Here is a 54,309-nt window from a genome sequence, read left to right on the forward strand (position 1 = left end):
GCGCACCGTTCGTGCCGAAGTGCTTGAGCTCAAGGAGCGGATGTTCGTCACGGCTGCTCTGGCGATGGGCGCGAAGACGGAGCGCATTCTGCTGCGTCATATCGCACCGATGGTCATGCCGACGGTGATCAATCTGGCGGCGCTCGAAATGGCTTTCGTCATGCTGGTAGAATCGGGGCTGAGCTTCCTCGGCATTGGCATCCAGCCGCCCGAAGTCACCTGGGGGCTGATGGTCGCAGATGGCCGCAACTATCTCGGTTCGGCGTGGTGGCTGTCCTTCTGGCCGGGTTTGGCGATCATGGCGGTGACAATGGCACTGAACCTCCTTTCCAACTGGCTGCGCATCGTTACCGATCCGGTCGAGCGCTGGCGTTTCCAAACATCCGCAGGTGCAAAATGAGCCAGCAGGCCCTCCTCGAAATCAGGAACCTCAGCATCGACTTTCCAAATCGCGCCGGGGTCGTACATGCCGTCAACGATGTCAGCTGGTCGATCAATCCCGGCGAGACGCTTGCCATTCTCGGCGAAAGCGGTTCCGGCAAGAGCGTCAGTACTTCCGCGGTGCTGGATCTCGTGGACAGTCCTCCGGCAGTGATTGCCAGCGGGCAAATCCTTTACCGTGGCCAGGATCTCCTGAAGGCCTCGAAGGAAGAGCGCCGGGCTATTAATGGCAAGAAGATTTCGATGATCTTTCAGGATCCGCTGGCGGCCCTCAATCCCGTCTATCCCATCGGCTGGCAGATCGCCGAAACCCTGCGCGTTCATGGCGTCGACAAGGCCACCGCCCATGTCCGCGTCATCGATCTTCTCACCCGCGTCGGAATCGAGGAGCCGGAGCGCCGCGCCAGGCAATATCCGCACCAATTTTCCGGTGGCCAGCGCCAGCGCATCATGATCGCCTCCGCGATCGCGCTGGAGCCGGACCTGCTGATCGCCGACGAGCCGACGAGCGCCCTCGACGTGACGGTGCAGGCGCAGGTACTGGCTCTGTTGAAGAAGCTGCAGTCCGAAAGCGGGATGGGCATCGTGCTGATCACCCACGACCTGAGCGTCGTGGAAAAGGTCGCCGACCGCGTCGTGGTCATGCAGGATGGACGGGTCGTTGAATCCGGAACATCGCAACAGATCATGACATCGCCACAGCACCCCTATACGCGAAAACTGCTCGACGCGATGCCGGGCCGTCACGGCTTCGACGCGACGCAGGAGGCGGCAATCCATGGCCGCACGCTCCTCGAAGTCGACAATGTATCGCGCATCTACGGCATCCGGCCCGGCAAGGCGGCAGAGGCCGGCCCGAACGCGATCCGCGCGGTGAACGAAGCAAGCTTCGTCCTTAAAAGCGGCGAGACGCTTGGGATCGTCGGCGAATCCGGTTCCGGAAAATCGACCCTCGCCCGGATGCTGCTCGGCCTGGACAAGCCGACCATCGGCGAGATCCGCTTCGACGGCAAGGATCTCAACGCCATGAGTGCCACAGAAACGTTCAAGGTTCGCCGGCGCATGCAGTTCGTGTTCCAGGATCCGACCGCGTCCCTCAATCCCCGTATGACAATCGGCCAGATCATCGCCGAGCCCTGGGCCATCCATGCGGATGTCCTGCCGCGCAAGGATTGGCGCGGCAAGGTCATTGAATTGCTGGAGCGCGTCGGCTTGAAAGCCGACTACATCGACCGCTATCCGCACCAGTTCTCCGGCGGGCAGAGGCAGCGCATCGCCATCGCCCGTTCGCTCGCGCTCAATCCGGAAGTCATCGTCTGCGACGAGGCCGTGTCGGCCCTCGACGTGTCGATCCAAGCCCAGGTCATCGACCTTCTCAAGCAACTGCGCAGCGAACTTGGCCTATCCTACATCTTCATCGCCCACGACCTGGCGCTGGTGCGCGATTTCGCAACCGATGTCGTGGTGATGTATCGCGGCAAGATCGTGGAAAAGGGCAAGACGGCGGACGTCTATAGCAATCCGCAGAACGACTACACGAAGCGGCTCTTGTCTGCGAGCATGTCGCATCTTCCGACTGCGGCATGACAACTCAGGACGGCCTTCTTCATCGCCGCTGTTACGTCGGCAGGAGCCACCTGCACGATAGCTATCACTCATACGCCTAAGTCTGAAATGTCCGAACGCCCCGCGCCATGAGATGGGCGATGGCGGTGCGGCCTGCTCTTTTTTCTCGCTGAGCAATTGGGCATCCGTTTCTTCGACGGTGCGCCGGAGGACCGCAAGGAACTCCTGTATCGACGACAGTTGGCAAAGCCCGCTTGATTTGCACGCCGGAACACGCCGCAGGTGGCGTGCTCGCAACGATCGGACAGCAGCTTCATCCGGTCGCGACTGCGATTGCGGAAAGCGAAAAAGACGCCCGCCTTTCAGCCGCTAATAGTGTCCGATCTGTGCTCTAGAGGTTGGCAGGGTGTCAAAACCTCAAGGTCGCCATTCCTGGGCCTTTTTCCCGTCGAGCTCACGATCGAGATAATAAGCAGCACTTATCAACGCTAAGTGAGTGAAGGCCTGCGGGAAGTTACCTGACAGATTTGAGCGAGCATCGAACTCCTCGGCGTAAAGGCCGAGATGGTTGGCATAGTCGAGAACCGCTTCGAAAACGCGTCGGGCTTTCACAATGTCGCCAGCTCGCGCCAGACACTCCGCGTACCAGAAAGAACAGGCGGAAAATGCACCTTCCTGTCCATGGAGCCCATCGTCGCTTCGGTAGCGATAAACAAGGCCGTCATCGACGAGTGTCGTGCCGATTGCGTCGAGAGTGGAAAGCCAGCGGGGGTCGGTGGCGCTGACGAACCTTACCAGCGGCATCAACAGTAAGGAAGCGTCAAGGCTTTCGCCGCCCCGCGTCTGCACAAAATGTCCTTTCTGCTCATTCCAGAAATTTTTCCAGATATCCTCGTAGATCAGGTTTCGGGCGTCGATCCATCGGCTGAACGGTGCCGCAAGGGATCGTTTGCTCGCGAGCCTGATTGCCCTGTCGACGGCGACCCAGCACATCAAGCGTGAGTGCAGGAAATGCTGAGGCTCGCGGCGCATCTCCCATATTCCCGCATCCGGTTCTTCCCAATGATCACAAACGTAATTGATGACGTCACGCACACCGTCCCAGGCGTCGTGAGAAATCGCGTGGCCATATTTGTTGCTGAGATAGACCGCGTCCATGAGCTCGCCGTAGATATCAAGCTGGACCTGTTCCGCCGCATCGTTACCGATACGGACCGGACGGGCACCGCCGTAGCCTTGGAGATGTTCAAGGGCGACTTCGTCGGGGACCCTTCCTCCATCGACCGCGTACATGATGTCCAGCTTTCCACTCGCGTGGCACTTCGTCGCCCGCTTGCCGATCCAGGTTGTAAACGACTGGGCCTCCTGCTGATAGCCAAGGCGCATCAGGGCATAGACGGTAAAGGACGCGTCCCGAATCCAGGTCGCGCGATAGTCCCAGTTGCGGGTGCCGCCGGGCGCCTCCGGCAAGCCAAAGGTTCCGGCCGCAACAATCGATCCGTGCCGACGGGATGTCATGAGCTTCAGCGTCAACGCCGAGCGCGTGACCATTTCTCTCCAGCGGCCCCGGTACGATGATTGCCCCGCCCAATCCTGCCAATATTCACTTGTCGCTTTCTCAAGGTGCTGAATTTCGGGGAGCTTAATTGGGTCATCATCGATACCTGCGAGCAGAAAATCAGCAGTTTCGCCAGCTGTCAGGCGAGCGCCGGCACCAACCCCGTCGCTGTTGCTTATAAGAGGCATGTTTGATGTCAGCCGGATGCCATCTACCTTGACTGGCTGCCACACTGCCTCGTTGCCTGTAACATGAGCGATCACGGTTTCCCGCGCGTAGTCAAAGCGCGGGGCGCAGCGCATGGTGAAGTCCACCTCACCACGGGTCACCCTCAGCCTTCTGACGACCATTGTTGGCGTGTCCGAACCGTCATCTTTGACGACCATGAAGTCAGTCAGCTCAGCGCTAGCGTACTTGCCCATCCAGCGTGTCAGCAGCACATTCGTGTCGGGCAGATATTGCTGTACAACCCGTGCATCGGGAATGTCTGGAGCCAGTTCAAAAACACCGCCGCGCTCTGGATCGAGAAGTGCTGCGAAGATTGTTGGGCTGTCGAAATTCGGCCAACACATGAAGTCAATCGTGCCGTCCTTGGCGACGAGCGCCAGAGTTGCGAGGTCGCCAATTATTCCATGATCTGCGACGGGGCGAGGAATTGAATGATCTGTAGTCGCGATACTGCCTGCAGCATGGGCTTCCGATCGAACGGTCATATCACACTCCATTTAATCGCACGTTATGGGAATATCAGGGATCGTGTTTAACTAATTGCCTCATCGTCGCCGCCGGCGAAGCGGTTCACGCTGGACGCAATTCGGATATCAGTCGCTCGAAATAGCAACGCCCTCGAGACGCGGAGCGTAGGCGGCGAGCCTGCGTGATACGAACTCGGTGAACAGTCTCACGCGCTTCGTCTTGCGTGCCTCCCCCTGGGTAAGAAGCCAAACCGTCCCATATAGGTGCAGGTCGGTATCCGGCACCCTTACCAGGAGGGGATCGGTGTCTCCTACGAAACACGGTAGAGTGGTAATGCCAATCCCCTGCCGTACCGCGGCGATTTGGGCCTCGAAGTCGTTGGTTCTGAACGGGGTACCCGTTGCATGAACCTCTCCTCTACTTGTCCAGGCTGGCACGCCATGGCCGCTTATGGCGATCCATCTGGGGCCAGTCCCGCCCGCGCGCCATGCGGCCAGTCGATCGGCGGAGATGTAGAAGCCTCCGAACAATTCCGCTCCCTTCAGTGCATGGAGATTGAGCGGCAGGGTGTTGCGATCGTAGACGACGCGGATCGCCACGTCAGCCTCTCGGTTGGTGAGGTTCGCCAGCTGTCCAGACGATAGGATTTCCATCTCGATGTCTGGATGCAGACGCGCGAACTCGGCGAAGTCGGGCATGAGCAGGTATCCTGCGAGAGGCGACGGCAGTGTGACGCGCAGAAGCCCGCGCACGCTTTGGTCGCGACCCAGGACGCGGGTTTCGAGCTGGTGAGAAGACGCCTCCATCTGCTCAGCGAGCTCCTGAACTTCCTCTCCCGCAGCCGTCAAGCGGTAACCGGAAGGCAGTTTCTCGAACATCTGCGCTCCGAGACGTTTCTCCAATTGAGCGATGCGTCTTAGAACGGTCGAGTGGTTCACCCCAAGACCCGCGGCAGCCGACCGTACCGAGCCTGCACGCACGACGGCAAGGAAATAACGAACATCATCCCAGTCGATCATGGTGCAATCCGGCACCGCTCAAGTGTGCTCCTCAAAATCAGTCTATACAATGTCGTACCTCACAATGCGTGGAACAGACCACATTCCCAGCTCACGATGGCGTTGGACAATACTCCCCGATTGTCGCTTTGCCATCAATGATAGCAGTGGATCGTTTTCGCACCACCGTTGTGCGTACTTTCGAACTGAACTCCCGAATATCGCAAACTTATCTTGAAGTCCTCGGCACGTCCTGAATGACCAAGGGCACGGCCTGGAAAGAGAAGTCGCCGGGAGCTGGAGAGCAATCGTTGCTTCAGCGTCCGCCCAATTGAACGAAGGATGCATGACATGACTAGACTGAATGGGAAGACCGCCGTGATCACCGGCGGCGCTACCGGCATTGGCCTCGCCGCGGCGAAGCGGTTTGTGGAGGAGGGTGCCTTCGTCTTCATCTATGGCCGCCGGCAGGAAGCGCTCGACGCTGCTGTGAGCGAACTCGGACCGAATGCCCGCGCGGTGAAGGGCTCGGTCTCGGATGAGGCCGACCTCGACCAACTCTACGCGGCGGTGAAGGCAGAGCGTGGAACCCTCGATATCGTCTTCGCCAACGCCGGGGCGGGAGGGCCACTTAAGCTCGGCAAGATCACTGCCAAGCACATCGACGAGACTTTCGACACCAATGTGAAGGGTACGATCTTCACGGTCCAAAAGGCGTTACCGCTAATGGCCTCAGGCGGTTCGATCATCCTGACCGGCTCGAGCGCCGGCACCACTGGGGCCTCGGGATTCACCGCCTACAGCGCGAGCAAGGCAGCCGTGCGCAATCTCGTGCGGACCTGGGCAGAGGACCTGAAGGGCACCGGCATCCGGGTCAACGTGCTGTCGCCCGGGGCGACGGCGACCGAACTCGCAAAGGAGGCATTGGGTGAAGAGGGCCAGAAGGCCTACGGCGCGATGACTCCGCTCCAGCGCATGGCCGATCCCGCAGAGATCGGGGCCGTCGCCGCATTTCTCGCGTCGGATGACAGCAGCTTCATGACCGCCAGCGAAGTCGCTGTCGACGGCGGCCTGGCACAGCTCTAACACGTCACACCCTAAGGCCGGGATAAACACCAGGAGAACAGATATGAGCTACGCAATTATCGGCTTCGGCAATATCGGCAAGGCCTTGGCCAAGGCGTTTGCCCGCAACGGCATCGAAGTGTCCGTGGCAACCACGCGCGACCCGGAAAGCTTTGCAGCGGCCGCAGCCGCGATCGGAAAAACGATCATTCCCAAAACGCTGGCGGAAGCGGTCAAGGCGGACACAGTCTTTTTGGCTGTGCGTTTCGAGTCGCTTCCTGATGTCGCCAAGGCGCTTCCCACTTGGCAGGGGAAAACCATCGTCGATGTGAGTAACGCCTACGGCCTGCCCCCCGAGGACCTGGGAGGACAGCCGTCTTCGAGGTTTGTCGCGCAGGCCTTTGGTGGCGCAAAACTGGTCAAGGGCTTCAACCATTTGGTCGCTGCCACCCTTGACCAGGATCCGGCCGTACACGGGGGCAGGAGAGTCGTGTTCTTGGCGAGCGACGATGACGTTGCCGTAGCGGAAATTGGTACGCTGGCGGAAAAGCTCGGTTTCGCACCGATCAAACTTGGCGGGCTATCGGAAGGTGGGCTGCTGGTGCAGGCGCGCGGAAAGAGCTGGGGTCAACTGATCTTCAAGGACCTGGTCAAGTTCGACTGATCGATCGGGATGGCAAGTTTCGATGCGATCCCGCCTTAAGCCCGCAACGTCTCCGTCCAGCTCGGGCACAATCCGACTGACGGAAACCGGAGAGATACGATGAATATCGAAAAGAATGTCCAGATTGTGAAGGATTTCTTCGCAGCGATAGGCAGCTACAATGAGCAAGATCTACTGGCCCTGGTTGCAGACGATGTTGAGTGGATCATTCCGGGCGAGGGTTGGCCGCTGGCCGGCACGCACCGCGGGCACGCAGAACTGGCAGCTGTGCTTCAAAAAGCGTCCGAAGAGGTGGAAATGACATACCCCGAGCCCCCCGAATTCGTGGCGCAGGGGGATCGAGTGATGGTGGTAGACGTCGCGACCGGGAAAATCAAAGCAACGAACAAGCCGTTCAAGGACGATTGGGTTTTCGACATTACCGTTCGAAATGGCAAAGTGACGAAGACCCGGGAGTATATCGACACGCAAGCACTGGCGCGGTCCGCAAAGTCTTAGCCTGAAAATGACGTGAGTCCGCCTGATGACCGGAGCGATCTGTGCGCCGCTTAATGCCGCGCGCGGTGCGGTCGACGCATGGCGCGAAACTACGAAGCCATCAATGTAGGATCGATCCAAGCAATGCAAGTTGATCCACTTCCCAGGATACAGGCGGGCCCCACCTGTCATCGACGTTACCTGGGCGACGGCGGATGGACTCACCTATTCTCCGGCGTCTTGGACCCGAGCGACGGATCTCCAGCTTCGTGCGGGCCGAAGTTGCCTATTTCAAGAACTTCCCAGTCAGCGGCATGCGGGCGCTTGAGGGGAGCCGGCCCGAGAAAAACATCGAAGCCGTGTCGGCGGACCTCGTGTCGCTGCCGAAGGACATGCGACCAGCTGCTCAAGCGGCAAGCCTGGTGGAGAGCCGTAGTGGCAGACACACTCAGGCAGATGCCGCCTGACGCGGAGATCTCTCCGACGACGAGCTGACGGTGCCGGGTTACTTTGGGTCAATGTCGGCTGCGGTCACGGGCGACTTCCCCGCATTCAACACCATCACGCGCCAAATCCTCGGCTGGGAGCCTGTTCAGCCGGCCTGCTCGGCAATCTGGACGACGGCCATTACTCCCTGGCAGCTAAGCTGAGCTCACGACGAGGCCTCGCATCGCGAAGAGCCTCCCGGGCACCGATATCAGGCCGAACAGGTCGTCCCCAGTCATGTCAATACGCGCCGTCCCCTCGGGTCTGCGCACGGAGAAACAGTCGAGTGCAGCTGCGTATGAAGCGTAGAGCGCGGAGCTCAGGTCCGTATGGGCGGCCGCCATCATGGCGATGGCGCCACAGTTTCTTTGGGCGAATGCATCCGTTCGTGAAGGCAGGACAACACCACTTCGTCTGACGAGCCGACGATTCGAGATCCCCAGTCCAATGCGTGAGCGTGTCCAAATTCGATCGCAGCAACGCCTCTAACAGGGCTTCTCGCCTCACAAATTGACGGAACAGCGTGGCCAGCCTGACTTCGGCACGAGTGATGTCTGGCATCGACGCATCGGAGCCATCCCCGGCGGTCCCTTCTCGCGCGACCGAGAGTGTGTGGCTAAATTTTTATTTGTCTTAGCGAGAACAAGGTGCCTTGAAAGCGGACCAGTGGTCCATATATACAGATCGGTGATCCGTTTATGAGCGGATCGACCGCTGGATCGGGCGCAGACGTGCAACAGAGGCACCGCCCGACAACATTTAAGCAAAAGCGAAGGATGCACGATATGACAAGACTGAACGGAAAGATCGCCGTGATTACGGGCGGAAGCAGCGGAATTGGCTTGGGCACAGCCAAGCGTTTCGTGGAAGAAGGTGCGCAGGTCGTGATCTTCGGGCGACGCGAGAAAGTCTTGCAAGAAGCCGCGGACATTATTGGAAGAAACGTAACAACGGTCATGGGCGACGTCGCGCGCCTGGAGGATCTCGACCGGCTCTACGCCACCGTGAAAGAGAAGCATGGCCACATCGACGTTCTCTTCGCCAACGCGGGCGCAGGGACAGTCGCGCCGCTCGCTGCAGCCACGGAGGCCCATTTTGACCAGACCTTCGATGTAAACGTCAAGGGTCTGTTCTTTGCGGTGCAGAAGGCTCTTCCTCTTTTCAAGGACGGCGGTTCGATCATTCTGAACTCGTCGGTTTCGAACGTGAAGGGGTTGCCGGCGTTTAGTGCCTATGCAGCAAGCAAGGCGGCTGTTCGCAGCTTCGCGCGGTCCTGGACCATGGAGTTGCTGGACCGAAAGATCCGCGTCAATACGATGAGCCCTGGCGCGATCGAAACTCCCGCCTTGGCGACAACAACCGGCCTTACCGCCGAGCAGGCCGAAGCGGCCGTTGCCCAGTTTACTTCACAGATCCCGATGGGTCGCAGGGGCAAGCCAGAGGAAATCGCGGCTGCTCTCGTGTTCCTCGCCTCCGATGAAAGCTCCTACATCACCGGTATCGATCTCGCCGTCGATGGCGGTTGGGCGCAGGTCTGATCCCGATTGGTCCCAGGACCGGCTGGCCGCGCCCGCCGGGCCTGGGCCCAATCTTCGCAAGTTTTGATGCGATGCGGCCTGACTTGAGGCAGGAGCCGGTCGCAACGAGCCCAACTCATAAGGAGACTGAATATGAGCACTATCAGCATCATTGGCTCTGGAACCATGGCTACGGCGGTTGCGGGCCGTGTCGCCAATGCCGGGCACACCGTTGAGGTCGTCAACCGCGACGCCGCAAAAGCACGGAAACTGGCGGACAACCTCGCGGGCAAAGCGACCACGGGGACGTATGGCGCTGCACCGGTGGGCGACATCGTCATCCTCGCGGTGCCTTACGGCAGCATGGCCGCGGTGGTGGCCGACTTCGGCGACGCCCTCGGCGGTAAGGTGATCATCGACCTCGCCAACCCGGTAAACGCCGACATGACAGGCCTCGTTACCCCTCCCGGCAGCTCCGGCGCGCAGGAGACCGCAAAAAGCCTTCCCGCAGGCGCTCACGTCGTGAAGGCGTTCAACACGATGTTCGGCCACGTGCTCGCCAAGGGCGGACGCCTCGACGCGTTCATCGCAGCCGATGATGCGCAGGCCAAGGCGCGCGTCTCGACGCTGCTCGAGAAGTCTCGGGCTGCGTCCGTTGGATGTCGGCGGGCTGAACATGGCCCAAACGCTCGAGGCACTTGGCCTGATGATGATCGGCCTCGCCAAAAATGGCGCCGGCTCCTGGGACATCGCCATGAACGTCGAAATCGGCTGAGCTACCGACCCTACGCTTTCGGGTAGATCCACAACGCAACCGACATAAGGAAAATGGAGAAACTTCGATGACGATAGAAGACAACGTCCGGAGTGTTAAGGCATTCTTCGCGGCGATGGGTGAAGGCGATAAGCAAGCCCTGCTCGCGTTGTCTGCCGAAGACATCGAATGGATCGTGCCGGGCGAGGACTGGCCGCTGGCCGGTACCCACCGCGGACATGCCGGATTGGCGAACTTGCTTCAGACGGCTTCGAAAGAGCTGGAAACGTCATTCCCGGTGCCTCCCGAATACTTAGCGCAGGGCGACCGGGTTCTGGTTGTGGGCTTCGCGGAGGGGAAAACAAAGGCCACCGGCAAGGCGTGGAAGGATAACTGGGTCTTCGCCATCACCGTTCGAGATGGCAAGCTGACGAACATTCGTGAGTATATCGATACGCAAGCACTTGCGCGGGCCTCCGAGACGGCCGCGAGCACCAGACCCTGAGCCTCACGATGACGAGGCAGCGGAACCGCTTTGTCGACTGCCTCGCTATCTGCGGCGGTCATGCGGAACTGACGGAGGCGGCCATGCGCAGCGCGCTGTTGCCTGTCTCCACAATCTCCAGCCGCAGTTCGAGACCGGGCGGAGAACGCCGGATGCACCATGCATCGAATCTTGCAGGGATGTAATGCGCTCCCCGATCCGGCTACGCGCTCTTGCTTGCGGCTCCCTTTTGACGATATCGGAAGCTGGCGCCACTAGCGAGACACCGAACAAAATTCGTGCCTCTATACGCCGCCGCTCGCAGTGGCGGGCGCGCGCTCTCGACAACAGTAGTATGTTTATCGTCATTCTGGCGAGATTTGTGCAGCGCGCCTGTCAGCCGCGTTGAAATCCAGGCCTGCACCCGAGGTCAGTCGTTCGACGAGCCATCGAGCGCCAGGGCCCAACCGATCGCTGGTGAGATAGGCACATCCCATTACAAGCCGAGCGACGCGCGGATCGAAGTCTGTCGGCCGGATGATCTTCAACCGTCCGCGCTCGATGTCATCTTCAACCATATGGAAGGGCATGTTGCCCCAGCCGAGGCCGGCCAGCAGCATCGACTGCTTGGCACTAAGGTCTGCCAAGCGCCAGGTTCGCGCGGAAAGGACGCCATAGTCCTGCCCCGCCGTCAGGGCGGAGCGATCGGTCAGCACGAGTTGCACGTGCTGCTGCAGGACACGCGTCTCGATCATTCCTTCGATCGCCGCGAGTGGGTGATCGGGAGCGACGACCGGAACGAGGTCGATGGTCAGCAGCGGAAAGCTCTTGAAGGCGGCCATGTCGCTGGAGAGGAGCGGGAGGAGACCCACTACACAAGTTCCGTCGAGCACCAGTTCCGCTGCCGCGCCGAGCGGCTGTACGTAGACTCGCGGCTGGATGGTTGGAAACGTCATCGTAAAGGCCCGGAGCGCTTCGACGATCGGGGGCACCGGGAACATCGAGTCCATCACGATCGTCAACTCGGCTTCCAGTCCGCTCGCCAGACTTCGCGCGGATTGCTGAAAAGCGTCCGACTCGTCAGCAATACGTCGCGCACGCCAAAGGAGCGTGTGGCCCGCCTCAGTCAGGGTCGGACGGTATGCGATGCGGTCGAACAGCGGCAATCCGATTTGCGCTTCGAGCTTCTGTATCCCGTAGGTCACGGCGGACCGTGCGCGGTTCAACCTCGTCGCCGCTTTCGTGAAGCTTCCTTCGTCAACGACGGCAAGGAAAAGTTGGATTTGATCGAGCGTCAGCGGACCCATGTTCGAAAATATAGTCCGAGTTGATCGAAACTTCGACAGTTTTTTTCACCGCCGCGATGCTCGATCTTACAGGCAACCACAAACTTTCGCTGAATGGAGCTCTAAAATGACCTCACTTCTCGCCATCGACTGCAGCCCTCGATACGAGCACTCGACTTCCCGCAAGCTCACGTCGCTTTTCGTCGAAAAATGGCGAGCAGCGCACCCAGACGGCGAGGTGGTCGAACGCGACCTGATCAAGACCAACCTGCCATTTGTCGATCTTCCATGGATTGGCGGCGCGTTCACGCCCCCGGAGCACCATTCGCCGGAGAGCGCTGCCGCCATCAAGATTTCCAATGATCTGGTTGCCGAACTGCAGGCTGCCGATCGCATCATCATCGGCACGCCGATGTACAATTTCACCATCCCGGCGGTGCTGAAGGCCTACATCGACCATATTGTCCGGGTTGGCGTCACTGTCGTCGATAATGTCGGGCAGCTGACAGGCAAGAAGGCCACCATCATTCTCGCGAGCGGGGGGGATTTCAGTCCGGGCTCACCGTTCGAGGGCTATAATCAAGCCAGCGGCTACCTGCGCCAGGTGCTGGGGTTCATCGGAATTACCGATCTGGACATTATTCTCGCCGGACGGGAACGCGCCGGATTGGTAGGGGAGACGGCGATCGAGGAATTCGGCGACGTGGTTGCCCTGGCCGCCGCCGCTTGAGACATCGTCTTTTCGGGGAGAAACGGTTATGAAAGTTGGTTTCATCGGCGCTGGTCGCATGGCGACGACCATCGGTCGTCATTTGATCGGTGCGGGCCACGAGGTGGTCCTGTCCAGTTCGCGGGGGCCGGAGGCGTTGGCGGGGCTGGTCACCGATCTCGGGTCGGCCGCCAGCGCAGGATCCAAGCAGGAAGCTGCGGAATGCGATGTGGTGATCCTCGCCACGAATTGGGCGGATGCGCCCGAGGCGCTCAAGGGAATCGACTGGAGCGGCCGCATACTCGTCGACGGGACGAACCCTCACATGGGCGAAAAACCGGACATTAGCGCCGCCGGCGTAGCAAGATCGGTCGCCGCATTGGAAGGCCGCACGTCGAGCGAGACAATTGCCGCAATGGCGCCCGGGGCCAGGCTGGTGAAGTCGATCAGCAACATGCCGATGGCTTGGATACAGGATTTCTCGCCACAGAAGCCGAAGACCGTACTGTTCGTGTCAGGAGACGATCGCGATGCCAAGGCACTCGTGGTCGAACTTATCGATTCGACCGGCTTGGTCGCGCTCGACCTCGGCTCTCTCGCGCACGGCGGTGCGATGCAACAGCTCGGCGGCCCTCTATCCGCTGTGGAACTGCACTTCGTTCGACGGATCGTTCGCTAAGCTAAATTTCAGCCGCGTGCACCGTGAGTGCCCGCATTGGCTCCCTTTTGGAAGGATTCAGGATGAACACCCCCGAACCGATGTCTGTTCGAGAACTAGCGCGCATCGACGACCCCCAGTTCGTGTCGGGACAGGTCGCCGGCCATCGCGCGCGCCGCTTGATCGACGCACCGGACGCCTTGTTCGCCGATCCGTTCGTCCTGATGGCCGAGGATTGGTCGCCGCCTGGGCTATTCGGTTTTCATCCACATCGCGGCATCGAGACGGTTACATTTGTCATCGAGGGGGCGATCGAGCATCGCGACAGCGCCGGACATGAAGGGGTGATCCAGGCCGGCGATGCTCAATGGATGACTGCCGGACGAGGCATACGGCATGAGGAAAACCCTCCGGCCGGGACAATTGCTCATACTCTGCAACTCTGGGTCAATTTGCCTGCAGCCGAGAAGATGGCTGATCCACGCTATCAGGATTTGGTGGCGTCCGCCTTGCCGGTCCGCAGCGAGGATGGAGTTGAGGTCAGGGTCTTTTCTGGAGCCTACGGCGGCATGGTCTCGCCCACACTCAACCACCTTCCTGTCACGATGTTCGAGGTGCGGGCCGAAAACAGTATTGCGTTTCGGCACTCGTTTGCAGCGACCGACAATGCCTTTGTGTACGTCCTCGAAGGCGCGGTCGAGATCGGGGCTGCCGGCAACCTTTTGAAGGCCAGCCAGCTTGGCTGGTTGACCCGATCGGAGGAGCCGGGGTCGTCGGAACTTATCATAGCGGCGCGGGGCACTGTCGGCCGCTTCCTGCTTTTCGCCGGCCAGCCCCTTCGCGAGCCGATCGCGTTTGGAGGTCCGTTCGTCATGAACACGCAGGCGGAAATCCAGCAAGCGTTTGCTGACTATCGGGCAGGCCACTTCTAAAGAGCTTAATCGGATCCGCGGATTTGTTCAGTTTGCGCGACACGGAATGGCCCTCGAAAGGATCGGCGACGGTGTTTATCAGCCGAACGAGACCAAGTACCTGATGATCAGCTGGCCCGAAACGTTTCCCCGTGCCTCCTCAACCGGTTCCCGGGCTTCAACGGACTGCTAGACAGATCGAGGCGACCCTCTGGTGACCTATGGAGCGGCGGCCATGACGGAGTTCTTCGACATGCTGAGATATGATGATGGGATATGAATATCACACCGCTAATCGAGGGCGATGCCTCTGCGGCGCTTGTGTATTCGAGCGAGTCGGGTCTGCAAACTGGGTCGGCCACTGCCATTGTGAGAGCTGCCGCCGGGCGACAGCCTGGCCATTTACGACGTGGATCGGGCAGGAGAACAGCTTCTGGAGGTTTCTGGCGGACATGCCCGTCAGCTATCAAAGCAGTGCAGGTAGGACGCGCGGCTTTTGCGGCAAATGTGGCACGCCGATGTTCTATCAAACTGAACAGTCGCCTGACGAGCGACACTTCTATGCCGCGTTACTCGATCATCCGGAAAACGTAGAGCCCAGTACACATTCTCACGTCGACGAGATGCAGCCTTGGGTTCACCTTTCAGATAATCTGCCCAATCTGGGGCGGAAAACGGCGCCGTAATTTGAAACGCCAAAAGGGCTTTGCGATAGCGTCATATCACGCGAGCCGTAGGTCGCAGTCGACTGCGGAAGTCAGTCTCCAAGCCAGCCCGACGCCGGCGCGGCGGGCAATATCGCGCATCGCCGCGTCAACTACCGTGCTCTGCGACGACGTCACGCGTCCGCGAGAAAGTGGTCGTAATTTCTCCTAGCGCCAATTCGATTGTTTCGCCTTGATAAAAGGATCACTGATCCATATATACGGATCAACGGTCCAATAGACTAAGGGCAGGCTTGTAAATCGCAGAAGAAGCGCCGTTCGAGAGCGCAGAAGTCGAAACCAAGGGAAGCACGACCATGAGCGACATCAGCGTCAACGGCTCAAGCGGCATGGCTGCAACAGTCGGCTAGCTGCCGCCGCAGCCGGTCACCTCATCAAGGAGAAATAGCATGCATGTTTTTGTTACAGGCGCGTCCGGTCACGTTGGTTCCTACGTCATCCCAGATTTGATCGCAGCTGGCCACGAGGTGACCGGCCTGGCCCGGTCGGACAAGTCCGCAGGCGCGGTCTCCGCGCTCGGCGCCGAGGTTCGTCGCGGCGATCTTGCCGACCTCGAAGCACTCAAAGCGGCGGCCGCGGAATCGGACGGCGTCATCCATCTCGGTTACAGGGCTGAACTGCTCGGGTCCGGCGGGATCGTCGCGCTGCGCGATTCGGAACTGTCGATTGTGCTCGCGCTCGGTGAAGCGCTGGCGGGCACTGGAAAGCCGCTGGTCGTGGCGGGTAGCATCGCCACGCCGACAAACGTCGGCCGCGCGGGCCGCATAGGCGCACCGGTCAGCCTGGGCCGACCGGCGACCGAGGATGATCCCGCCCTTCCCAGCGGCCCCATGGACGAAGGCACTCTGGTGTCTCGCAACGTCGTGGAGACAGCCGTGGTTGGCCTCGCCGAGCGGGGCGTGCGCTCCTCGGTCGTGCGCACCCCCCTGATCGTGCATAGTTCGACCGGTCGCTTGCAGATGATTAGGCTTGCGAAGGAGAAGGGCTCCGTCGGCTATCCCGGGGAGGGAAAAAATCGTTGGCCCGCCGTGCACGTCCGCGACCTCGCCTTATTGTACCGCTTGGCGCTGGAGAAGGGGCCCGCCGGTAGGACTTGGCACGCGATCGGTGACGAAGGAATCCCATTCCGCGATCTTGCCGAAGCCGTTGCCTCTCGCATGGGCCTGCCCGCGGTAAGCATTCCCGCTGACGAATTGATGGTGCCGGGTTACTTCGCGTCCATGTCGGCTGTAGTCACGGGCGACTTTCCCGCGTCCAACGCCGTTACACGCCAAGTCCTCGGCTGGGAGCCTGTTCAGCCAGGCCTGCTCAGGAATCTGGACAACGGCAATTACTTCCCTGCCAGCTAAGTTAAGCTCACGGCGGACCCTCCCATAGGGACGAGCCGATCACGGACTCTGTTGGCCTCGCGGCTCTGTGCCCCTTTAATGTTCAGGGGCCATTTTGTTCGATGCTCATCACATCTCTCCATGCCTCGCATTGGTTAGTCGGCGACGGCGATTCAGCCGAGACCGATGCCAAGTTGTTGCTGCATTACGGAGTCCACTTTGTAGCAATGAAAGGATGTGACCTTTCCATTTTCGAGGTGAAAAACGTCGCAACTCGAGACATCAATTGTCTTGCCCGTTGGAGCTAGATTTCCAGTGGGAAGGGCAAGCTCACCTTTATGCGTTCCCTGGATGGCAATTTCGACAACGACGGTGTTTTCCGCGACACAGATGCTCAATATCTCACGGTGGACATCAGGAAATGCTTTGACGAAGCCGGCAATAGACTGCCCAAGTGCCTGCCCGCGAAACTCCACGCCGGTCGGCATATCGCGCATATATCCTTCATCGGAAAACATGGAGATAAACTTCTCGGGGTCGGTCCCATATCCCTCCGCCGCTTCGTAGAGTTCTCTGATGACTTTTTCATTGCTAAGCATTGTTGCTCCCTTTCTTCATTGCCGGGCAGCGAGCTTGCCGGGGACGTCGTTTTGCGCTCAGCCGATATCGACGTGCATGGCGAGGTCCCAGGTGCCGGCGCCGTGTTTGGCGAGGCCGATCATCATCAGCCCAAGCGCTTCGAGGGTCTGGGCCATGTCCAGGCCGCCGACATCGAATGGACGAAGCCCCAGGCTCTCGAGGAAGGTCGAAACGCGCTTCTTCGCCTCCGCGTCGTCTGCAGCGATGAACGCGTCGAGGCGTCCACCCTTCGCAAGGACGTGGCCGAAGATGGTGTTGAAGGCCTTCACGACATGCGCGTTGGCGGGGAGGCCCTTGGCGGTCTCCTGCGCACCAGAACTGGCGTGGGGGGTGACGAGGCCCGAGAAGTCGGGGGCAACCGGGTTGGCGATGTCGATGATCACCTTGCCGTCGAGCGCGTCCCCGTACTCGGCCACCACCGCCGCCGCACCGGCGTAGGGCACGGCGAGAATGACGATGTCGCCCCCAGGTGCGGCGCCGTAAGTCCCTGTGGTCGCTCCGGATGCGAGTTGGTCGGCAAGCGTCTGCGCCTTGGCTCGGTCACGGCTGATGAGCTCGACGATGTGTCCAGCCTTTGCGGTACGGCCGGCGATTGCCGCAGCCATTTTTCCTGAACCGATGATGCTGATAGTACTCATATCAAGTCTCCTAAAGCGTTGGTTACGCTGGTCGTATCTAAGCGCGTTAGCCCGCCGGAAAGTAATGCCCGTTGTCCAGGTCTTTAAGGAGGCCAGGCTGTCTGGGTTCCCAGCCGAGGGCCTGGCGCGTGAAGGCATTGGACGCTGGGAGATCGAGCGTGACCAAATTCGCAAGAAACCCGAAGTAGCCCGGGAGCATGAGTACGTCTGAGGGAATGCTCACCGCGGGTAGGCCCAGACGCTTGCCGATGCCCTCGGCGATCTCGCGGAACTGCACACCACCGTCTTCGATCCCGTGCCAACTTTTGCCGGCCGGACCCTTCTCCAGCGCCAGGCGGAACAGAGAGGCAAGATCTTGCGCGTGCACAGCCGGCCAAAGGTTTGCGCCGTCTCCAGGGTAGCCGATGACACCCTTCTCCTTCGCCAGCCCGATCAATAGTGGAACGAAGCCGGCGTTATCGGTCGTGCTGTGCATGACGGGAGGAATCCGTACGACCGAAGACCGCACGCCCCGCTCGGCGAGGCCGACCACGGTGGTCTCCACGACGTTGCGAATTCGCAGGGTACCCTTGTGCTTGTCGTTGGCGGCAAGCGCCGGGTCTTCCTCAGTGGCCGGCCGACCCAGGCCTTCCCATCCTGGTGAGCCAATGCTCGCCGACGCAACCAGTGGCTTTCCGGTGCCAGCGAGCGCCTCGCCGTACGCGAGCATGATCTGGACTTCCGCCGCGGCCACGGCGTCGAGCCCACCGGATGGGAGCAGATCTTGTCTGTGGGCAACGTGGATAACGCCATCCGCCTCCGCTGCCGCAGCCTTGAGGCCTTCTAGGTCGGAAATGTCTCCGCGACGCACCTTGGCGCCGAGCCTGGAAACCGCCTCCTCGGCTTTGTCCGACCGGGCAAGGGCCGTGACTTCATGTCCAGCGCCGATAAGTTCGGAGATGATGTAGGGGCCGGAATGGCCGGTCCCACCAGTGACGAAAACGTGCATGTTGCTGCTCTTTTTTGAATGAGGTGATGCTAGAAGTGGCTCTGCCGGTGGACTCAGCCAGGAAGGTTGACACCGATTGAAAAGTTGCCGTGTTTGACGGAGTGGGTCATGAGACCGAGCCACAGCATGCAGGCGTGCTCCAGCGTCCAGGCCATGAACAGCTTTCCGGCATCCATCGGGCGCAGTCCGAGGCTCTTGATGAATGCCGAGACGCGTGCCTTCGCCTGCGCGTCGTCCCCGGCGATGAACACGTCCAGCTGCCGGCCCTCGACTGGACCGGCGGCCAGGACGCGGGCATTCTGGGTGTTGAACGCCTTGACGATGACCGCATTGGCGGGGGCGACCTTGGCAATCTCCTGCGCCCCGAAACTGTTCTCAGGGGTCAGGAAACCGGTGAAATCGGACTTGATGGGATTGGTGATGTCGATGAGTAGCTTTCCGGCCAGTGCTTCGCCGTATTGCTTCACGACGTCGAGAACCGCGGAGTAGGGAACCGCCAGGATGACCATATCCCCGGCCGGAACGGCGCCGAATCCCGCTGCCGTCGCGCCGGCGCCGAGCCCATCAACTAGCGTCCGCGTCTTTGCGGTGTCACGAGCCGCCACTTCGATCGCGTGTCCGGCTTTGACGGCAAGGCCCGCGATCGCTGCGGCCATGTCGCCTGAGCCGATGATGCTGATAATACTCATGTTCATGTTCCTTGCCGGTTTTCCTGATGACGTCTTGCTTCGTGTCGCGGGCGGTATGTCTGTTGCATTTTACACGCAGGCACTATATCTATCGGATCATCGATCCGTTTATTATCGGACCGCCGATCCGAATATACGGACCGCTGATCCACTTATCAAGGTGCTACATGCGAGCCGACGCAAAAAAAAATTACAGCCACCTCCTCACAGTTGCGCATGATGCCGTCATCGAGCACGGAACCGAGGTGTCCATGCGCGATATTGCCCGCAGGGCCGAGGTCGGATTGGCCACGCTACTCCGCCATTTTCCGACGCGAGAAGCGCTCTTCGAAGCGTTGCTGCGGACGAACCTCGACGCACTGACACGAAGGGCAAGTGAACTCGAAGCGTCGACTCCACCCGCCGAAGCGCTATTGACCTGGTTTCGCGAATGGATCGCATTCGCCCAAAGCCACAGGGGGGTTGTCGCAATGATGGCAAGTGCCCACACGAACCCGGACTCCGCTCTTTATGTTGCATGCGCGGCCCTGCACGCAGCAAGCGCGCGGCTGTTGCTCCGTGCGCAGGCTGAGGGGACGGCGCGCATTGATATGACTGGGGACGACCTATTCGGCCTGATGTCGGCGCTTGGATGGCTCGTCGATCTGCCTTCGTTCGCGCCCAGGGCCGGGCATCTCGTTCACATCGTTGCAAGCGCGATCCTGAAAGATGAGCTTGGCGACGAAGTCGAGAATCAACGCGCCAGATCGGGCCCCGATAATGCGCGTTGAGAGCCTGTCCTTGGCGGCCACTCATCTATGCGATGGAAGATCCTCTGCCAGCGTCCGCAGCAAGCGCCGCACCAATGTTGGGCGAGCAGTAGGCGGCTGGCGATGCTTTCGAGATCGAAGCGTCGGTGAAGAAGATATAGACAGCCACTAGGCTAGTTCTCTGCGCAGGTGATCTTGGCTTCCGAATAGTTGTCTTGCTTGATAAGCCTTGGAATGCAGATTCAAGCATGAATAGCGCGAGACCGATCAAAAGCGGGCTATCGAATTTAAGTAGGACCTCTGCAATGGACACTGTCTGGCTGGAAGACTTTCTCGCTGTTGTTCGGGCAGGTGGGTTTTCGCGCGCCGCAGAGCAACGTGCTATCAGTCAACCGGCTTTCAGCAGGCGGATAAAGTGTCTTGAAGATTGGGTAAATGCCCCGCTATTTGACCGCGGAAAACATTCAGTCGGGCTTACGGCTGCCGGCGAGAGGTTGAAGCCGTTTGCCGAGGAGGTGCTCCGCCAACTTGAGACGGGTCGCCGGGACGCGGCCAGCGCCGCCCAGGCGTCGACGGAAACCCTTCTTTTCGCATCGACTCATGCTCTTTCCATGACGTTCTTCCCACCATGGCTGCGGATGGTCGAAAAAGTAGAGCCATTGATGACATCCGTGCAGTTGACGGCCGACAGCATGGTCGGTTGCGAGCGATTGATGATCGACGGACGCGCGCAGTTTCTCCTCTGTCATCACCATCCCGCTGCGTCCACTCGGCTCACCGCGGATCGTTTTCGTTCGGTCCCGCTGGGGGAAGACGTGATGGTACCGGTTGCAGCCCCCGCCCTTGCAGCGCAAGGTCTCATGAACGATGGACCTTATCTCGCCTACTCGTCAGAATCTGGAATGGGCCGGATTCTGGCGGCATCTTGGGAGGAGAGCGGCAGACGTCCGCCACCGACCCCTGCCTTTTCCTCACATCTGGCGACCGTGCTGGCGATGATGGCGCGCGATGGTCGAGGACTCGTCTGGTCTCCTCTCAGCCTTATTGCTGAAGACATCGCAGCTGGCAGACTTGTCAGGGTCGGCCAACCCGAGGACGAAGTTCGTATTGCGATCCATCTCTTTCGTCCGAGGGCACGCCAGACGCAGGTCGCTGAGCGCTTCTGGCGACGAATTTGGGATGAAGCCGGTCAACGAAAGAACGAGCGAAGCTCGGATAGAACGACCTCGGGGCACTCCTCCTGAAGGGTGTGTCCGCAATCTAGGGCATGCCCGGTCACGTCGACAGCCTTTTCTCGCCACGTGTCCAGAACATCGTAGAGAGCTCCGACTGTGCCTCGAGCTCCCCAAAGCGCAAGAAGAGGAGCGACTACGCGCGTGTCCTTGTCGGCCTCGTCATGAACAAGATCGATGCCGGCGGCGGCGCGGTAGTCTTCGCAGATTGCATGCCTTGTGGCCGGATCGAGGTAGCAGCGGAGATATTCTGCGAAAGCCGCCGCCTCCGTCGCATCGGCAATCTTGTTCTGTCCATCGATATGCTTGCGCAGAAAAAATTCGGGATCGGCTTCGATAAGCCTTTCCGGCAACGGATATGGCTGGATCAGGAAGAACCACCAGAAGTACCGCGTTGCAAATGCCTTGTCGGTTCGCGCGTACATCGTCGCGGTCGGTGCTATATCGAAGAGGGCGATCTTGGCGACCGCATTGGGAAAATCGAGTGCCATGCGATGGGCAACGCGGCCACCGCGGTCATGACCGACCACGAAAAATCGCTCGTGCCCGAGGGCTCGCATAAGAGCAACGGGGTCCTTCGCCATCTCTCGCTTGGAATAGTTGACGTGGTCCGCTTCGCCAGCCGGCTTGCTGCTGTCGCCGTAGCCGCGCAAATCCGGGGCGATGACGGTGAACGTCTCGGCCAAGGCCGGCGCGATCTTGCGCCAGGTGACATGCGTCTGCGGATGGCCGTGGAGAAGGAGAAGGGGTGGCCCACTGCCTGCGGATGCATACCGGATTCGGATGTTCCCGGCATATTCGAAGTCGCTGAGTTCGAAACCGCGAAGAAAATTCGACGATCCTCTTGCCGTGAAGCTCGATGCGGACCCTGTCATCAGACCAACCATGGATTTTCCTGTAGACGCTTGTTTTGGAACGCAAGGATTTCATCGCGAAAAGTAAGTGTTTGGCCGATTGCGTCTAGCCCCTTCGTCAAAGCGTTCTTCAGCATTGGATCGATATCGAACGGCAGATTCAGTCCGGCGCCGATGATGCTTTGATCCTCAAGATCGATGGTCAGCATGCTGGCCTCCGATGAAGAGACCGCTTGCATCACTCTATCCATCCTGTCTTCCGGCATCGAGATCGCCAGCAATCCGTTGCGGGCACAGTTGTCAAAGAAAATACCGGCGAACGTCGTCCCGATAAGAGCGCGAACGCCATATTGCATCAAGCCCCAAACAGCGTGCTCGCGGCTCGAGCCGCAGCCAAAATTCGGGCCGACGGCGAGGAACGCAGAGTCTCTCCATTCGGGTTTGTTGAGGATGAAGTCTGGGCGTTCGGCGCCATCGTGGTCAAATCGCAAATCGTGAAACAGTCCCTCCTTCAAGCCACTGCGATCCACGCCTTTGAGGAATTGCTTAGGCATGATGACATCGGTGTCGACATTTGCTGCAGGAAGTGGCGCGACCGTCCCGCTGACACTCACAAACGCTTGCATCAGTTCGCCTCCACAAATTGACGTGTATCGGCCAAATGACCTGCGATCGCGGACGCCGCAACCATGGCCGGGCTCATCAGATGCGTGCGCCCCCCGGCGCCCTGGCGCCCTTCGAAATTGCGATTTGTGCTTGAAGCGCAACGCTCGCCGCTCGCAAGGATATCATCGTTCATTGCAAGGCACATTGAGCAACCCGACTGTCGCCACTCGAAACCAGCCGACGTGAAGATGCGGTCGAGCCCCTCTGCCTCGGCCTGGCGTCTGACGGAACTGGAGCCGGGAACCACCATTGCCTTCACGCCAGCAGCAATCTTGCGGCCGTCGAGGATGTGTGCGGCATCGCGAAGATCCTCGATCCGAGCGTTCGTACAGGAGCCGATGAAGGCACGTTCGATAGTGATGGTGTCGATGCGCTGGCCGGCTCGAAGGCCCATGTAAGCGAGCGCACGCTCCATGTCCCGACGGCGGTCGGGATCAGACTCCATGCCAGGATCGGGCACGTTCTGAGTAATTCTCACGGCTTGGTCCGGGCTGGTTCCCCAGGTCACCATCGGTGCGATGTCTGCTGCAGAAAGTGTGACCTCCTTATTAAAGATCGCTTCCTCATCGCTTCTCAACGCCTGCCACGCCTCGATCGCCGCATCCCAAAGAGCGCCCTTCGGAGCGCGGGCCTTCCCGGCGAGATAGGCGACGACCTTTTCGTCAGGCGCGACAAGCGCTCCACGAGCGCCGCATTCGACAGCCATGTTGCACATGGTCATGCGCGCTTCGACACTCAGGCTGCGAACGACCGACCCCTGAAACTCGATTGCGTAACCTGTGGCGCCGGAAGCTCCGATCGCCTCGATCAGAGCCATGACGATATCCTTCGAGCGAACGCCTGGTGCGAGTTCTCCCTCCACTGTGACGCGCATGGTCTTCAAACGCTTGTAGACCAGAGTCTGGGTAGCGAGGTAGTGTTCGATGTCGGATGTGCCTATTCCGAAGCCAAGCGCACCGAGTGCGCCGTAGGTGGTCGTATGACTGTCGCCGGCGGCGATGATCATGCCCGGCATGACTAGCCCGATTTCCGGCATCACGACGTGCTCGATCCCTTGAAGCGGGTGGAGAACGTCGAAAAGCTCGATACCGAAATCTCTGCAATTTTCCGCGAAGTACCCTGCTTGCCTCGCCGCGCCGGCATCCGCCATCTTATCCGTGCGGAGCGCGGCGGTTGGATTGACATGATCCACCGTGCCCAACGCCGCCTCCGGACGCCAGACTGGCCGACCCGCCTCCCGCAACCCGGTAAACGCCTGGGGCGAGGTATATTCGTTGAGGACAGTGCGATCGATATAGAGCAGAAGCTGATCGCTCTGTTCGTCAAGTGAGCGGACATGATGACTATCGACAAGTTTGTCGTAGAGCGTACGTGGCTTGGTCACCTTCTTGGCCTCCGGCATTGGTTTTGCGAGGAATTATAGAGGCCGCCTCCCGAAAGCGTTCATGCAATAATCGGATGAAATCATCGGCTAATCCTGTTGGCCGCGAAGAACCCTTGGGCGCTAAGCTTCGCGAATACCTATTCCGCACCGGTGGGTAGGCTAAGGGAGGAAAGCGACATGATACTAAGGAAACTCTACGTTCAAGTTTTGCTGGCGGTGCTGATGGGTGCTGTGCTCGGCTACGTCTCGCCCGGCTTTGCAACGGAATTCAAAGTCCTCAGCGACATCTTCATTCGAATGATCAAGATGGTTCTTGCGCCCGTGATCTTCTCTACGGTGGTGCTCGGGATCGCCAAAATGGACAGCATGAAGCAGCTTGGCAGGATCGGCATCAAGTCCCTGGTCTACTTCGAAGTTGCTTCCACGTTGGCCCTGCTGATCGGACTACTGGTTGTCAATGTCATTCGGCCCGGCTCAGGGATGAACGTCGATATCTCAAGCTTAGACGCTGCAAGCGTTAGCCAATACACCCAAGCCGCTGCAAAGCAGGATGGCGTACTCGATTTCATCGTGCACACGGTGCCCCGAAGCGTGGTGGATGCTTTTGCGCGAGGTGACATTCTGCAAATCTTGTTCTTTGGTGTGCTCTTTGGCGTTGGGCTTTCGCAGATTGGGCCAGCGGCGGGTCCTGCCGTGGTTTTCATGGAGAGCTTTTTGGCGGCGGTCTTTCGCATAGTGTCGATGATCATGCGTCTCGCTCCGCTGGGGGCCTTCGGTGCCATGGCTTTCACGATCGGCGCCTATGGCATCGGAAGCCTTCTGTCGCTCGGCAAGGTCCTTCTTTCCGTCTATCTGACTTGTGGCTTGTTTGTTGGACTTGGCTTCGGCGTCGTTGCCTATTTTTCCGATTTCAGCCTCTGGAAGTTCTTGAAATTCATCCGCGACGAAATATTCACGGTGGCGGGGACCTGTTCATCGGAATCGGTCCTGCCGCAAATTATGCGGAAACTCGAAGCCGCCGGTGTACCGAAACCGGTTGTCGGTTTGGTGGTTCCCGGTGGGCTAAGCTTCAATGCCGATGGAAGCGCAATTTACTTCACCATTGCCGCGATGTTCATCGCCCAGGCGACGAACACCCCTTTGAACTTCGCTCAGCAGTTGACCATCCTCGGTGTCCTGATGCTCACCTCAAAGGGTTCAGCGGGTGTCGCGGGTGCCGGGTTTGTAACCTTGGCTGCTACGCTAGCGTCGATGCATACCATTCCCATTGAGGGCCTGGTTCTTTTGCTTGGCGTCGACCGATTCATGGCAGAAGCAAGGTCGGTCACAAATACCATCGGCAACGCAGTCGGAGCTGTTGCGGTTGCTGCCTGGGACGGCTGTCTTGATCGGAACAAGCTTGCCCTAGCACTCGACGGCAAGGTCAGTGTTTCAGAAACCAGCGTGCCCGATCACGAACTCGAAGTTCCTTTCGAGCGACCCCCCTCATTCAAGACCGTCTAATTTTGCGTCTAAGAGCGCCGGCGTGCGGCGTTTTTAGACGCAAATTTTCCTATTCAAGGGACCTTGATGAGGCAGAAGGACTATCATGGAATTCAGAATATCGGCGCGGGCCGTCCTGGCCCTCAATACACAAGCGGATGGGTTTTGTAACCGGCCGTATTGCACCCTTTCCAGCGAAAAGGTTCAACATTACTCGGGCCTTCATTATCGAAATGCGCGAAGTTACTGTGTGATTTCCACTACCACGCGGCCACGAATTTTCCCCGCGACTATGTCTTCCGCAATCTGTGGCAGAGCCGACATAGGCTCGACACGCGTCAACGACTCGATATGCTGCGGACTTAGGTGCCGGTTGAGGGTTTCCCAGGCGCGCGCTCGTTTCGCCATGGGCGCCATGACGGAATCGATGCCGAGCAGCGCCACGTTGCGCAGGATATGCGGCAAGACCGTCGCCGGCAGATCGGCGCCGCCGGCAAGACCGCAAGCGGCGACCGCCCCGCCATAGACCGTCTGAGACAACACGTTGGCAAGCGTCGTCGAGCCGACGGAATCGATTGCGCCCGCCCAGCGCTCTTTCTGCAGCGGGCCGCCCTTCTCGCTGAGCGTCGCGCGGTCGATAAAATCCGTGGCGCCGAGTGAGGCAAGATAATCATGGGTTTCCGGCCGACCCGTCGAGGCCGTCACCCTGTAGCCCTTGTTGGCAAGCAGGCTCACGGCGACTGAGCCGACGCCGCCGGCAGCACCTGTGACCAACACCTCCCGATCGTCGACGCCGATCGTTCCCCAATCCTCCAGGGCATTGACACAAAGGGCGGCGGTATAGCCGGCCGTTCCGATCGCCATGGCCTGTTCCAGGGAGAATTCGGGCGGCAGCGCGATCAGCCATTCCGCCTTGACCCGCTGGTATCGGGAATAACCACCCCATTCGGTCTCGGAGAGGCCCCAGCCATTCAGAATGACCTTGTCACCCGCAACCCATTTGTCCGAGCGCGACTCGACGACAACACCGGCAAGATCGATACCGCCAACCATCGGCGTGCGGCGCGCAATCTTCCCCTTGCCGGAAATGGCCAGACCGTCCTTGTAGTTGACCGTGGAAAACGCAACTTCGACCAGAACGTCATGGTCGGGCAGATCGGCCAGGGTCAGCTGTCGGAAGCCGGCCTGCTGTTTGCCATCAACCGTATCGATCACCATTGCCGTAAAAGAATCTGACATGGAATTCCCTTGACCTTCAGTGCTTCCGAGGATGTGAACCGACCGGGTTCAGGACTACGCCTGCTCGCTCGCCCGGCGGCTGCGCGCATCGAGCGCGGCGCTATAGCTGTCGCGCACATAGGCGAGGAGATTTGTGAGCGCCGCCGTTGCTTCGCCGACATCGCGATTGCTCAGCGCCTCATGGATCTGCTGGTGGAAAGCAACGACCTGGCGGCGCTCGCGCACCCTGAAGACGATCATGTTCGTGATCGGAATGAAGGATTCGATCACGATATACATCATCAGTTTCAAGGGGCCGTTGCCGGTCGAGTCGACCAGAGCGCGATGGAAGCGCACATCGGAAGCACAGAAATCTTCATCGCTGATGTCTTGATCCCGTTGCAAGGCGATCTCGGCAGCCATGGCCTGCAATCCCTCCTCGCTGCGGTTTTCGCAGGCAAGCCGGCAGCAGATGGTTTCCGTCTCCAGCCTGGCGGCAATGATCTCGTCGATATCGAAAGCGCCGATGCCGACGAGAAGTGTCGCGGCACCAGTAATCGCCTTCGACAGCCCCTCCGGATCGGGTCGCATCACGAAATTGCCGCCGAGGGGGCCGCGACGCGAATGAATGAGGTTCTGCGCCGCCAGACGCTTCAACGCCTCGCGCACCGTCGGGCGCGAAATTCCAAAACTCCGGGCAAGATCCTCTTCCGTCGGCAAGCGCTCGTCGATCTTCAGGCGCCCGTCCAGGATCGCGGACTTGATATTCTCGGCGACCTGCTTGGCAATGCCGGATCTTACCACTTCGTCATATCTAAGATTCATAGAGCTCCATCCTTCGCTCGAAAATATTGATGCCATGCCTTCATCGAAAAGGCTATAGGTATTTAAATATAGGTTTGACAAATATCGGATAGGCGATAACCTGCCCTCGATCCAGATAACCAGGGGAACAGAATGGGCGGATCGATCGACCGGGCGCTCGCCGCTCATCCCTTATCTGCGCCGTCTTTGCGGCTCTCGGAATTGCTGGCCCGCCTCAACGACAGGCTGGACAAGAACGCCGTTGTCGTCGGCCCGGATGTCGGTGAGGCCTATTGCGCGGACGCGACAGACGAGCGCGGCGTACGGCCGGCCGTCCTGTTTCGCCCCAGGGATACCGCGTCGGTGTCGGCCATTCTTTCCGCATGCGACGCCCTTCGCCAGCCTGTCGTCGTGCAAGGCGGACGCACTGGTCTTGCAGGGGCCGCGCGACCTATGGCCGGCGAAGTTGCGCTGTCCCTCGAGCGCATGAGTGCGATCGAGCCCGTTAACGAGGATGCCGGCACTGTGATCGCCCATGCCGGCGCGACCCTGCAGGCCGTTCAGGAGGCCGCAGCCAGCCACGGCTTCCTATTCGGCGTGGATATCGGCGCGCGCGGCACCTCCACCATCGGTGGCAACATCGCCACCAATGCCGGCGGCATTCGCGTCCTGCGCTACGGCATGTATCGCGCCCAGGTTCTTGGCCTGGAGGCCGTTATGGCGGACGGCTCGGTGCTGACCAGCCTCAAAGGCCTTTCGAAGGACAATTCGGGTTTCGATCTCAACCAGATCTTCATCGGCAGCGAAGGTACGCTCGGCGTCGTAACCCGTGCCTGTCTGCGTCTTCATCCGAAGCCACAGTCACTGGCAAACGCATTTTGCGCACTTCCTTCGCTCAGCGCGGCCATCGCTCTCCTGCGGCGTCTGCGCCAAAGGTTGGGACCTTCCCTCTCCGCTTTCGAAGTCATCTTCCCCGCCGTCTACGCCGGCGTTCTCAACCGCACCGGCGCGCCGCCGCCTGTGCCGGCGGGCGCTGGAATGTATGCGCTCATCGAGATGCAGGGACAGGACGAAGCGGGCGACGAGGAACGTTTCGCCGCCGTGCTGATGGAATGCTACGAGGAAGGCATCGTCAGCGATGTCGCGGTTTCCCGCTCGCCGCGCGACTACCATGCCATCTGGGCTTTGCGCGAGGCGGCGAGCGAGTTTATTTTCAGCATGGACCATGTCGCGGGCTTCGACGTCAGCCTGCCCATTTCCGCGATGCAGCGGTTCCTGGACAGAGCCACGGCCGAAATCGCGAATGTGGATCCCACGGCTTCCATCTATGTTTTCGGTCACCTCGGTGACGGCAATCTGCATTTCCTCGTTCGCACACATCACTATGACCGCGTCGCGGACACGACATACTCCTGTGTCGCCAGCGAAGGCGGATCGATATCGGCCGAGCATGGCATTGGCCTCGAAAAGAAGAAGTGGCTGGCGCTCGTTCGCAGCCCGACGGAGATGGCCGCCATGCGCCGTCTCAAATCGGCGTTCGATCCCAATAACATCCTCAATCCCGGCCGCGTTTTCGACATGGAACCCGCAATGCCGGCGGAGCGCTCATAAATGTCCACTCTGCCCGTTGCCGCACACTCTGAAGATCGGTCCAAGGCCTCCGCAGCGACGACACCCAGCCTCGATGACCGCTACACGCTCGATCGGGGAAGCATCCTCGTTTCCGGCACGCAGGCGCTCGTTCGCCTGCCGATGATCCAGCGTCAGCGCGACGTTGCGCGCGGATTGAACACCGCCGGCTATGTCTCCGGATATCGCGGTTCGCCACTTGCCAGCTTCGACCGCGAAATGGCGCGCGCGAAGAAATATCTCGACGACCATCACGTCCGCTTCCAGCCCGGCCTCAATGAAGACATGGCCGCCACAGCCGTTTGGGGCACGCAGCAGACGGCGATGTTTCCGGGCGCACGCTATAATGGTGTCTTCGCCATGTGGTACGGCAAGGGACCTGGTGTCGACCGCAGCATGGACGTGATCCGTCACGCCAACGCCGTCGGCACCAATCCGAATGGCGGCGTTTTGCTACTTGTCGGAGACGATCACGGTGCCGTTTCGTCGACCCTGCCGCACCAGAGCGAGCATAATCTGATCTCCGCGATGGTACCGCTGCTGTCGCCGGCCGGTGTCGGAGAATACATCGACTATGGATTGCTCGGCTGGGCGCTCAGCCGCTATTCCGGCGCCTGGGTCGGCTTCAAATGTCAGACGGAGATCGTCGAATGCACCGCGACGGTCGAACTCGATCCCGTTCGACCTGCCATCATCTATCCCGACGGCAGTGGCGACCTCTCATTGCGATGGCCGGATGGCCCGCACGCGATGGAACGGCGGCTGGAAAACAAGATGGAGGCGATAAACGCCTTCGCCCGTCAAAACGGCATCGACAGAACGGTCTGGGGCAACACTGCCGGCAAAGCGAGGCTCGGCATCGTTTCGACCGGGAAATCATGGCTCGATCTTATGGGCGCGCTGGCAAGCCTTGGCATTGACGAGCGCCGGGCCGGCGAACTCGGCATCCGGCTTTACAAGATCGGCATGGTCTGGCCGATCGAACCGGAAGGCCTGCAACGGTTCGCCTCCGGCGCCGAAACCCTGTTGGTGATCGAGGAAAAGCGCGCGGTCATCGAAGACCAGGTCAAGGCTCAGCTTTTCAATATGGATTCCGACCGGCGCCCAAAGGTCTGCGGTAAATTCGCCGTAGATGGCAAACCGCTCTTGTCCGCAGCCGGCGAAATCAATGCGGTCGCGGTCGCCAGGGCGATTATCTCGGTCATCGGAGAGGATCACGCCGACCTGCTGGCGAGATCGCGCGATATACAGGCCATCCTCGCGGCAAATGCCGCGGAAACGCCCGCGCTGAAACGCGACCCCTATTTCTGCTCGGGCTGTCCGCACAGCGTTTCCACGCGACTGCCCGAGGGAAGTCGCGCATCAACCGGCATCGGCTGTCATATGATGGTGATCGGGCTGGAAGAGCGCAACACCTCGACGTTTACCCAGATGGGCGGCGAAGGCGGCGCGTGGATCGGCCTTTCCCAGTTCACGGACGAGAAGCACATCTTCGTCAACATGGGTGACGGCACCTATTTCCATTCCGGGCTGCTTGCGATCCGCGCCGCGATTGCCGCCAAGGTCAACGCCACCTACAAGATCCTCTATAATGATGCCGTTGCCATGACCGGCGGCCAGAAGCATGACGGCGAAGTCTCCGTTCCCGGCATTGTCGGGCAGATGCTCGCTGAAGGAGCGGCCCGGGTCGCCGTCGTCGCCGAGCGCCCCGAAGTCTGGCAAGGCAATCTGCCGCGCGGCGTTACGGTCAACCATCGCGACGAACTCGATGCAGTGCAGCGCGAACTACGCGAAGTGCGGGGTGTTACCGTCCTCGTCTACGATCAGGTCTGCGCCGCCGAAAAACGGCGCCGGCGCAAGCGGGGCGCGTTGGCCGCCTCCGACAAGCGCGCCTTCATCAACGAACTCGTCTGCGAGGGCTGCGGCGATTGCTCCGCGGTTTCCAATTGCATCTCCATCGAGCCACAGGAAACGGAGTTCGGCCGCAAGCGGCGGATCAACCAGTCGAGTTGCAACACCGATCTTTCCTGCATCAAAGGCTTCTGTCCGAGCTTCGTCACCGTCGAGGGCGGCACCATCCGCAAGCCGGCGGCAAAGGCGGGCAAGGCAAGCTTCGATGACCTCCCTCTTCCGGCCATCCAACCGATCACCGACCGTCCCTACAACATGATGCTCGCCGGCATCGGCGGGACGGGCGTCATCACCGTCAGCGCCATAGTGTCGATGGCCGCTCACATGGACGGCCTTGCCGTGCAGACCCTCGACCAGACCGGCCTCGCTCAGAAAAATGGGGCCGTTATTTCGCACCTGCGGGTCGCACGGACGCGAGAGCAGATCACGTCCGTGCGTATCGGACCGGGCGAAAGCGATCTGGTCCTCGGCTTCGATATCGTCGTGTCCGCGGCGCAGAACGCCCTGTCCACATTCGCCGTCGGCCGGACCAGGGCCGTTCTTGACGATCATTTCGCGCCGACCGCTTCGTTTGTGCAGAACACCGCGATCGACTTTCGGCAGGAAGCAACGTTGAAGGCCTTGCGCAGGGCGGCTGGTGACAATGCCATCAGCCTTATCGCCGCGACAAAACTGGGGGCGGCCCTGATGGGCGACGCGATCGCCGCCAACATGTTCCTGCTTGGGCATGCCTGGCAGCGTGGACTTGTGCCAATCCGCCTTGAGGCAATCGATGCGGCGATCGAACTCAATGGCACGGGCATTGCGATGAACCGCGCAGCCTTTGGCTGGGGCCGTCGTTCCGTCGTCGATCCGGAAGCTGTTAAACAAGCCGCCGCGGTCGACCTGGACGAAGCGCCGGCCAAGCAGACGCTGGACGACCTCGTCGCCAAGCGCATCGAGTTCCTGACGCACTACCAGAACACTGCATATGCAGCAAAATACCGCAAGCTGGTGACGACCGCCCGCAATGCCGAAGCCCGAGCGAAGCTCGGAGAGGATTTTTCCGAAGCCGTGGCGCGCAATGCCTTCAAGCTCATGGCTTATAAGGACGAATATGAAGTGGCTCGTCTCCACAACGCCCGGAGCTTCAAGGACAAGATCGCCGCACAGTTCGAAGGCGATTTCGAGATCAAGCATCATCTGGCGCCGCCGCTCTTTTCCCGAAGGATCGACAAGCGCACCGGCAACCCGGCAAAGATTGCCGTCAGCCGCAAGCTGATTTCACCGGCGTTCTCCGTGCTGGAGAAATTGCGCTTCCTTCGCGGCACGCCGCTTGATCCCTTCGGCTACACGCATGAGCGACGTACCGAGCGCAAGTTGGTCGCCGACTACACGGCACTGATCAACGGCCTCTCAGCGAACCTGTCGCCGGGAAACCAGCAGCGCGCCATCGCGCTCGCCCAACTCCCTGATCAGATCAGGGGATTTGGTCCGGTCAAATCAGCATCGATAGAGCGTTTCGAAAAGAACAAGGCGGCCCTGTTGATGCAGGCATCGAGCACTGCATCGCAACCGGCTGACACCAGCGTAAAGAGGAACAGCATATGAGCATGACCGAGAGCTTCGAGACCATCCTCTATGACAAGGATGAACAGGACAAGTTCGCGACGATCACCATCAATCGGCCGGACAAGCTCAATGCGATGAACAAGACGACGGTGCGCGAGATCGACCGTGCCGTTGCGCTTGCTGTCGCCGACAAGGACGTCAACGCGCTGGTGATCACCGGTGCCGGCCGCGCGTTTTCGTCTGGTTACGATCTGCAGGGCGCAGACTATGACGTCGGCATCGAGGATTGGCATGCCGACATGTCGGAAAATGCCCAGGCGCTTCTGAATATCTGGAAAGCTCCAATCCCCGTCATCGCCTCGGTGAACGGTTATGCGCTTGCCGGCGCTCTCGAACTCGTCATGTCGTGCGATCTTGCGATCGCCGCCGACAACGCCAAATTCGGCGAGCCGGAAGTCAGGCACAATTCCGGTCCGCCTGCCCTCTTCATGCCGTGGCTGCTGGCCACCCGCGATGTCCGCTGGCTGATGTACACCGGTGACCTGGTGGACGCGGAAGAGGCGCTGCGCATGCACCTGATCAACAAAATCGTGCCCGCCGATCAACTCAAGCAGAAGACCGAGAACCTGGCGCGCAAGCTGGCGCGGATGCCGGTTCCGGCGATCAAATTCGCCAAGTCCTCCATCAACAACCAGCAGATCGCTGCCGGCCTGATGACATCCTTCGATTACAACGTGCACGCCATCGCCGCCCTCCATGTCAGCAAGGACGGGCAGGAATGGATGCGCAATCTTCAGAAGATGTCGCTGAAGGAATATCTCGAATTTCGCGACGCACCCTTCAAGGGGCTCGACTGACATCATCTCCCTCGTTGGCAGGCCGTCGAGCCGCCACGACAACATGGCCATGTTCACTCCGGAAAGGATCAGACAATGCAGACGGCGCCATCCTCAACGCGGGACATGGACAGCATTCCGGTCATAGATATCTCGCCTTTCATCCATCGAACCAACGGCAGCGATACCGTCGTCAAGGCGATCGAGGCGGCCTGCCGCGAAACCGGCTTCTTCCTGATCACCGGACATGGTGTGTCCACGGAGGCGACCGCGCAGCTTTACAATCTTGCCCGCGATTTCTTCGACGAACCGCAGGACTGGAAGAAGAAGCAAGGCCGGGGAACCTCGTTAAAGGGGGGCGTCGCTTTCTCCCCCATCGCGGACGAAGCGCTGAGCGCCACGCTGGGGATAAAGACGCCTGGGGACTACAAGGAAAGCCTGAATTTCGGCCCGCGCCTTCCGGGCGATGTCTGGCCTACGGTACCACAAGGATTACAGGCTGCCTTCAGCGCCTATTTTGCCGAGATGGAGACGCTCGCAGGTCATCTGCGGCGCGCATTCTGCCAGGCGATCGGGCTTGCGCCCGATTACTTCGAGCCGGCCTTTGTCGACCACCTTTCTGCACTCCGTGTCATCAACTATCCGGAACAACAGGAAAGCCCGCTGCCCGGCCAGTTGCGGGCAGGCGTCCACACCGATTACGGCTTCATGACCATTCTGCGCTCGGAGGCATCGCCGGGAGGGCTCCAGGTCCGCAGGCGTGACGGCGAATGGCTGGATGCGCCGAACGTCGACGGCGCCTATGTCGTCAATATCGCCGATGCCTTCATGCGCTGGACCAATGACGAATGGCTTTCGACGCCGCATCGGGTCGCCAATCCACCCGGCCATTTCAAGGGAACGACACGGCGTCAATCCATTCCCTTCTTTGTCAATCCGTCGAAAGAGACGCTCATCGAATGCCTGCCACCCTTTGCGGCAAAGGCGCCGGCGAAATACACGCCGATTACCTACGGAGACTATATCGCGCTGAAGACAAGCCAGGCCTTCAGCAAATCCTGAACGCAAGAAGCGAAACATCGCCTGCCGCACCAGCACCACCGACACGCAGCATAACAAGGGGAACCGAGATGATGAATATGAACAGGCGGCAGCTTCTTGCCGGAATGGGCGGCCTTGCCGCAGCAAGCATGATCAGCCTTCCTGCACGCGCGCAAAGCAAGACGCTCGTCGTGCCGACGCTCGGCGGCGCCTGGGAGCAGTTCTGGCGCTCGACGCTGGCACCAGCATTTACGGCAAAGAGCGGTGCCGCGGTAAAACTCGATGCCGGCAACGGCCGTGTCTGGAGCGCCAACCTGCGAGCGGCGGGCGCTGAAAATCCACCCTATTCGATCCTGATGACCAACGAGGCCTTCGCCTCCAGCCTGCGCAAAGAGGGTTTCTTCGAGAAGCTCGATCTGACGAAACTGTCGAACTACAGCGATCTCTATCCCCTTGCGAAGAAGACGGATGGTTGGGGTGCCGTGGCGATGGTCTCGCCGATCGGCATCGCCTACCGCACCGATATGGTCAAAACCCCGCCGAAGGGATGGAAGGATCTCTGGGAAAACCCGGAATTCAAGGGTCGCATCGGCCTCTACAACTTCGCCAATACGGCCGGCAAGATGGAACTGATGCTGGCATCGAAGATCTTCGGCAAGGATCAATACGACGTCGATGCCGGCTTCAAGGCGCTGGAAAAGCTCGGGCCTGTCATACAGGCGGACTTCAATCTGTCGACGGGCATTGCAGCCGGTGAATTCGTGGTTGCGCCCTTCGACTTCGGCGAAGTGGCGCGCCTGCGCGCACAGGGGCTGCCGATCGACGTCGTCGTTCCCGAAGAGGGCATGCTGATGTTCGACCAGACGCTGAATATCCTTGCCCACGCCCCGGAAAAGGAACTCGCCTACCAATATGCCGACTTCCTGCTTTCTCCGGAGGGGCAGATACCGCTCATGAATCAGTTCTTCGTCTCCCCCACCAATTCCAAGGTGGTGGTCCCGGCCGATCTGCAAAAGGATGTGCCGATCTCCGGCGAGGCCATGGACAAGATCCTCACATGGGATTGGAATTTCATGAACCAAAAGCAGGCCGAATTCTCGGAGACCTGGGCAAAGGTCATGCGCTAGACGCGCCCTGACGATCCTCCCGCTACTGCCGGCCCGCCTCCATGCGGTCCGGCTGCTTTCTCGACATGGTGGCACGGCCACGATCGCCGCTGGCAGAATTTGGAAGATCGATCATGACAGAGGTGAGCATCGAAGCGCTGACCAAGCACTATGGGGCATCTCTTGCGGTAAACGGCATTTCCGTGAAAATCGCAAAGGGGGAGTTCATCTCCCTTCTTGGCCCTTCCGGCTGCGGCAAGACAACCACGCTGAAAATGATAGCCGGCTTCGAGGACGCTACATCAGGCGCGATCCGTTTCGATGGGCAGGACGTCGTGCATGTGCCTGCCGAAAAACGCGACATCGGAATGGTCTTCCAGAACTACGCCCTGTTTCCGCATATGACCGTCGCGCAGAACCTGGCGTTCGGACTGGAGATGCGCCGCAGACCGAAGCGCGAGATCGCCGAGCGCACCGCCCGTGTTCTCGACATGGTGCAGCTCTCCGGTTATGCGGACCGCTATCCGCGCCAGCTTTCCGGCGGACAGCAACAACGCGTCGCCCTTGCTCGAGCGCTGGTGATCGAACCTCGAATTCTCCTGCTCGACGAGCCGCTTGCCAACCTCGACGCCAAGCTGCGCGAGGAGATGCGCGTCTTTATCCGCGATCTTCAGAAGCGGGTTGGCATCACCACCGTTTACGTGACCCACGATCAGGCCGAGGCAATGACCATGTCGGACCGTGTCGTGGTCATGTTTGGCGGGCAGATCGCCCAATATGGCGCGCCAGCCGATATTTATGATCGGCCGGCGAGCCTCGAAGTCGCGCAGTTCGTGGGGCAGGTCAACATCCTGTCCGGTCGGCTGCTCTCCACCGAAGCAAACGATATCTCGGTCATCAATACCGCTCTCGGCACGGTCAGGATCGGCAATGCGCCGAGGTCGACCGATGGAACGATGACACTGGTGCTGCGCCCCGAGGCTGTCGAACTGTTTCCGGAAAGCGCGGGGCAGACAGGCACCCCGGCCACCATCACAGCGAGCTATTATTCGGGCAGCCTGATCGACTATCGGCTGGCGCTCGACAGCGGCGACACCATCAATGTTCAGACTTTCCCCCGCAGCCGTTTCTCTCCGGGCGACCGTGTCACCGTCAAGGTCGATGGCGATCGCTTCTGGGCGCTCGGAGCTGCCGCATGAGCCTTCGAGCGAAATCTCTGAAGCCCTTTGCCTTGATCGCCCCGGCTGTTCTGCTGCTCGGCGTCTTCCTGGTATTGCCTTACATCAACATCCTGGTCATGAGCCTGCGCAATCCGGGGAGCGGGACGCCCTATGCGCCCGGCTTCACCCTCTCAAACTATCTCAGGCTCTTTGCCGACAGCTTTTACCTGGAGCAGACCGCAAACACGTTGATGATCGGTTTCATCACCACCTCTGTCTGCCTTCTCCTCGGCTTCCCCGTCGCTTGGCAGCTAGCGAAGACCCAAATGCGTTTTCGTGGCCTGGCTTATGGCCTCGTGCTGTCACCGCTTCTCGTCGGCATCGTGATCCGCAGCTATGGCTGGACGATCCTGCTCGGCAACAATGGCATGATAAACCGCACCCTGATCGGCTTCGGCCTGATCGATCGCCCGCTTGGCCTAATGTACAACTCTCTTGGGATCGTGATTGCCCTGGTGCACGTCTTCCTGCCCTTTATGATCCTGCCGCTCATGAGCGCGCTACAGGGCGTAGACCCGTCGATCGAAGCGGCCGCCCGCTCGCTGGGGGCCGGACGCATCACAGCCTTCAGACGAATTGTTCTGCCGCTGGCTATGCCCGGCATACAGGCCGGCTGCATACTGGTCTTTGTCCTGTCGCTCAGCGCCTACGTCACACCGTCCCTGATCGGCGGCCTGCGCGTAAAGACGATGGCGGTCAGTGTCGTCGACGCCCTTATCGATACGTTCCAATGGCCCTTCGGCTCGGCCATGGCGCTGATCCTGTCTCTCACCGGGGCGATGGTGGTGATGCTGTTTGCAAGGCTCACCCGCATGAAATGGAAGGCCAACTGATGTCCAGGCACCTCCTCACCGGCTATTGCCTGCTGATCTATGCCTTTCTACTGCTGCCGATCCTCGTGGTCGTCGGCGCCTCCTTCAATGCAGGCGCCTTCCTGACGTTCCCGCCACAGGGACTTTCATTTCGCTGGTATGTCGTGTTCTTTCACAATGAAGTCTTCCTCAGCGCGATCAAGACATCGCTCTGGGTGGCCGCGGTCTCGACGGTGATCTCCTCGATCATCGGCACGATGGCCGCTATCTTCTATGTCCAGCATGCCGGACGCTGGAAGGAAAGCATCCGGCTCGCCATGCTCCTTCCGCTGTTGCTGCCGGAAGTGCTGACGGCCATCTCGCTGTTGTTCTTCGTCTACTCGATAGGCATGGGCACACGAACGATCGCGGCAATGATCGTGGGCCATTGCCTGATTACACTTCCCTTCGTCTTCATCAACGTTTGTGCGGCCATGGAGTCCTACGAACCGTCCTGGAGCCTGGCGGCCAAGAGCCTTGGTGCGGGACCCATGACGCGGTTTCGCCGCATCATGTTGCCGCTGATCAAGCCCGGCGTGATTGGCGGATGCCTGTTCGCCTTCATCATATCCTTTGACACGTTCACCATATCCTTCATGCTGAAGAACGTGGGAACCGCCACGCTTCCAATCCAGCTCTACGACTATCTGCGCACGAATTTCACACCGGAGGCCGCCGCCGTATCGACGGTCTCAATCGTGCTGACCTTGTTCATCGTCATCTTGTCGGAGAAAGTGCTGGGCCTTCGCATTCACCGCTTCTGATGAGCTCTTTGGTAGAGGATGATCTGAACCCTTCAAACTGGACTCTTTTTCGTCAATGTTTTCCAGCCTCCCTTTGCAGCGCCGACCAAAGCCATGCTTTTTACGGCAAGCTCACCTGTTCGAACGGCTGCAAGGTCCCCGGCGGACGGCGGGAGGCAGCCATTGCGGCAGTGGAGAAGGGCCCAGAACATCTGACTGAGCCCCCAAGCGCAAGCAAATCGGTGGACTCTGCTGCTGCCGCAGCCCCGCGTCGAATTTCAGGGGGTCGCATCCGTCGCCCTTCGAGCCTCGTAGGCTTTAAGCCCAATGAAGACAGTCCGGAGAACCGGAAGTGCAGCCGCGCTTGGAGATCGTGCGATCAAGTCCCCGATGATGTGGTCTGCTTCGATGCGTCCCTTCGCCTCGATGTCCCTGAGCATGGACGCCGTCATAGGCGACGCCTCCGCCGTCAGCATGGCGAGCGTTCTTTGTTTGAATTCCAGAGTGGGGGCATGACCGTTTGCTGCCGCAATCGCGCTGCATTCTTCAACCAGCTGCTCGATCAGGGCCGACCCGTTTGCCTCGACGATATCACCGATAGCAGCCCGCATCAGTGTGGTAATCCCGGCACTTGACGCGATGAATACCCATTTCTGCCACATCTCCTGTTCGATCTGATCCGACTGGTGAACATTGAATACAGCACCCGTTAGTGCTTCAAGCACCTCTGCCGCTTCAGTCGTGGGATTTTCTGTCCGGGGGCCGAACACCAGGCTCTGAAGCTCGCCCATGTGGACTATGCCGCCGTCATGATCGAGCGTGGTTGAGATCATGCATTGCCCACCATACACGCGATCGGCTCCGAACTTTGCGTCCAGCACATCAAGATGTCTCATGCCATTGATGAGCGGCAGAATGACCGTTTTGGGACCGACGGCGGGTGATAGGGAAAAGACCGCATCCTCAAGGTCATAAGCCTTGCAGCTGAGGATTATGAGATCGTACGGCTCTGACACTTCAGAGGCAAGCAAGGTCGTCGGCCGTTCGATATGCAGGTCACCCGCATTGCTCTTGATGTTCAGACCTTTTTCCCTGAGAAGCTCTGCCCGTTTCTCGCGGACCAGGAAAGTGACATCCCTCCCGGCTTCGTGAAGCCGGCCCCCGAAATATCCGCCAATGCTACCAGCACCGATGACCAGAATACGCATGCACTATCTCCTCGGGCGGCGCCCGGTTGCAGAAGGATTTCGTTGCCGATCAAAGCGCCGATATTGTGCTGACGGCGAGATTGTCGTCTCTGAGGCGGATAGCCCTATCGGACCCAAACTCTTTTTCGAAGGTGGCCTGAGCCGCATTCCAAACCGGAACAGCTTGATCGAGCTTGGCTTTTCCTTGGGTCGTGAGGTTAAAGACATGACCCCGCTCACCTTTAGCCCGGCTAGCCGTCACCAGGCCTTCGATCTGAAGGGGTTTGAGATTACGCAGGAGGGTTGTCCTCTCCATGACCATGATCTCGCCGAGATCGCTGACCCTTATGTTCGGATGATTGTCAATGACGCTCATCAGGGAGAACTGTGAGATTGTCATCCCGACCGGTCGAAGGGCCGCATCGTATAATCGTGTAATTTGCCTCGAGCCCCTTCGTAAGGCGAGGCAGTGGCACGTGTCGTAACCTGGTAACTGTGTCATGAAACTTTTCTAACTGTGTATTTACACACTGTCAATTGATCGCTAGATCTGATCGCTCATGCGCACAAAAAATGCGCTGAACTGTGTAACTACACATATGGAGCCCTACGATGACCGAGACAACCGGCGCCAAGCGCCACCCATTCCTCGAAGATCTTGCGGATGACGTCGTGCTGACCAGTAATACGCTCCGCGAGCCCGTGATCGGAAAGGATGCCGTCCTGCGGATTATCAGGGCAGGGGCCGGGATCTATGAGAAGCAGACCACCACCTACATCAAGCGTATCGACGATTCACGCACCCTTTTGGAATACGATGCTGATCTTGTTGGCGGACGAACCGTCCACGCGGTCGTGGTCATCGACTGGAACGAGGACAACAAGGCCCAGAAGCTGAACATCGGCTTCGCGCCGCTCGGCGGAGCATTGGCTTTTGCCACCCGGCTTGGTGAGCTGCTTCCTCAAGACGACCGGAAACTCGCCGTCTGAAAAAACTAGGAGGGCAAAAATTTTTGCCTCCTTAAACGCCTGCTGCGGGGTCTTTAAATGAGACCAGAACTCAAAAAAAGACCGAGGTTCCCATGACGGAAATCACATACGGCATTACGGGGGCAAGTGGTCAGCTCGCCCGGATCGCAGCCGAAGAGCTGAGGGTTGCGGGCGTCCGACCTCTTGTTCTCGGGACCCGCGACCCATCCGCACTGGGCACCACGGCGCTTGCGCAGGATGACGTCCGCCGGGTTAACTTCGACGAGCCATCGACCCTCACGAGCGGATTGGCGGGCGTCGACCGCCTGCTGATCGTGTCCACCGACCACCTCTCGGTGACTGGTGCTCGCGTAACGCAACACAGGAACGCCCTCAACGCCGCGCTCGCCGCGGGCGTCAGTCACATCGCCTACACCTCGATGCCGAACCCGGCGGAAAGTTCGGCGATCCCGTTCGCCGAGGATCACCGTATTATGGAAGCCGACCTGCAACGCAGTGGGATCGACCATACCGTCCTTCGCGTCAGCTGGTATTTCGAAAACCTTCTGCCGCTTCTTCGGCATGTCGCATCGACCGGGACGTGGTTCTCGGCGGCAGGCGACGGCCGAATTTCGTTTGTGGCGAGATCCGATGCGGGCCGAGCGGCAGCCCGGGCCTTGCTCCGCGCAGAAGGCGGCGTCGTTGACCTTACCGGACCGGCCTATCAGACGACGCGGGAAATCGCCGGGATCCTCTCTGACTTCGTGGGGAGGACTATCCAGGTGGTCGATGCCAAGCCGTCAGAGCTACCTGGCCTGTGGACGGCCGCAGGACTTCCACCTTCCTACGTCGCGACCTTGGCCATGACCGATGCGAGCCAGCGTGACAGCAGGTTCTCTGATGTCTCAGGGGCGGTCGTCGAACTAACGGGCCACGAGCCTCTAGGCTGGCATGACTTCCTCTCCGCCAACCTGGAGCACCTGCTTGCGAGCGCCGTGCACTGAATCAAACCAGATCCCAATCGTTGAAAAGGAATACCCATGTCCATCGTACAGTCCATGGAATGGCGCTACGCAACCAAGAAGTTCGCGCCTGAGACGCTCACCGATATCGAAGTGAACGACCTTCTGGAGTTGGTTCGGCTCGCGCCGTCGTCATATGGTCTTCAGCCCTACAAGTTCATCGTCGTGAAAGACGCAGCACTGCGCGAGACCTTGCGAGCCGCTGCCTTCAACCAGCCGCAGGTGGTTGAAGCTTCCCATCTTCTCGTTATTGCCTCCGAAACGGATGTTAACGAGAACACTGTGGCACGATTTATCGATAACGCGGCCAAGACCCGTTCGGTTGACCGTTCCGCGCTCAAGCCGCGCGAGGACTTCATCAACAACTACCTCGCTCCGTTTACGAAGGACATGCGCAACGAGTGGGCGCAGAAGCAGGCCTATCTGGCACTGGGCGTGTTCGTAGCTGCCGCCGCGGAGGCGGGAATCGATATGTGCCCGATGGAAGGTCTCGACCGCCCGCGTATCGACGAGATCCTCGGGCTTCGCGCCCAGAACCTGACCACGGTGGCATTTGTCACGCTTGGAAAACGGTCTTCGGACGATCCGGCGGCCGCGTTCGCGAAGGTTCGCAAGCCAGCAGAACAGCTTTTCCCGGCGATCTGATCGACCTTCGCGTTCCGGAGCATGACGATGAAATCCATAAGCCTCATTCAATACGGAGACGCCGTGGAAGGAACAAGCTTCCTCGACGTTGAGGAGCCAGGGCAACCCGGGCCGGGTGAGGTTCTCGTAAAAGTCGATTACGCTCCGGTCAACTTCAACGATCTGATGGTGCCCTGGGGTATCTACCCGTGGAAGCCGGAGCCGCCCGCGGTGCTCGGTACCGAAGGCACGGGAACCGTATTGCAGCTCGGGCAGGGCGCCGCGGGTGTGAAAGTCGGTGACCGCGTCATACTCCCTTTCGGGTCGCAGACCTGGAGGGAGCGGCTGGTCGTCGATGCCGATGCCCTCGTGGTCGTCCCTGCCGAAATGTCATCGGAACAGGCCTCGGTACTGACGATCAACGGTGCCACCGCCTGGATGCTGCTCCACGACTTCGTCGATCTGAACCCGGGCGACGGTGTCGTCTTTAGCGCCGCGACCTCCGGCGTCGCTCGCTGGCTTATCGCCATCGCGAAATTCCGGGGACTACGGACGATCGGCCTCGTGAGACGAGCAGCGGATATCGAGGTGGTCAAAGCGGCAGGATGCGACTTCGTATTCGAGACCGGAAGCGACCTCAAGGCGGCGAAGGCTTCGATTGGGGATATTCCGATCCGGCTCGGCCTTGATGTCGTCGGAGGGGCGGTCAGCGGCCGGGTTGCTTCCTTCATCGATTTCAGAGGGCACTTCGTGAGTTACGGAGCGATCAGCAGGGCCCCGATGGAGATGCCGGTCTGGAACCTGACCTTCAAGGAAATAATCATCCGGGGTTTCTTCGAGGGGTCGGAAGAGAACTCGAAGAAGATCGTTCCGGCACTTCAGGCGCTTCTCAGGATCGACGACGTCGGATTGGTCAAACAGCCCTTCGCCGGGATTTTCCGTCCGGAGGAGGCAAGGGCCGCTCTGACCTTGGCGACACAGGGCAGGAGGGTGCTTCTGGATTTCCGTTCCTGATCGACCTGGAAACCAACGCGCTAGGAGAGCGTCATGAATGAACATGACCCAGTTGTCGCCAGTTTCAAACGCTGGCTTGCCATGCCGGTCGTGACGGCAAGATGCCCGGTACGAGATGTCCTAGACCGTCTTGGCGAGAAGTGGACGACCTTGATGATCATGGCGCTCGCCGACGGCCCGAAGCGCTTTAGCGAACTGAGGCGGGCGGTGCCGGATATCTCGAAACATTCCCTCACGCTCGCCCTGCGTAATCTTGAGGAAGACGGAATCATCACGCGTCACGTGTTCCCGACCAAGCCCCCGGCTGTGGAGTATCGCCTCGCTCCACTTGGGACAACCATGCTGGAGCCTTTAGCAGGAATGATATCCTGGGCAGAAAACCATCATACAGAAATCCAGGCCGCGCGGGGGCGCCGCCGCAAAGAACTCGGACGCGAAGTTTGAACTGGCGTAAACGCCAGCCGACCAACCAAACATGCAACTAAATGTGTATATACACAAAAAGAAGAGGAACATGACATGACCGGCATACTCAACGGCAAGACGGCTGTAATCACAGGCGGCGGCACGGGCATCGGTTTGGCGACAGCGAAGAAGTTCGTTGCTGAAGGCGCATTCGTGTTCATCACGGGCAGGCGGCAGGCCGAACTTGAGGCGGCTGTCGAGGCGATCGGTCCGAACTCCGTCGCCGTTCAGGCTGACGTCTCAATTAATACGGATCTTGACCGCCTTTATGAAACGGTCAGGGAGCGCCGCGGAAAGATCGACATTCTGTTCGCCAATGCGGCTGTCGCAGAAGGCGCTCCGCTCGGAGCAATCACCGAGGAGCACTTCGACAGGCATTTCGACATCAACGTGCGCGGCCTGGTCTTCACCGTCCAGAAGGCGCTTCCGCTGATCGTCGATGGAGGCTCGATCGTATTGACCTCGTCGGTCTCGGCTTTTACCGCAGATCCTGCCCTCAGCATCTACAGTGCCACCAAAGCTGCAATTCGAAGCCTCGCTCGCTGCTGGGTCCTAGATCTCAAGGATCGACATATCCGGGTGAACGCGATCAGCCCAGGCTCGACGGAGACCCCAGGTCTCGCTGGCCTCGCCGGACCGGACGGCAACACGAAGGACCTCTACGACTTTCTGGGAAGCCGCATTCCGCTCGGCCGCCTCGGTCGACCGGAAGAAATCGCCAACGCAGTGGCGTTTCTCGCCTCCGACGCAGCAAGTTTCGTCAACGGGGCCGACCTGCAGGTCGATGGTGGCGCCGAACAGATCTGAACAGGAAGAACCGGAGTGCGCCAACCAGGCAGCGCTCCGTTAAGGAGCAATGATGCAGGACGAGCTTGAACTCATGGCCGACGCAGACGCGCGTGCGGCCCGATATATCGGATCGGTGCAAACCAGGCGGGTTTTCCCTGACCAGGAAGCACTCGATGGCCTTGCAAGGTTCTCGGAAGACCTTCCGAACGAAGGCAGGCCCCCGGCTGAGGGGCTGGCTCTTCTGGACGATGCAGGTTCGCCCGCCACGGTGACGAGCAACGGCCCGCGATATTTCGGTTTCGTGGTCGGAGCGGCTCTGCCGGCCGCCGCCGCCGCCGACCGGCTGATCGGTGCTTGGGACCAGGGTGCGACGCTTGCCATGACCTCACCGGTTTCGGCCAAGGTCGAGGAAGTCGCGGCGCAGTGGATTTTGGAAATACTCGACCTCCCTCGTGAGAGTGCAGTCGGGTTTGGAACCTCTGCCACGGCGTGCGGGATCACCTGCCTTGCGGCGGCACGCCGTTCGCTGCTGAAGAAGCACGGTTGGAATCTCGACGAGGACGGACTGATCGGTGCACCCGCGCTCAAGATTGTCGTCTCCGAGAAGATCCATATCGTCGTCATGAAGGCGCTGCGCATTCTTGGCTTCGGAAAGAAGGACATCCTGCTTGCTCCGGTGGATGGCTTTGGAAGAGTGGATCCCGCGAGACTTCCTGCCGTGGACGACAAGACGATTGTCTGCCTCCAGGCGGGCGAAGTGAATACCGGCGAATTCGACCCGTTCCCGGAAATCATCCCGACCGCAAAGGCCGCAGGCGCTTGGGTCCATGTTGACGGAGCGTTCGGTCTTTGGGCAAGAGCATCCGCCCCGAACCGCCACCTGACCGAAGGCATGGAGCTGGCTGACAGCTGGACCACCGACGGGCACAAGTGGCTGAACACGCCCTACGACTCCGCCATGGCGATCTGCAGGGACGCCGACGCGCTAGCCGAAGCGATGAACAGCGATGCCGTCTATGCGTCCGGATCAAAGAAGGCCCAGAAGAACCTGACACTGGAGTTTTCTCGACGGGCAAGAGGGATTCCGGTCTGGGCCGCTCTGCGGGCGCTCGGCCGTGCTGGCGTTGCCGAACTGGTCGAGCGACATATTTCGCAAGCCAAGCGGCTCGCTACGGAACTTGAATCCTCGGGGTTCGAGATACTCAATCGCGTTGTGCTCAATCAGGTACTGGTCCGGGCATCGAGCGATCAAACGACAACCTGGATCAGAAACGAGGTCGAGAGGTCGGGTGAGGCCTGGTTCGGCGGCACCATCTGGAACGGACGCGCTGCATTCCGGCTCAGTGTTTCCTCCTGGAGAACGACTGACGACGACATCGGCCGCCTCATTGCTCTTCTGACCCGCCTTCAAGGCGAGGCACGGCGTGAGGAGGTGTCCCAATGAGCGAAACGTCTCCGACCGTGCACGACACCAAAGTCGCTGTCATCGTTCGAAGCGATCTGCAAACATGGCAGAAGCTCAACGTCACAGCCTTTCTGATGAGCGGAATAGGCGCCGCATACGCGGAGATGATCGGTAAAGCCTACGTGGACCGGGATGGCCGCCAGTTCCTGGCGCAGTCGGTCCAACCCGTCATCGTTCTCGCCGCAGACGCGTCGCTTCTTTCGAAAATACACCAGCGCGCGGCATCTCACGACGTTCCGGCCGCCGTCTTCATCGAAGAAATGTTTTCAACGAGCGATGATGTCGCAAACCGCGAGGTGTTTTCCAGGTTTGCGGTGGAAGACGCGAAGCTGGCGGGTATCGCAGTTAGAGCGGAACGGTCTATCGTGGACAAGATCACCAAGGGTGGCTCTCTCAGGCACTAATCGAGAAGGTAAAGCGATTGACCTCAATAGAGGAGAGCACGCCCTGGGCAATCGGGTCGCGGGTCCATATTGGTTCAAGGCGTTGTACTTACCGAATGCAGGAAGGAAGTCTCCAGCTATGCCGCGGACGGTGCCCAAATATACGTCTTGACCGGAAACCGTTCCGAAAAATCGGTAAAGAGCCGATGGTCGAGGATGAGGCGTTCGCGAAGCCTCTCGCTGGCGGTCGCGCCAAAGCCCAACTCATCCTCCGTCCCATCTTTCAGTCGTGCGAAAATGGAATCACAAAATTCATCGACCGGAACCCCGTGCGTTGCGCCGGCTCCGGCGAGCGCTGTCCGAACCGCAGGGGGAATAACCTCGACAACGCGGATGGCGGTCTGCGAAAGCGCGAACCGCAAGTTCATCGTGTAACTGTGCAAAGCTGCCTTGCACGCACTGTAGACCGGCGCGAACGGCTGGGGGATGAAGCCTCCGCCTGACGTCACATTGGCTATCAGGCTTGGCTGTCCATGTTTCAGCAGGATTGGCACCAACAGATGGTTGAGATGCACCGGCGCGGATAGCAGAATGTCGATCTCCTGTTGGCGCTCCAGCCACGGCGTCTTGTCTTCCGCAAGAGAGAGTTGGCGCTGGATCCCAGCGTTGTTGATGACGACGCGAAGGTCGGGAAGCTGCTCGGCGACGTAGTGCGCGAGCACCTCTCGCTCTTCAGATTTGGCGACATCGTTGACGAATGTCTTCAAGCCGCAGTTTTCGAAAGCCGCCCGCGCGAGCTTTTCGGCATTGCGACCTGTAATGAGGACATTGGCGCCTTCACGTATGAAGCGTTTGGCAAGACCCAGCCCGATCCCGTCGCTTCCTCCGGTGATTAGGACACCGGTCCTCTCAAAAGAAAATGCAGTCGCCATACCGATCTCCTCGACGGGCTGCGCGGACATTCGGACCTATCGCAGCGAGGTTGACATGACAACCTCTTTACTGGGTGCGAGGTTGTCATGTCAACCTGAGACCTGTATGATCGGCTGATGAACGACAAAGCTTTGTCCAAACATGAATTGGAAGTCTGGCATGCTTTCAAACAAATGGGGCAGGCCGTCTTGGCCGAGATCGAAAGGGACATCATTGATGCTGCAGACCTTACGGGAAGCGATTTCGGCGTCTTGTCACGCCTCGTGGATTTGGGCGGTGGTTCGCTGCGCCAACAGGTGCTCGCAAACTCAATGGGATGGCACAAGAGCCGCCTTTCGCACCAGTTGACGCGGATGCAGGCGCGCGGGCTAGTCCTGCGCTCGGAAGTGGAGGCGAGGGTCACAATGGTTGCGGTCACGGCCTTGGGTAAAGAGAAAATCGACATCGCGCGCCCGATTCATGCTGCAGCGGTGCGGCGCGCGCTTTTGGATCACCTCTCGCCCGACGAAGCAGGCTTGATCGTCACGTTGTTTGGAAAGCTCACCACTATTGCCAGGTGATCGATCACATCACCGATCTCGACGGTTCGCCGCAGACAAGGAAAGCCGCCTATGAGCATTGAAGCCGAGAACAAGCAAATCGTTTTGGATTATTATAGGTTTGTCTCCTCGGGCCTGCGGGCCCGACGAACTGTTTGCCGCGGACGCGACATGGTGGATCCTGGGCAAGCCTGACCGTTTTTCGCTGGCAGGAAAACGTTGTCTTCCCGAGCATAAGGAGGTCATAAAGACGATTTCGTCGGCGCTGCCTCATGCGGTAAAGGTCGAAGTCAAATCCATGACGGCCGAAGGCGACCGCGTTGCTGCGGAAACGGAAGCCTGCGGTATTACCGCGACTGGCGACGTCTACCACAATCAGTTTCATATGCTGTTCGTCATCCAGAACGGGAAAATCGCCTCAGTGAAAGAATATCTCGACACAATGCATGCCCATGAGTTTCTTGTCGAAGCTTGCAACCGACAAAATACGATATACGGGAGATCCCTGTAGACAGCGATCCGGACGACGGCACGCAGGCTGCTGCGCCAAATCGACTGGCAAATCTAGAGAGCTGAGGACCGCATCACCTTGCACGTCCCAGTGTCGTATGGGCCGCCATCTACCAATCCAACACCCTCTGGTAGATACTCAATGCAGCAGCCGATAGGCGTGGCAGAGCGGTCAAGGGACCCGTTTCTGGTTCCCGCTGAACATGCCGCCACGAAACACGCCAGGACACGACGGCGCCAGACGTCCAGCTCGACCTTGAACTGCCACCAACTTGTTCGCGACTTCGAGTGATCTAAACACGAGTACCATCAACGGATCTTCTGTTATTGGGACCACCCGGCTCAGAATTCATCCCACCCGTTGGAAGTGCTGCGGCCGGAATTATTCGCAACCTTTGCCAACAACCGGCGGGCTGGAGACGCTACGGACCTGTGGTTTGCAGCGGCCGGCTCTGGATAAGGCCTGGCTAGCTTTCCAACATGTGAGCCGAGTTGGAACCCGGCGATCTGCTCCCTCAGGCGCGTGGTTTCCTGCGCAAGGGTGGCGCTGGCGGCATTCGTCTCTTCCACCATTGCCGCGTTCTGTTGCGTCACCTGGTCCATCTGGTTCACGGCAGAATTAACTTCCGAAAGCCCGGTTGCCTGCTCCTTTGCGGAACTGGTGATCGCCTCCATGTGATCGTTCACCGCAACAATATTTTGCTGAATGGTGCGTAGTGCCTCACCGGTCTGGCTCACCAGCTTGACGCCGGTGCTGACTTCATCCGAGGAATTACGAATAAGCTCCTTGATTTCCTTAGCGGCCTGCGCCGAGCGCTGGGCAAGTTCACGCACCTCCTGCGCGACGACGGCGAAGCCTTTACCAGCCTCACCAGCGCGCGCGGCCTCGACACCAGCGTTCAATGCGAGAAGATTCGTCTGGAAAGCGATCTCATCGATGACGCCAATAATATTGGAGATTTGATTGGAGGAGTTTTCGATCCGGGACATGGCCCCGACGGCGTCGGCAACGACCTTGCCCGATCGCTCGGCGTTTTCGCTCGCGGTCGCCGCAGCATGGCGTGCTTCATCGGCACGCTTGGCGGCATTCGTAACATTCACGGTAATTTCGTCGAGGGCGGCGGCTGTTTGTTCGAGCGATGCTGCCTGCTGTTCCGTCCGCTTTGACAGGTCTTCAGCGCTCTGACTGATCTCACGGGTGCCCGTGTCGATCTGGTCGGTTGAATGTGCCACCGCGCCAAGAGTATTGCGCATCTGTGCGAGCGCGTCGTTCATCGTGCGACGGAGATCCTCAAAATCAGGCGCGAATGGTTGGTCGATGCTGAAGGACAAATCACCCTGCGCCAGCTTCTTCAACGCGGCGCCCACTTCTTTGACGGCATGAACTCGCTCGGTCACGTCTGTCGCGAACTTGACGACTTTTGTAACCTTGCCTTTTGCGTCCAGGATAGGATTGTAAGACGCGTTGATAACGACGAGCTTGCCGTTCTTGCCGTAACGGGTGAACTCCGCGGTCTGGGCTTCACCCCGGCGCAAGGCATCCCAAAACTGCTTGTATTCGGGGGAGGTCGCATATTCGGCTGCGACCAGCATGCTGTGGTTTCGCCCCTTGATCTCATCGAGACGATAGCCGATTGCCTTCAGGAAGTTGTCGTTGGCAGTGACGATCTCCCCCTCGGTCGTGAACTCGATGATGCCTTGAACCCGGCTGATCGCCACCATCTGTCCCTGGAAGTCCAGATTCTGTAGCCGCTCTTTGGCATTCGCCCACTCGACCGCGAAACCTGTCGTTTTCGCACCCTCGATCAACGGTGTGACGATGAGATCGAAGGCCCGGTGGCCGACCCAGATGGTTGCCCTGTGCTGGGTCTTCAACGCTGCGAGCATGTTGCGCTGGTGAGACGGGTTCTTGTGAAAGATATCAATGTTGCTCCCGATGAGCTTGGAAAACTCAAAGCGCGGCAGCTCTTTCTTGAGGTCTGCTTCAGCATCCTTAAGAAGCGCCGTCACCGCGTCATTCATATAGCGGATGTTGAGGTTCGCATCCGCGATCATGATGTTTGCGGTAATAGACTTCAGCGACACAGTCTGCATGCGTGAAACGTTGGAGCTGCCGAACATATGATCCTCAATGAATGCTCTCAGGGAGGCGGATCTTTTCCACCTATCGTGTTCAAGAAGACCTGCTGTAGATCATCTTAAATCTTGCATCAGCATGAACATTAATAGTTAAAAATTTAGGAAAACTGCAAATAGCTACTGGCGGTAGAGAGCTCAGGCGGAGCTCGCTTCCGCGAGTGTCTGAACCGCACCGGGTTTGCCGGAGGCCATTTGGTTTAAGTTATGCGGCCATGGCTGGTTCGTCCAGCATGGCGTAGTACCGCTCTTCGGCTTCGGCTGGCGGTATGTTTCCAATGGGCTCCAGGAGGCGTCGGTGGTTGAACCAGTCGACCCATTCCAAAGTGGCGAATTCGACCGCTTCGAAATTCCTCCATGGCCCGCGCCGATGGATGACCTCGGCCTTGTAGAGACCATTGATCGTTTCGGCGAGGGCGTTGTCGTAACTGTCGCCGACGCTTCCAACAGACGGCTCTATACCTGCTTCTGCAAGCCGCTCGGAATAGCGAATGGACACGTATTGGACACCCCTGTCCGAGTGATGCACGAGGCCGCCCCCATGAACGGGACGCCGATCATGGAGTGCCTGCTCCAGCGCATCTAGGACAAAGCTTGCATGTGCTGTCCGGCTCGCCCGCCAGCCGACGATGCGACGAGCGAAGACGTCGATCACGAAGGCCACATAGACGAAACCCTGCCAGGTGGCGACATAGGTGAAGTCAGAAACCCATAGCCTGTTTGGTGCAGGGGCTTTGAACTGCCGGTTAACCCGGTCAAGCGGGCTCGGAGCCGTTCTGTCCGAGAATGTCGTGCGAACCGGCTTTCCTCGAATGATCCCCTGCAGGCTCATCGACCTCATAAGCCGGGCGACAGTGCAACGGGCGGCGTCGATGCCCTCCCGCTGCAATTGCCGCCAGACCTTGCGAACGCCATAGACACGGAAGTTCTGTTCGAAGACACGGCGTATCTCGATCTTCAAACTGATATCGCTGCGGGCACGGAGCGAGAGGCGATCCACGTCGAGGCGCTTGGCGACATTCTCGTGATAGGTTGACGGGGCAATCGGCAAAAGCCTGCAGATCGGCTCGACCCCGAACACGCCACGGTGTTCGTCGATGAACGAGATCATCGTTTGAAGGGGCGGTCGAGCTCCGCCTGGGCGAAATAAGCAGACGCCTTGCGCAATATCTCGTTGGCCTGACGAAGCTCGCGGTTCTCACGCTCCAGAGCCTTCATCTTCTCCGCCACATCACTCGGCAGGCCTGCTCGTTTGCCGCTATCGACCTCGGTCTTCTTCACCCACTCATACAGCGTGGCTGCCGAGCAGCCGATCTTGGCCGCAATAGAGGAAACGGCAGCCCATCGTGACGGATGTTCTGCTTCGTGATCCAGGACCATGCGGATCGCACGCTCACGGACTTCAGGTGAAAACTTGTTCGTTGTCTTGCTCATATCAGCTCCACTCTCTCAGAAGTTGGAGCCTCCGGCAAACCCGGTGCGGTTCAAAGCTTCCGAGCGGGCCGAACACCAGACCAATGTTGCACCGTGATCGCTGGCGTGCCTCAGACAAGCCCCTACAAGCCGCGACCCTAAGCCTTTCCGTTGCCATGCCGGGAGAATTGCCATGCCCCGCAATCGCCACGCTTGCTGAGACGAGCTGCCAGGAAGCGGCGAGTGCGAAACAGTCGCGACTCCGACAAGGAGGTTTCCGCATAAAGCCCCAAAATGCAGGGTGCCGTGGTCTTCGTCGCCATCATAAATGCTGCCACCCGGTGCAAGATTTGCACGAAGTACACTGTCACGAAGTCCTTGCACGTCCTTGGCAGCAACCGCTTGCAGCAGAATTTCGTTCATGCTCAATGTTCGAACGTCCTCGATTGCGTTCCAAAACTCCGCTGTCTTTCTGGCGCCAACTTGCCGTGCCTTTCGAGGTCGCGCCCCATGGCAAATGGTCTTGCGTCCGCACCTATAGATTACTTTGATGATTTGCTCCTGGCGCAGGCAACTTCCGAGTCCGCCTACCAGGTTGAGCCATCACCAAGATCGGCCCATGCTTTCAAGTGCTGTCTAGTCGCAAGCATTCCAAGCTGAACCCAAGATTTGTGTCAACGTGCAACTGACACAGTGCTTAGCTGAAGGTAGTCTCGATCCTATGAAAATTCCTGACCTTCCCCCTGATTTGACATTTCAGATGCTCACGCCAACGGATGAGGAGTTTGAGTTCTCATTCCAGGTGAAGAGACAGGCCCTCGGTCCTCACATCATTCAGCAGTGGGGATGGGATGAAAAGTTCCAGCGCGAAGTCCACGGTCAGCGATTGCGCGAGAAGCCATTCTCTCGGATCGAGCTGGATGGACAGCCGATTGGAACCGTCTCGCTTCAACTGCTACCCGAGTTCGTCCGCTTCGGCGAATTCTATCTGATGGACTCACTTCGCAGGCACGGCCTTGGCTCGAAAATCCTTGCGCACTGCCTCGCACTTGCCGACGCCGAAGACCTCCCCGTTCGCCTTGAATATCTCCTGTGGAACCCAGTTGGTAGCCTCTACCGACGGAATGGTTTCGTTGAAGTTGGACGCACTTCAACTCACTTCCTCATGGAGCGACCCAAGCGCCTCGACTCCCGACAATCCTGAGCCGATGATTCAGATGGCTGCGCCCGTGGAGGTGGTCCTTCTGACTTTTGTTTTATCTATGGCCCATGCTATCTCGTTGTGACAATTTCTGTCGCCGGAGACAGGAGCCATGTTTGACAGCCACATCGGCAGCCTTGCAACCGCACCTCGCACACCAACCGCCAGCTATGACGGCCAGATCAAGCCCGAGCGTACTCGAAGGCACTCTGACGTTGATCGATGATAATGGTCCGCATGAGCTGACGCCTGGCATGTTTGCTGCTTTTCCGGCGGGTGAGCGTAATGGTCATCACATCCAGAACCGCTCCGAGCAGCCGGGCATCTTCCTGGCTGTCGGCTCACGCCGACCGGGTGAAGAAACGATTCACTACCCCGACGACGACTTCGGTCCGATCCAGAAATAGAGTTCGATTGTCGTGCGAATGCACCATCTCAGGTCGGCCGCTTGCCGTGTCCATGATGCTGCGGGCTAGCGACATCGTCGTAAGCGGTGCCGCGCTCCCACCGTGGAGCTAGATGCTGATCTCCATGACGGTAATCCTCCGCCAGGAGGAGACATGGATTAGGTGAATCGGGTAACGTCAGCTATCTCCTCTGTTGACGGTACGCCCATGCCGACCTTAGTCGAACTCTCCGCTTTCGATCCAAATTGGACGAATGATTTCTCAGCCGCTGAAGTCCTGTTGAGAGCGACGCTCGGGAAATATGTCGTGTCTGTTGACCACATCGGCAGCACTGCCGTACCGGGCTTGGCCGCGAAGCCGATCATCGACGTCGATATCACTCTATCGAGTTTGGACGACGTTCCCGACGCAAGTGCGGAGCTGATCAAGCTTGGATTTGAACCGCGTGGAAATCGGTACGAGGACGATGTTTGGGCCTTCCTTTGGAGACGCCGTATGCCCCAGATCAGGGTCTACCTCTGCCCGCCATCAAACCAGACGCATGAGCGTCGGATGTTGTTTCGGGACTATCTTCGCCAGCATGAGGAGGTGGCGACCGAATATGCTGTGTTGAAACGGCGGCTCGCGGATCGATTCCCATACGATGGAGATCGGTATACGTCAGAAAAGAGCGCGTTCATTTCGGAGATCGTAGGAAG

The 54,309-nt window shown here is 59.4% G+C and carries 56 protein-coding genes and 1 other annotated feature (2 of these 57 only partly in view); of the genes, 38 read left to right on the top strand and 18 right to left on the bottom strand.

The window, feature by feature from the left end:
- Positions 1-400, top strand: partial view of an ABC transporter permease gene (locus tag ACR9ZQ_RS04955; RefSeq protein WP_481427074.1) — the final stretch only. Its footprint begins 560 nt before the window's first position; only the last 400 of its 960 coding nucleotides appear in the window; the start codon falls outside the window, past its left edge; the stop codon is at positions 398-400.
- Entirely contained in the window at positions 397-2,028 is a 1,632-nt protein-coding gene (locus ACR9ZQ_RS04960; RefSeq protein ID WP_481427075.1) for an ABC transporter ATP-binding protein, read from the top strand. Before ACR9ZQ_RS04955 ends, ACR9ZQ_RS04960 begins: the two co-directional genes overlap by 4 nt.
- Positions 2,029-2,424: 396 nt before the next feature.
- Here the strand turns inward: ACR9ZQ_RS04960 and ACR9ZQ_RS04965 are convergent, their stop codons facing one another.
- Positions 2,425-4,278 carry a glycoside hydrolase family 15 protein gene (locus tag ACR9ZQ_RS04965; protein ID WP_481427076.1) on the bottom strand — a complete coding sequence of 618 codons (1,854 nt, stop codon included), beginning with the start codon at positions 4,276-4,278 and terminating at the stop codon, positions 2,425-2,427.
- A gap of 108 nt (positions 4,279-4,386) precedes the next feature.
- Positions 4,387-5,280, bottom strand: coding sequence for a LysR family transcriptional regulator (locus ACR9ZQ_RS04970; protein ID WP_481427077.1), 894 nt, complete (start codon positions 5,278-5,280; stop codon positions 4,387-4,389).
- Between the two features lie 330 nt (positions 5,281-5,610).
- Between ACR9ZQ_RS04970 and ACR9ZQ_RS04975 the strand changes: the two genes are divergently transcribed.
- The 7 genes from ACR9ZQ_RS04975 (at position 5,611) to ACR9ZQ_RS05005 (ending at position 10,727) form a co-directional block, all read left to right on the top strand.
- The gene (locus ACR9ZQ_RS04975) at positions 5,611-6,345 is read left to right on the top strand and encodes an SDR family NAD(P)-dependent oxidoreductase (protein WP_481427078.1); all 735 of its coding nucleotides are present in this window, start codon (positions 5,611-5,613) and stop codon (positions 6,343-6,345) included.
- Positions 6,346-6,367: 22 nt separating this feature from the next.
- The gene (locus tag ACR9ZQ_RS04980; RefSeq protein WP_481427282.1) at positions 6,368-6,988 is read left to right on the top strand and encodes an NADPH-dependent F420 reductase; all 621 of its coding nucleotides are present in this window, start codon (positions 6,368-6,370) and stop codon (positions 6,986-6,988) included.
- Positions 6,989-7,087: 99 nt separating this feature from the next.
- Entirely contained in the window at positions 7,088-7,486 is a 399-nt protein-coding gene (locus ACR9ZQ_RS04985; protein ID WP_481427079.1) for a nuclear transport factor 2 family protein, read from the top strand.
- Between the two features lie 194 nt (positions 7,487-7,680).
- Positions 7,681-7,932 (top strand): hypothetical protein, encoded by a 252-nt coding sequence (locus ACR9ZQ_RS04990; protein ID WP_481427080.1) that lies wholly within the window; start codon positions 7,681-7,683, stop codon positions 7,930-7,932.
- A gap of 804 nt (positions 7,933-8,736) precedes the next feature.
- A complete protein-coding gene (locus ACR9ZQ_RS04995; RefSeq protein ID WP_481427081.1) occupies positions 8,737-9,489 on the top strand; it encodes an SDR family NAD(P)-dependent oxidoreductase in 753 nt (250 codons plus the stop codon).
- A 126-nt stretch (positions 9,490-9,615) separates the two neighbouring features.
- A complete protein-coding gene (locus ACR9ZQ_RS05000; RefSeq protein ID WP_481427283.1) occupies positions 9,616-10,269 on the top strand; it encodes an NADPH-dependent F420 reductase in 654 nt (217 codons plus the stop codon).
- Between the two features lie 41 nt (positions 10,270-10,310).
- The gene (locus tag ACR9ZQ_RS05005; RefSeq protein ID WP_481427082.1) at positions 10,311-10,727 is read left to right on the top strand and encodes a nuclear transport factor 2 family protein; all 417 of its coding nucleotides are present in this window, start codon (positions 10,311-10,313) and stop codon (positions 10,725-10,727) included.
- A gap of 344 nt (positions 10,728-11,071) precedes the next feature.
- Here the strand turns inward: ACR9ZQ_RS05005 and ACR9ZQ_RS05010 are convergent, their stop codons facing one another.
- Complete coding sequence (locus ACR9ZQ_RS05010; RefSeq protein ID WP_481427083.1) at positions 11,072-12,013, bottom strand: LysR family transcriptional regulator; 942 nt, start codon at positions 12,011-12,013, stop codon at positions 11,072-11,074.
- Between the two features lie 106 nt (positions 12,014-12,119).
- Here ACR9ZQ_RS05010 and ACR9ZQ_RS05015 point away from each other — a divergent pair, with 106 nt between their 5' ends.
- From ACR9ZQ_RS05015 to ACR9ZQ_RS05035, 5 genes are all read left to right on the top strand, one after another.
- A complete protein-coding gene (locus ACR9ZQ_RS05015) occupies positions 12,120-12,722 on the top strand; it encodes an NAD(P)H-dependent oxidoreductase (protein WP_113325478.1) in 603 nt (200 codons plus the stop codon).
- Positions 12,723-12,750: 28 nt separating this feature from the next.
- On the top strand, positions 12,751-13,380 hold the full coding sequence (locus tag ACR9ZQ_RS05020) for an NAD(P)-binding domain-containing protein (RefSeq protein ID WP_113325473.1): 630 nt from the start codon (positions 12,751-12,753) through the stop codon (positions 13,378-13,380).
- A gap of 62 nt (positions 13,381-13,442) precedes the next feature.
- Complete coding sequence (locus tag ACR9ZQ_RS05025) at positions 13,443-14,291, top strand: pirin family protein (protein ID WP_481427084.1); 849 nt, start codon at positions 13,443-13,445, stop codon at positions 14,289-14,291.
- A gap of 248 nt (positions 14,292-14,539) precedes the next feature.
- Complete coding sequence (locus tag ACR9ZQ_RS05030) at positions 14,540-14,956, top strand: GFA family protein (RefSeq protein WP_481427284.1); 417 nt, start codon at positions 14,540-14,542, stop codon at positions 14,954-14,956.
- 428 nt (positions 14,957-15,384) lie between these two features.
- Entirely contained in the window at positions 15,385-16,344 is a 960-nt protein-coding gene (locus ACR9ZQ_RS05035) for an SDR family oxidoreductase (protein WP_481427085.1), read from the top strand.
- Positions 16,345-16,496: 152 nt separating this feature from the next.
- Here ACR9ZQ_RS05035 and ACR9ZQ_RS05040 read toward each other — a convergent pair whose 3' ends face one another.
- From ACR9ZQ_RS05040 to ACR9ZQ_RS05055, 4 genes are read right to left on the bottom strand one after another with little or no spacing between them, the layout of a single operon-like run.
- Positions 16,497-16,922 (bottom strand): ester cyclase, encoded by a 426-nt coding sequence (locus ACR9ZQ_RS05040; protein WP_481427086.1) that lies wholly within the window; start codon positions 16,920-16,922, stop codon positions 16,497-16,499.
- A 57-nt stretch (positions 16,923-16,979) separates the two neighbouring features.
- Positions 16,980-17,738, bottom strand: coding sequence for an NADPH-dependent F420 reductase (locus ACR9ZQ_RS05045; RefSeq protein WP_481427087.1), 759 nt, complete (start codon positions 17,736-17,738; stop codon positions 16,980-16,982).
- Positions 17,647-18,588 carry an SDR family oxidoreductase gene (locus ACR9ZQ_RS05050; protein ID WP_481427088.1) on the bottom strand — a complete coding sequence of 314 codons (942 nt, stop codon included), beginning with the start codon at positions 18,586-18,588 and terminating at the stop codon, positions 17,647-17,649. Before ACR9ZQ_RS05050 ends, ACR9ZQ_RS05045 begins: the two co-directional genes overlap by 92 nt.
- Positions 18,589-18,641: 53 nt before the next feature.
- Positions 18,642-19,277 carry an NADPH-dependent F420 reductase gene (locus ACR9ZQ_RS05055; protein WP_113319487.1) on the bottom strand — a complete coding sequence of 212 codons (636 nt, stop codon included), beginning with the start codon at positions 19,275-19,277 and terminating at the stop codon, positions 18,642-18,644.
- A gap of 62 nt (positions 19,278-19,339) precedes the next feature.
- Here ACR9ZQ_RS05055 and ACR9ZQ_RS05060 point away from each other — a divergent pair, with 62 nt between their 5' ends.
- Positions 19,340-20,047: a TetR/AcrR family transcriptional regulator gene (locus ACR9ZQ_RS05060; protein ID WP_481427089.1), complete on the top strand. Its 708-nt coding sequence runs from the start codon at positions 19,340-19,342 to the stop codon at positions 20,045-20,047.
- 284 nt (positions 20,048-20,331) lie between these two features.
- Positions 20,332-21,270: a LysR family transcriptional regulator gene (locus ACR9ZQ_RS05065; RefSeq protein WP_481427090.1), complete on the top strand. Its 939-nt coding sequence runs from the start codon at positions 20,332-20,334 to the stop codon at positions 21,268-21,270.
- Here the strand turns inward: ACR9ZQ_RS05065 and ACR9ZQ_RS05070 are convergent.
- The 3 genes from ACR9ZQ_RS05070 to leuC are packed head-to-tail and all read right to left on the bottom strand — an operon-like array spanning position 21,216 to position 24,180.
- Positions 21,216-22,145: an alpha/beta fold hydrolase gene (locus ACR9ZQ_RS05070; protein WP_481427091.1), complete on the bottom strand. Its 930-nt coding sequence runs from the start codon at positions 22,143-22,145 to the stop codon at positions 21,216-21,218. The genes ACR9ZQ_RS05065 and ACR9ZQ_RS05070 overlap by 55 nt on opposite strands.
- On the bottom strand, positions 22,133-22,738 hold the full coding sequence (gene leuD, locus ACR9ZQ_RS05075) for a 3-isopropylmalate dehydratase small subunit (protein WP_113319404.1): 606 nt from the start codon (positions 22,736-22,738) through the stop codon (positions 22,133-22,135). Before leuD ends, ACR9ZQ_RS05070 begins: the two co-directional genes overlap by 13 nt.
- On the bottom strand, positions 22,738-24,180 hold the full coding sequence (gene leuC, locus ACR9ZQ_RS05080; RefSeq protein ID WP_481427092.1) for a 3-isopropylmalate dehydratase large subunit: 1,443 nt from the start codon (positions 24,178-24,180) through the stop codon (positions 22,738-22,740). Before leuC ends, leuD begins: the two co-directional genes overlap by 1 nt.
- 159 nt (positions 24,181-24,339) lie before the next feature.
- Here leuC and dctA point away from each other — a divergent pair, with 159 nt between their 5' ends.
- Entirely contained in the window at positions 24,340-25,665 is a 1,326-nt protein-coding gene (gene dctA, locus ACR9ZQ_RS05085; RefSeq protein ID WP_481427093.1) for a C4-dicarboxylate transporter DctA, read from the top strand.
- A gap of 222 nt (positions 25,666-25,887) precedes the next feature.
- Here the strand turns inward: dctA and ACR9ZQ_RS05090 are convergent, their stop codons facing one another.
- Positions 25,888-26,883: an MDR family oxidoreductase gene (locus ACR9ZQ_RS05090; protein WP_481427094.1), complete on the bottom strand. Its 996-nt coding sequence runs from the start codon at positions 26,881-26,883 to the stop codon at positions 25,888-25,890.
- Positions 26,884-26,937: 54 nt separating this feature from the next.
- A complete protein-coding gene (locus tag ACR9ZQ_RS05095) occupies positions 26,938-27,687 on the bottom strand; it encodes a FadR/GntR family transcriptional regulator (RefSeq protein ID WP_481427095.1) in 750 nt (249 codons plus the stop codon).
- A 132-nt stretch (positions 27,688-27,819) separates the two neighbouring features.
- Between ACR9ZQ_RS05095 and ACR9ZQ_RS05100 the strand changes: the two genes are divergently transcribed.
- The 8 genes from ACR9ZQ_RS05100 to ACR9ZQ_RS05135 all read left to right on the top strand — a co-directional run bounded on the left by ACR9ZQ_RS05100 (position 27,820) and on the right by ACR9ZQ_RS05135 (position 38,575).
- Positions 27,820-29,277, top strand: a complete 1,458-nt coding sequence (locus ACR9ZQ_RS05100; protein WP_481427096.1) for an FAD-binding oxidoreductase — start codon at positions 27,820-27,822, stop codon at positions 29,275-29,277.
- Positions 29,278-32,796 (top strand): indolepyruvate ferredoxin oxidoreductase family protein, encoded by a 3,519-nt coding sequence (locus tag ACR9ZQ_RS05105; RefSeq protein ID WP_481427097.1) that lies wholly within the window; start codon positions 29,278-29,280, stop codon positions 32,794-32,796. It abuts the gene before it with no gap.
- A complete protein-coding gene (locus ACR9ZQ_RS05110; protein WP_029868258.1) occupies positions 32,793-33,614 on the top strand; it encodes an enoyl-CoA hydratase-related protein in 822 nt (273 codons plus the stop codon). The genes ACR9ZQ_RS05105 and ACR9ZQ_RS05110 overlap by 4 nt, the downstream gene beginning before the upstream one ends.
- Positions 33,615-33,689: 75 nt before the next feature.
- Complete coding sequence (locus ACR9ZQ_RS05115; RefSeq protein WP_481427098.1) at positions 33,690-34,655, top strand: isopenicillin N synthase family dioxygenase; 966 nt, start codon at positions 33,690-33,692, stop codon at positions 34,653-34,655.
- A gap of 68 nt (positions 34,656-34,723) precedes the next feature.
- A complete protein-coding gene (locus ACR9ZQ_RS05120; RefSeq protein WP_481427099.1) occupies positions 34,724-35,761 on the top strand; it encodes an ABC transporter substrate-binding protein in 1,038 nt (345 codons plus the stop codon).
- 113 nt (positions 35,762-35,874) lie between these two features.
- A complete protein-coding gene (locus ACR9ZQ_RS05125; RefSeq protein ID WP_481427100.1) occupies positions 35,875-36,939 on the top strand; it encodes an ABC transporter ATP-binding protein in 1,065 nt (354 codons plus the stop codon).
- The gene (locus ACR9ZQ_RS05130; RefSeq protein WP_481427101.1) at positions 36,936-37,793 is read left to right on the top strand and encodes an ABC transporter permease; all 858 of its coding nucleotides are present in this window, start codon (positions 36,936-36,938) and stop codon (positions 37,791-37,793) included. Before ACR9ZQ_RS05125 ends, ACR9ZQ_RS05130 begins: the two co-directional genes overlap by 4 nt.
- On the top strand, positions 37,793-38,575 hold the full coding sequence (locus ACR9ZQ_RS05135; RefSeq protein ID WP_481427102.1) for an ABC transporter permease: 783 nt from the start codon (positions 37,793-37,795) through the stop codon (positions 38,573-38,575). The genes ACR9ZQ_RS05130 and ACR9ZQ_RS05135 overlap by 1 nt, the downstream gene beginning before the upstream one ends.
- 257 nt (positions 38,576-38,832) lie before the next feature.
- Here ACR9ZQ_RS05135 and panE read toward each other — a convergent pair whose 3' ends face one another.
- Both panE and ACR9ZQ_RS05145 read right to left on the bottom strand, forming a co-directional pair.
- Entirely contained in the window at positions 38,833-39,762 is a 930-nt protein-coding gene (panE, locus tag ACR9ZQ_RS05140; protein WP_481427103.1) for a 2-dehydropantoate 2-reductase, read from the bottom strand.
- Between the two features lie 49 nt (positions 39,763-39,811).
- Entirely contained in the window at positions 39,812-40,243 is a 432-nt protein-coding gene (locus ACR9ZQ_RS05145; RefSeq protein ID WP_481427104.1) for a MarR family winged helix-turn-helix transcriptional regulator, read from the bottom strand.
- 110 nt (positions 40,244-40,353) lie between these two features.
- On the opposite strand from ACR9ZQ_RS05145, the gene ACR9ZQ_RS05150 reads away from it, so the two are divergent.
- The 8 genes from ACR9ZQ_RS05150 to ACR9ZQ_RS05185 all read left to right on the top strand — a co-directional run bounded on the left by ACR9ZQ_RS05150 (position 40,354) and on the right by ACR9ZQ_RS05185 (position 46,493).
- Complete coding sequence (locus ACR9ZQ_RS05150; RefSeq protein WP_481427105.1) at positions 40,354-40,731, top strand: hypothetical protein; 378 nt, start codon at positions 40,354-40,356, stop codon at positions 40,729-40,731.
- Between the two features lie 92 nt (positions 40,732-40,823).
- Positions 40,824-41,714, top strand: a complete 891-nt coding sequence (locus ACR9ZQ_RS05155) for an NAD(P)H-binding protein (protein ID WP_481427106.1) — start codon at positions 40,824-40,826, stop codon at positions 41,712-41,714.
- Positions 41,715-41,750: 36 nt separating this feature from the next.
- Positions 41,751-42,377, top strand: a complete 627-nt coding sequence (locus tag ACR9ZQ_RS05160; protein ID WP_481427107.1) for an NAD(P)H-dependent oxidoreductase — start codon at positions 41,751-41,753, stop codon at positions 42,375-42,377.
- 27 nt (positions 42,378-42,404) lie between these two features.
- On the top strand, positions 42,405-43,370 hold the full coding sequence (locus ACR9ZQ_RS05165; RefSeq protein WP_481427108.1) for an alcohol dehydrogenase catalytic domain-containing protein: 966 nt from the start codon (positions 42,405-42,407) through the stop codon (positions 43,368-43,370).
- A gap of 33 nt (positions 43,371-43,403) precedes the next feature.
- The gene (locus ACR9ZQ_RS05170; protein ID WP_481427109.1) at positions 43,404-43,814 is read left to right on the top strand and encodes a winged helix-turn-helix transcriptional regulator; all 411 of its coding nucleotides are present in this window, start codon (positions 43,404-43,406) and stop codon (positions 43,812-43,814) included.
- A gap of 75 nt (positions 43,815-43,889) precedes the next feature.
- Positions 43,890-44,642, top strand: a complete 753-nt coding sequence (locus ACR9ZQ_RS05175; RefSeq protein WP_481427110.1) for an SDR family NAD(P)-dependent oxidoreductase — start codon at positions 43,890-43,892, stop codon at positions 44,640-44,642.
- Between the two features lie 52 nt (positions 44,643-44,694).
- On the top strand, positions 44,695-46,068 hold the full coding sequence (locus tag ACR9ZQ_RS05180; RefSeq protein ID WP_481427111.1) for a pyridoxal phosphate-dependent decarboxylase family protein: 1,374 nt from the start codon (positions 44,695-44,697) through the stop codon (positions 46,066-46,068).
- Complete coding sequence (locus ACR9ZQ_RS05185) at positions 46,065-46,493, top strand: DUF2000 family protein (RefSeq protein ID WP_481427112.1); 429 nt, start codon at positions 46,065-46,067, stop codon at positions 46,491-46,493. Before ACR9ZQ_RS05180 ends, ACR9ZQ_RS05185 begins: the two co-directional genes overlap by 4 nt.
- A gap of 116 nt (positions 46,494-46,609) precedes the next feature.
- Here ACR9ZQ_RS05185 and ACR9ZQ_RS05190 read toward each other — a convergent pair whose 3' ends face one another.
- Positions 46,610-47,404: an SDR family oxidoreductase gene (locus ACR9ZQ_RS05190; RefSeq protein ID WP_481427113.1), complete on the bottom strand. Its 795-nt coding sequence runs from the start codon at positions 47,402-47,404 to the stop codon at positions 46,610-46,612.
- 117 nt (positions 47,405-47,521) lie between these two features.
- Here ACR9ZQ_RS05190 and ACR9ZQ_RS05195 point away from each other — a divergent pair, with 117 nt between their 5' ends.
- Entirely contained in the window at positions 47,522-47,965 is a 444-nt protein-coding gene (locus tag ACR9ZQ_RS05195; RefSeq protein WP_481427114.1) for a MarR family winged helix-turn-helix transcriptional regulator, read from the top strand.
- Positions 47,966-48,023: 58 nt separating this feature from the next.
- On the top strand, positions 48,024-48,455 hold the full coding sequence (locus ACR9ZQ_RS05200) for a nuclear transport factor 2 family protein (RefSeq protein WP_481427115.1): 432 nt from the start codon (positions 48,024-48,026) through the stop codon (positions 48,453-48,455).
- A 341-nt stretch (positions 48,456-48,796) separates the two neighbouring features.
- On the opposite strand, the gene ACR9ZQ_RS05205 is transcribed toward ACR9ZQ_RS05200, so the two are convergent.
- From ACR9ZQ_RS05205 to ACR9ZQ_RS05215, 3 genes are all read right to left on the bottom strand, one after another.
- A complete protein-coding gene (locus tag ACR9ZQ_RS05205) occupies positions 48,797-50,575 on the bottom strand; it encodes a methyl-accepting chemotaxis protein (RefSeq protein WP_481427116.1) in 1,779 nt (592 codons plus the stop codon).
- Positions 50,576-50,795: 220 nt separating this feature from the next.
- Positions 50,796-52,024 (bottom strand): IS3 family transposase gene (locus ACR9ZQ_RS05210; RefSeq protein WP_130679134.1). Its coding sequence is split into 2 segments (ribosomal slippage): positions 50,796-51,733 and positions 51,733-52,024, totalling 1,230 coding nucleotides; the frame shifts between segments, so codons are not numbered across the junction.
- Positions 51,627-51,743: a sequence feature (AL1L pseudoknot), on the bottom strand. It overlaps the preceding gene by 117 nt.
- Before the next feature lie 15 nt (positions 52,025-52,039).
- The gene (locus ACR9ZQ_RS05215) at positions 52,040-52,426 is read right to left on the bottom strand and encodes a GNAT family N-acetyltransferase (protein ID WP_481427117.1); all 387 of its coding nucleotides are present in this window, start codon (positions 52,424-52,426) and stop codon (positions 52,040-52,042) included.
- A 298-nt stretch (positions 52,427-52,724) separates the two neighbouring features.
- Here ACR9ZQ_RS05215 and ACR9ZQ_RS05220 point away from each other — a divergent pair, with 298 nt between their 5' ends.
- The 3 genes from ACR9ZQ_RS05220 to ACR9ZQ_RS05230 all read left to right on the top strand — a co-directional run.
- Positions 52,725-53,207: a GNAT family N-acetyltransferase gene (locus ACR9ZQ_RS05220; RefSeq protein ID WP_481427118.1), complete on the top strand. Its 483-nt coding sequence runs from the start codon at positions 52,725-52,727 to the stop codon at positions 53,205-53,207.
- A 167-nt stretch (positions 53,208-53,374) separates the two neighbouring features.
- Positions 53,375-53,611 (top strand): cupin domain-containing protein, encoded by a 237-nt coding sequence (locus ACR9ZQ_RS05225; RefSeq protein WP_481427285.1) that lies wholly within the window; start codon positions 53,375-53,377, stop codon positions 53,609-53,611.
- A 207-nt stretch (positions 53,612-53,818) separates the two neighbouring features.
- Positions 53,819-54,309 carry the 5' portion of a GrpB family protein gene (locus ACR9ZQ_RS05230; protein ID WP_481427119.1) on the top strand. The gene runs 88 nt beyond the window's last position, so only the first 491 of its 579 coding nucleotides appear in the window; its start codon is at positions 53,819-53,821; the stop codon falls past the right edge of the window.

This window comes from Rhizobium sp. KNZ14-9A (assembly GCF_056755015.1).

Excerpts from the sequence above, each read along its gene's own strand:
- ACR9ZQ_RS04960 (WP_481427075.1), top strand. The coding sequence starts at position 397 with ATGAGCCAGCAGGCCCTCCTCGAAATCAGGAACCTCAGCATCGACTTT.
- ACR9ZQ_RS04965 (WP_481427076.1), bottom strand. The coding sequence starts at position 4,278 with ATGACCGTTCGATCGGAAGCCCATGCTGCAGGCAGTATCGCGACTACA.
- ACR9ZQ_RS04970 (WP_481427077.1), bottom strand. The coding sequence starts at position 5,280 with ATGATCGACTGGGATGATGTTCGTTATTTCCTTGCCGTCGTGCGTGCA.
- ACR9ZQ_RS04975 (WP_481427078.1), top strand. The coding sequence starts at position 5,611 with ATGACTAGACTGAATGGGAAGACCGCCGTGATCACCGGCGGCGCTACC.
- ACR9ZQ_RS04985 (WP_481427079.1), top strand. The coding sequence starts at position 7,088 with ATGAATATCGAAAAGAATGTCCAGATTGTGAAGGATTTCTTCGCAGCG.
- ACR9ZQ_RS04990 (WP_481427080.1), top strand. The coding sequence starts at position 7,681 with ATGGACTCACCTATTCTCCGGCGTCTTGGACCCGAGCGACGGATCTCC.
- ACR9ZQ_RS04995 (WP_481427081.1), top strand. The coding sequence starts at position 8,737 with ATGACAAGACTGAACGGAAAGATCGCCGTGATTACGGGCGGAAGCAGC.
- ACR9ZQ_RS05005 (WP_481427082.1), top strand. The coding sequence starts at position 10,311 with ATGACGATAGAAGACAACGTCCGGAGTGTTAAGGCATTCTTCGCGGCG.
- ACR9ZQ_RS05010 (WP_481427083.1), bottom strand. The coding sequence starts at position 12,013 with ATGGGTCCGCTGACGCTCGATCAAATCCAACTTTTCCTTGCCGTCGTT.
- ACR9ZQ_RS05015 (WP_113325478.1), top strand. The coding sequence starts at position 12,120 with ATGACCTCACTTCTCGCCATCGACTGCAGCCCTCGATACGAGCACTCG.
- ACR9ZQ_RS05020 (WP_113325473.1), top strand. The coding sequence starts at position 12,751 with ATGAAAGTTGGTTTCATCGGCGCTGGTCGCATGGCGACGACCATCGGT.
- ACR9ZQ_RS05025 (WP_481427084.1), top strand. The coding sequence starts at position 13,443 with ATGAACACCCCCGAACCGATGTCTGTTCGAGAACTAGCGCGCATCGAC.
- ACR9ZQ_RS05030 (WP_481427284.1), top strand. The coding sequence starts at position 14,540 with ATGGGATATGAATATCACACCGCTAATCGAGGGCGATGCCTCTGCGGC.
- ACR9ZQ_RS05035 (WP_481427085.1), top strand. The coding sequence starts at position 15,385 with ATGCATGTTTTTGTTACAGGCGCGTCCGGTCACGTTGGTTCCTACGTC.
- ACR9ZQ_RS05040 (WP_481427086.1), bottom strand. The coding sequence starts at position 16,922 with ATGCTTAGCAATGAAAAAGTCATCAGAGAACTCTACGAAGCGGCGGAG.
- ACR9ZQ_RS05045 (WP_481427087.1), bottom strand. The coding sequence starts at position 17,738 with ATGCCTTCACGCGCCAGGCCCTCGGCTGGGAACCCAGACAGCCTGGCC.
- ACR9ZQ_RS05050 (WP_481427088.1), bottom strand. The coding sequence starts at position 18,588 with ATGCACGTTTTCGTCACTGGTGGGACCGGCCATTCCGGCCCCTACATC.
- ACR9ZQ_RS05055 (WP_113319487.1), bottom strand. The coding sequence starts at position 19,277 with ATGAGTATTATCAGCATCATCGGCTCAGGCGACATGGCCGCAGCGATC.
- ACR9ZQ_RS05065 (WP_481427090.1), top strand. The coding sequence starts at position 20,332 with ATGGACACTGTCTGGCTGGAAGACTTTCTCGCTGTTGTTCGGGCAGGT.
- ACR9ZQ_RS05070 (WP_481427091.1), bottom strand. The coding sequence starts at position 22,145 with ATGGTTGGTCTGATGACAGGGTCCGCATCGAGCTTCACGGCAAGAGGA.
- leuD (WP_113319404.1), bottom strand. The coding sequence starts at position 22,738 with ATGCAAGCGTTTGTGAGTGTCAGCGGGACGGTCGCGCCACTTCCTGCA.
- leuC (WP_481427092.1), bottom strand. The coding sequence starts at position 24,180 with ATGCCGGAGGCCAAGAAGGTGACCAAGCCACGTACGCTCTACGACAAA.
- dctA (WP_481427093.1), top strand. The coding sequence starts at position 24,340 with ATGATACTAAGGAAACTCTACGTTCAAGTTTTGCTGGCGGTGCTGATG.
- ACR9ZQ_RS05090 (WP_481427094.1), bottom strand. The coding sequence starts at position 26,883 with ATGTCAGATTCTTTTACGGCAATGGTGATCGATACGGTTGATGGCAAA.
- ACR9ZQ_RS05095 (WP_481427095.1), bottom strand. The coding sequence starts at position 27,687 with ATGAATCTTAGATATGACGAAGTGGTAAGATCCGGCATTGCCAAGCAG.
- ACR9ZQ_RS05100 (WP_481427096.1), top strand. The coding sequence starts at position 27,820 with ATGGGCGGATCGATCGACCGGGCGCTCGCCGCTCATCCCTTATCTGCG.
- ACR9ZQ_RS05105 (WP_481427097.1), top strand. The coding sequence starts at position 29,278 with ATGTCCACTCTGCCCGTTGCCGCACACTCTGAAGATCGGTCCAAGGCC.
- ACR9ZQ_RS05110 (WP_029868258.1), top strand. The coding sequence starts at position 32,793 with ATGAGCATGACCGAGAGCTTCGAGACCATCCTCTATGACAAGGATGAA.
- ACR9ZQ_RS05115 (WP_481427098.1), top strand. The coding sequence starts at position 33,690 with ATGCAGACGGCGCCATCCTCAACGCGGGACATGGACAGCATTCCGGTC.
- ACR9ZQ_RS05120 (WP_481427099.1), top strand. The coding sequence starts at position 34,724 with ATGATGAATATGAACAGGCGGCAGCTTCTTGCCGGAATGGGCGGCCTT.
- ACR9ZQ_RS05125 (WP_481427100.1), top strand. The coding sequence starts at position 35,875 with ATGACAGAGGTGAGCATCGAAGCGCTGACCAAGCACTATGGGGCATCT.
- ACR9ZQ_RS05130 (WP_481427101.1), top strand. The coding sequence starts at position 36,936 with ATGAGCCTTCGAGCGAAATCTCTGAAGCCCTTTGCCTTGATCGCCCCG.
- ACR9ZQ_RS05135 (WP_481427102.1), top strand. The coding sequence starts at position 37,793 with ATGTCCAGGCACCTCCTCACCGGCTATTGCCTGCTGATCTATGCCTTT.
- panE (WP_481427103.1), bottom strand. The coding sequence starts at position 39,762 with ATGCGTATTCTGGTCATCGGTGCTGGTAGCATTGGCGGATATTTCGGG.
- ACR9ZQ_RS05145 (WP_481427104.1), bottom strand. The coding sequence starts at position 40,243 with ATGACACAGTTACCAGGTTACGACACGTGCCACTGCCTCGCCTTACGA.
- ACR9ZQ_RS05150 (WP_481427105.1), top strand. The coding sequence starts at position 40,354 with ATGACCGAGACAACCGGCGCCAAGCGCCACCCATTCCTCGAAGATCTT.
- ACR9ZQ_RS05155 (WP_481427106.1), top strand. The coding sequence starts at position 40,824 with ATGACGGAAATCACATACGGCATTACGGGGGCAAGTGGTCAGCTCGCC.
- ACR9ZQ_RS05160 (WP_481427107.1), top strand. The coding sequence starts at position 41,751 with ATGTCCATCGTACAGTCCATGGAATGGCGCTACGCAACCAAGAAGTTC.
- ACR9ZQ_RS05165 (WP_481427108.1), top strand. The coding sequence starts at position 42,405 with ATGAAATCCATAAGCCTCATTCAATACGGAGACGCCGTGGAAGGAACA.
- ACR9ZQ_RS05170 (WP_481427109.1), top strand. The coding sequence starts at position 43,404 with ATGAATGAACATGACCCAGTTGTCGCCAGTTTCAAACGCTGGCTTGCC.
- ACR9ZQ_RS05175 (WP_481427110.1), top strand. The coding sequence starts at position 43,890 with ATGACCGGCATACTCAACGGCAAGACGGCTGTAATCACAGGCGGCGGC.
- ACR9ZQ_RS05180 (WP_481427111.1), top strand. The coding sequence starts at position 44,695 with ATGCAGGACGAGCTTGAACTCATGGCCGACGCAGACGCGCGTGCGGCC.
- ACR9ZQ_RS05185 (WP_481427112.1), top strand. The coding sequence starts at position 46,065 with ATGAGCGAAACGTCTCCGACCGTGCACGACACCAAAGTCGCTGTCATC.
- ACR9ZQ_RS05190 (WP_481427113.1), bottom strand. The coding sequence starts at position 47,404 with ATGGCGACTGCATTTTCTTTTGAGAGGACCGGTGTCCTAATCACCGGA.
- ACR9ZQ_RS05195 (WP_481427114.1), top strand. The coding sequence starts at position 47,522 with ATGAACGACAAAGCTTTGTCCAAACATGAATTGGAAGTCTGGCATGCT.
- ACR9ZQ_RS05205 (WP_481427116.1), bottom strand. The coding sequence starts at position 50,575 with ATGTTCGGCAGCTCCAACGTTTCACGCATGCAGACTGTGTCGCTGAAG.
- ACR9ZQ_RS05215 (WP_481427117.1), bottom strand. The coding sequence starts at position 52,426 with ATGAACGAAATTCTGCTGCAAGCGGTTGCTGCCAAGGACGTGCAAGGA.
- ACR9ZQ_RS05220 (WP_481427118.1), top strand. The coding sequence starts at position 52,725 with ATGAAAATTCCTGACCTTCCCCCTGATTTGACATTTCAGATGCTCACG.
- ACR9ZQ_RS05225 (WP_481427285.1), top strand. The coding sequence starts at position 53,375 with ATGACGGCCAGATCAAGCCCGAGCGTACTCGAAGGCACTCTGACGTTG.